This window comes from Sphingobium sp. OAS761 (assembly GCF_024168485.1).
In the GTDB taxonomy this organism is placed as follows: domain Bacteria; phylum Pseudomonadota; class Alphaproteobacteria; order Sphingomonadales; family Sphingomonadaceae; genus Sphingobium.
On the sequence record NZ_JALJVY010000003.1, the window covers coordinates 1 to 57,671 of the forward strand.

Here is a 57,671-nt window from a genome sequence, read left to right on the forward strand (position 1 = left end):
CTTGGTGCGTCCGATACGTCGGGGAACAGCCCCTTTTTGAGCAGGCTGGCCGCCGTGCGGTGTGCCTTGAGATGGGTCGCATCGATCATCAGTTGATCCGGCTTGCCACCCTTGGCGGCCAGGGCTGCGAAGATCCTGTTGAATACGCCCAGCCGGCTCCAGCGAATGAAGCGGTTGTAAATCGTCTTCGGGGGACCGTATGCCGCCGGCGCATCGCGCCACCGCAAGCCGTTCCTGATGACGAAGATGATCCCGCTGATAATCCGGCGATCATCCACACGCGGCACTCCGTGCGACAGCGGAAAATAGGGCTCGATCCGGCGCATCTGCGCCTCCGACAACCAGATCAGATCACTCATGGCAGCACTCCTTGAACCGCCATTGAATCAATCAACCTCACCTCACACAAGCAATTTAATGGGTCCTGAGCCTAATTCTCGCAGTCAGACCCTGGAGGGGAATGCCTTCCCCTGCCGCCGCGCCAAAGTCGCGGCGGACCCCTACTGCGGGCGGCTCCGCCCCCACAACGCCCCCAGAGAGTAAGAGGAAGGCTGGATTTCCGTGACGGGTAAGGGCTGAGAGAGAGGCTCTCGGCGCCCGTCGCGGAGAATTCTCATGGCGACGATCCTCACGCAATCCGACACTTCCCGGCCGGCCTCCGGCGCCTACAAAGTCGATATCTCGCGCGGCCAACGCATCGGCCGTGTTTCATCCGAATGGTTCTCGCGGCCGGACGACGAACGCTTCCTGTCGCTGACCAAGCTTCATGCTGCGGTGAAGGCCCGCGCTGAGCGCGCAACCACGCGCACCGTCGAAACCCGCGAGGTCCGGGTCGAGGCCAGTCGCGACGACACCGAGCGGCTCGCACTCATCGTGCCTGGTCGCGATCAGCCCGTCACGCCGACCCATTGGTCGTTCGGCCAGCTCTGCAGCCTGATCGGTGCCCCCTCGGGCTATCTCCGGCAGCTTAGATTCCGACGAAGTGTTGAATGGCATCATTGAAGGTATTCGCCACTTTGGCCGTTTCCCAAGCCGCCACGAATTGATGATGTATCGCCAAACCAATCCGGCTGTTCCATCCGATAATGCGATCAAGAGACACTTCGGACGCCGCGACGACCTGATTTCAGCATTGGCGAAGCGTGCGGCAGATGATCCCGCCTACGCCGATATTGCGCCCTTGCTACCGGCAGTCGTTCCGAAGCCAATGACGCCCCGCGCTACGGCCAAGCCTGTTGACGGCTATGTCTATCTCATCAAATCGGGCGAGTTCTATAAGGTGGGTCGAAGCGACGACGCCGAACGTCGGTTCAAGCAAATCAGCATCGCTTTGCCGGACAAGGCCGAACTGTTCCATACGATCACGACGGACGACCCGCCCGGCATTGAAGCCTATTGGCATCGTCGCTTCGCCGAGCGCCGTGCAAATGGGGAATGGTTTAAGCTGACAGTGGCGGACGTGGCAGCTTTCAGACGGCGGAAATTTCAATGAACGGCACGATAGTCGTCGCGATCATTACGGTTGTGGGCACCATCGTTGCCGCCGCAATCACGTCCTATCTAACCAAGGCGAAGGACCGCGAAGCCGAATGGCGGGCTGTGAAGCTGACGCACTATAAGCGGTTCATGACGGCGCTAAGCGCGATTGTCGGGCCGACACCTACGCCGGAAGAACGGATCACGTTCGCCGACGCTGCCAACGACATATTCCTTGTCGGCTCGCCAGCCGTGTTGGTCGCGCTTCGTGCATACCTTGATGAAACGTCCGATTCGAACAGCGGTAAAGTCGTTGATTGCCACGACCAACTGTTGACCGCCCTAATCTTCGCCATTCGCGAAGACCTTGGCCGGAAGCCCAATCGACCAAATGAGCCGTTCGAATTTCGTATGTGGTCGGGCAAACCACGCGCCTGAAACACTGCCAAATCGTTCGCGGTCCTATGCCGGTCCTTGCTTGAATTTACCGATGAAATTTACGAACGAATATCGCATTGAAAATGCGCTGATAAATCCAAATCACGCACGAAATGCCGTCACCTTTGGAGGGTTGGGGTATAGGGTTCAGCCAACAGTTCGGGGGATATTCAATGAAATATGCAGCGATAGCGTTGGCAGTTTGCGCTTTCCTAACGGGGCTTCGCGCCGCCCGACTGCGGTATCTCGCGAGCAAGGTTCAGGTCATGCCGTTTTGGAGCGACGGACAGGCGCGCCATGGCCCATTCCTGAAGGTCTTCCGGGGTATAGATGGGGACCGGCTTCGGCATCCCTGATCCTGAATATGTCTTCGACGGGCCGCTCGACGCCCGTAAGGCCACCCTCGCCCAGGCCCTGGCGGATACGAGGTGCAAGACCTTCCGGTATCCCTACGACTTTGGCGATGCCTGGGAGCTAGGCATGCGGCCGCCCGAAAGACTGTGGCGGTCCATGGGGCTATGCCGAAAAGCTTGAAACGCTCGGCGATCCCAGCATGAATATCATGAAGAAGCGCTTGAGACCCTCGGCGACTATCATGATCCCAATGCCAAGCCCGATATCCCCCTGATCGAAGCAAGGCTGGAAGCGCTCGCGAAAAAATGGGCGCGACGGACACGCCGGAAAGCCTGACGGGCCGGGTCAACTCCACCTTCCGTCAGCGCTTACGCAACACATACGATGAGACTGAGAAACAGGAGTGCCACACCATTGGACCGGAGCGTGAACAGCGCCGAGCGCACAAACAATGGCCTGCTGCCGGTTCTACTGTCGCCGTTTGCATCTTCTGCTGCGCCGGGAGGGGGTCGAGAGCCTGCCCTGATCGAGTTTCAGGGATGACGATTGCCGACCGGACACCCGCGGCGGTGGCTTCAATCACCAAACTTCAGCGTCATTGCCCGCCCGTCGTAGGTGACACTGCGATCGGCGCGCGCTGGCGCTATGGCGCTGGCGTTAGCCGGATTGACGACGACGATATTCAGCCGTCGCTGCTGGACCATGGCGGGAAAGCTTCCCTGCCGCGCACCGATTGAAAACGTCCGCTTCGCATCGTCCCAGCGCAGTTCGTAACGGGCGGATTGGCCGCGCTCATATGCATAGGTCTCGTTGTCGTCCTCATGCAGGGTGAAGCGTCCGTCCGCGCCGGGATAGACCCGAATCTCCAGCGGCGCGTCCGGTTTTTCGGTCGCATATTGCACGACCGGCCCCATCGGGATGATCGAGCCGGCGCGGACATAGAGCGGAATGATGTCCAGCGGCGCTTCGCGGGTCACACTTTGTCCACCCCGGTGGAGGCGGTTCGTCCAGAAATCATACCAGTCGCCCCCCTTGGGCAGATAGGTGGCCATCGACAGATCGTGCGAGGGTTTGGCGGCCGCCATGGCCCGGAACTCGCTTGGCGTGCGCCACGCCAGCCGCAGTGACCGGCCGCCGCCGCTTTGATAATAGTCGATGCGGACAGGAACGCGCTGTCCCTTGCGCAGCATGCGCTTCACGCCGGCATAGCGATTGCCGCCGTCTCTCCAATCCTCAAGGACTTTCTCGCCGTCCAGATACAGGCGGTAACCGTCATCGCCCGACAGACCGATCTCATACTCGCCGTCCTCCGGCGCGACCAGTTCGCCGTCCCAGCGCGCCGAGAAGTCTGTGAGAGCCGCAAGCCCGGCGGGCATTTCCGCCAGCGGCGGCCCCGGCCAGATATGATCGACCCGCTCGTCGATCGATGGGGGTCCTTTGGGCGTATCGAAGTTGCGACCCTCAAAATATTGAACACTCAGTCCCTGTTTGCCATCGCCTGTACGCAGGTACGTAGCGGGGATCGTCGCGGGGGGCGGCGGCTGGATATGGTACATCGGCCGGGTGACGGGGTGGACCAGCAGCGACGATCCGAACATGAAACTGTCATTGATGTCATAGGTCGCCTTGTCGGCCGCGAAGTCCATCGGCAGCGGCCGCATCAGCGTATAGCCGTCCGACGTCACCCTGGCGCTCAAGCTGTAGGTATAAGGCAGCAGGCGGTAGCGCAAATGGACGGTGTCCAGCAGCGACTTGTACATCGCCGGGTCCATATCCTTGAAGATATAAGGCTCGCGCTCGATGCTGGTGCCGTGCACGCGCATCAGCGGATTGAAAGCGCCGTACTGGAACCAGCGCGCGAACAGTTCGCGGTAGGCCGGGTTCCTCTCCCCGCCTGGAAAATCATCGACGAAGAAGCCGCCGATATCCTGTGTCCAATAGGGATTGCCGGTAACAGTGACGTTGACGCCACCCGCGACCTGCTTCTTCAGCGTATTCCAGCTCGCCATGGTGTCGCCCGACCAGGATGCCGCCGCCGTCCGCTGCGCCCCCGCCCAGGCGGACCGCGTCAGCGTCAGTACGCGCTTGTCGCTCGTCGCGCGTTGACCGTCATAGGTGCCCTGCGTCGTCAGCAGGGTGTAGGGGTTCAGGTATCGCGAAAAATCGCCCATGGCGTTACGCCCCAGCGCCTTGGTGTCGACGACGTTAGCATGCGGATCCCACATGGCGGAGCTGGCCTCCACCTCCGTTCCGTCCATCCACAGGGCATCGACGCCCTTGTCGAGCAGGCCAGACTTGACATACTTGAAGTAGATTTCACGCCCTTTTGCGCTGTACGCGTCGTAAACGCGTGCCTTCTTCGAAATCCAGTGCAGCGGCTCGAAGCGCAGGCCATGCTGGTCCAGCTCCTTGGCCAGTGGAGTATCGTTGCCCACTGATGGCCAGATCGAGATCATGATCTTCATGTTGAGGGCGTGGATGGTCCGCGTCATCCCCTCCGGATCCGGGTAGCGTTCGGGGTTCCAGACCATGCCCGACCAGGTGCCGTCCTTGTCGCTGCCCCAATATTGCCAATCCTGTACGATGTAATCGAGCGGGAAGCGTTCCTTGCGGAAGGTGCGGGCGACCTCGACCAACCGGTCCTGCGTCGGATAGCGCTCCTTGCTCATGAACAGGCCGAACGCCTGTTTGGGATACATGGGCGCCTGCCCCGTCAGCCGGCGATAGGCGCCGACCACATCGTCCATCGTATTGCCGGCCATCAGATAATAGTCGACACCGCCCGGCGCGTCTTCGGCCCACAGGCGCGCGCCTTCGGCGTCGTCGGCGAAACGCATCTGCGAATAGGTGTCCCACATGACGCCATAGCCTTCGGTCGAGAGCATGACGGGAATGATGATGCCGATATTGGTCTGGACGAGCAGCAGGTCCTTGCCGCGCCGGTTCACCTCCTCATCGTCGGTGAAGCCGAAGCCATAGATGCCCTCGCCCGGTTTCAGCGTGAAGCGGTTTTCGACTTCATAGGTTGGGGCACCGGCGACGGTGCGCCCACTGATCGACTGCGGCGCTCCCGCCTTTTCGCGCGTCAGCACCCGTCCTTTTGCGTCGTAAAAGCTGATGGCTCCGTCCCGCTTGTCGATTGTCACGCGAACTTTGTTGCCGGTCAGATCAAGCGTCCCGTTGGTTTCGGCGATGGCGAAACCAACGGATTGCGGTCCACCCGTCACAACCAGACTGCGGTGATCCCAATATGATCGTCCCAGACTGGCGTTCACGCGCACCACATCGGGGGCATAAAAGACGATCGTCTTGACCGTTCCGTTCAATTGAAACTGAACGCCATTGCGCAGTTTGACGAACCGGAAGTCGGGCGAAGGAGAAACAACGGCGTCTGCAATCTGGCCGTTTGCAGAAAGACCGGTATCCAGATGGCGAGCTTGCCCCGAGGCAGTAGATGGGAGCGCAACGCCAGCCGCGAGGATCAGAATGCAGCGGAGAGGTTTCATTTTTCTCGCCTATTTTGTCTGAGTATTTATGTCGATACATAAGGGGCAACTGGAGGCCTTATCAAGTCGATTTTCGGCGGCACAGATAGTGACGGTTGCAATGCAGCCGAGGCCTGGGTGAGGAGTATCGCGCAGAAACCGGTTATTTCCGGGTTGGCATAACCAGAAGGTAGCGCTATCATTTGTAACGGCGAGCGTACGTTGCGAGGTTGCCTCGTTGTCCATCGCAGGCAAATCATGCGACGATTTCACCATAATGTCAGACAAAGAACGGTTTGGGGGGATAGCGTTGAGCATCAGAAACGGGCTTTGCCGCAGTTTGCATCTCAGGAGTACTGCGGTGAGGTGGAGCTGCTTTCGCGCTATCGCCGCGACTGCGTCGGGTTTGGCGCTCTACCCCGCTGCGGCGGCCGAGCCTGCTGCCATCGCGTGGCATGATCCAACCTTGCCGCCCGCTCAGCGCGCCGCCGACCTCGTGTCCCTGATGACCCTCGAAGAGAAGGCGGCCCAGCTCCAGAGCAAAGCGCCAGCAATAGAAAGACTGGGCGTCCCGGCCTATCACTGGTGGAGCGAGGGACTGCACGGCGTCGCGCGGGCTGGCGAGGCGACGGTGTTCCCGCAGGTAATTGGTATGGCCGCTACCTGGAACCCCGATCTGTTGAAGACGGTCGGCGATATCGTGAGCACCGAATTCAGGGCAAAGTTCCGCCAGACGGTCGGCCCGGACGGGAGCAGCGACATCAATCGCGGGCTCACCGTCTGGTCGCCGAACGTCAACATCTTCCGCGATCCGCGATGGGGGCGCGGCCAGGAAACATATGGCGAGGATCCGTTTCTGACGTCACGGCTGGGCGTGGCCTATATACAGGGCCTTCAGGGGTCCAACCCCAAACAGCCGAAGGTCGTTGCGACCGTCAAGCACTTTGCTGTCCATAGCGGACCCGAGGCCGACCGTCACCGGGAGGATGTGCATGTCCGTCCGCGCGATCTGGTGGAAACCTATCTTCCCGCCTTTCACGCGGCCGTGACGGAAGGGCAGGTTCAGTCGTTGATGTGCGCTTATAATGCCGTTGATGGCGTGCCGGCCTGCGCGAGCCAGATGCTGATGCGGGATTATCTGCGCCGTGACTGGGGCTTCAAGGGATTCGTCGTGTCGGACTGCGGCGCGGTGGCGGACATCCACATGGCCGGCGCGCACGGCTATGTGGCTACCCCGGAGGAAGCGGTGGCCGCAGCGGTAAGGACCGGCACCGACCTGTTGTGCGAATTCGGCAGGGAGGGCACCGCCGATCCGGGAACGACCGTCCGTGCGGTGCAGCAGGGACTGCTGGCCGAACAGGATGTGGACCGGGCGCTCACGCGGATTTTGGAGGCGCGCTTCCGGCTCGGCCTGCTCAATCGCCCGCAGGACCGCCCGTTCTCCGAAATTGCGGCTAACGACTATGACACGCCTGCGCATCGCGCCGTCGCATTGGAGACGGCCCGGCAATCGCTGGTCCTGCTCAAGAATGATGGGCTGCTGCCCCTGAAGGCGCCGCCGCGCCGGATCGCCGTCATTGGACCCAACGCCAACAGCGTTGAGGCTCTGGTCGGCAACTATAATGGCACCCCGACCCGTCCGGTGACCATTGTGGACGGGTTGAGGGCGCGGTTCCCCGAAGCGACTATGGAATTTGTCGAGGGCACGGGCTGGGTTGCCCCGCCGCTTCACGACGTTCCCGAAACCAGCCTGTGCGCCGACTCCCAGTGCAAGGCGCCCGGGTTGAAGCTGGAGCAGTTCGGCAACACCGATCTTTCCGGCGATCCTTTGAAGGTGGAACAGGCTCCGCGTGCCCAATTCCTCTGGGGCTGGCCGGACGAATTCGACCGCCGCAGTTCGGCGCGCTGGACCGGCTATCTCCGTCCGAGCGAGACCGGCATCTACAATTTCCGGATGAAGGGCAATCCGGGTTACCGCATCTTCGTCGACGGACGATTGGTAACGGACATGTGGGACATTGCCTGGCCCACCACGAAGACTGAGATCGCGCTTCAGGCGAGAAAGACCTACAGGCTCGTCGTCGAGGCGCGGCAGAACGGCTATTCGGGCGAACAGAGCCTGCAATGGAGTCCGCCCAGCAGCAATGACGATGCGGCGCTATCCGCGGCGCGCAACGCCGATCTCGTCGTCTTTGCCGGGGGCCTTACCGCTGAACTGGAAGGCGAGGAAATGTCTGTCAGCGCTCCGGGGTTTTCGGGCGGCGACAGGACAAGCCTCGATTTGCCCGCGCCACAGCAAAGGTTGCTCGAACGGCTTTCGGAAACAGGCAAGCCGATCGTCTTCGTGCTGATGAGCGGTAGCGCGGTCAGCGTTAATTGGGCAGACAAGCATATTCCGGCGATTGTCCAGGCCTGGTATCCCGGTGGCGATGGCGGCACGGCTGTGGCGCAGCTTCTCGCCGGCGATTTCAGTCCGTCGGGGCGGCTTCCGATCACCTTCTACAAATCGGCGGATCAGCTTCCCCCGTTCAAGAATTACGACATGGCCGGGCGCACCTATCGCTTCTTCGGCGGCGACGCCCTGTATCGTTTCGGACACGGGCTCAGCTACACGCGCTTCGATTATGGCACCGCACAGGCCGACCGCCGCAAAGTCCGGGCGGGTCATGGCGTCCGCGTGTCGGTGGATGTGCGCAATTCCGGATCGAGGGACGGGGCCGAAGTGGTTCAGGTCTATGTATCGCGCCCCGGCCACGCCGCGCCGTTACGATCACTTGCGAGCTTCCGGAGGATTTTCCTGAAGGCGGGCGAGACCCGGCGCCTGACCTTTGATCTGGATGCCAGCGCATTGAGCAGCGTCGATGAAAAGGGTCATCGCATCGTCACGTCCGGCGCGGCGGACATTTGGATTGGCGGCAGTCAGCCGCCGGAAGGCGATGTCGATCTGCAAATGCAGGGTACCGCGCTACGGCTCGAACTGATTGGCAGCAAGACGCTCGCACCATTCGAACTCTGAAAAGCAAGACCGGTCTTCATATTGATGCTTGAAGTATCGGAATATACTCATACAAATGCCCGCGCCATCGCCTCATATGGCCGAAATCTGCGGTGCAAACGGGAGAAATCTGGGTATGTCGACCTTCAGCCGCCGTACGATATTGGGTGCGGGATTCGCGCTCGCCGCCGTTCCCGGCGTAGCGCTGTCAACGCCGAGCGACGAAACAATCGATCTTTGGCCCGCCGATCCGCCGGGCGCGACCGGCGCGCGCATCGTCCGCAAGATCGACGACCAGTCGCACGACCCCGCCAGGCCCGACCGCTGGATCAGGGGCATCGACCGGCCGGTGCTGGTGGTCCGGCGACCTAAACATCCCAACGGCGCCGCGGTCCTGGTGATTCCGGGCGGAAGCTATTGGTTCCTGTCATACGACAATGAGGGGGTGAGCCAGGCCGACTGGCTCAACGAACGCGGCATCACCGCATTCATCCTGCTCTATCGCCTGCCCGCCGAAGGCTGGCGGCAGCGTGAAGACGTCCCGTTGCAGGATGCGCAGCGGGCGATGCGGCTGATCCGGCTTCGGGCAGAACAGTTCGGAGTGATTCCAGATCGCGTGGGTGTGCTCGGTTTCTCCGCCGGTGGCCATCTGGCCGGGTCACTGGCGACGCGCCATGCCGAGTCCGTTTACACGCCGGTTGACGAGGCTGACCGCCTTTCGGCGCGGCCCGATATCGCCGGCCTGATTTATCCGGTGATCAGCCTTGATGCGCCGTTCACTCATGCGGGATCCCGCGCCGCCCTGCTTGGTCAGGAACTGACGGAAGCGTCCCGCAAGGCTCGCTCGGTCGAGCTTCGGGTCACCAAGGATACGCCCCCGACCTTCCTCATGCACGCCGCCGATGACGGGCTGGTGCCTGTCGCCAACAGCATCGCCATGTTTCAGGCAATGCAGGCGAAGGCGCGTCCCGCCGCGCTCCATGTCTTCGAGCGAGGCGGCCACGGCTTTGGCGTGCGCCTGCCGGCGAGCGAACCCGCGTCGGTTTGGCCGAAGCTGTTTGCAGCCTTCGCTGCGCGGCACGGCATTTCCCCCCAACAGCAGGACTGATCCACCGCTGCACAGTCAACGGGCTTGAGAAGAGCGTTAATGGGCAGCCAGTAATCCAATTTGGCAATGAGGCGCAGGGAATGCATGGCGGCCGCAGGATCGGCTGCGGCGCTGGCGTCGGCTGCTCAGAGCCGGAGCAGCAAGACCGGCGGCAACCAACTACGACGATTCGGACTGGGCCAACGTCGACCTGCGCGGCGGACGCGAGGTTGCCCGCGCCGTGGTGGAAACGACCGGCACTCCGGTGGCGCTGCGCCTGAAGCCGGACCGGATGCTGTTGGCCGGTGATGGCGAAGACGTCCAGCCGCTCACGGTTAATGCGGTCGATGCCGATGCCGATGCCTGTGCGTCAAACATTGACGGGCCGCATTCGTTCAATATACTCATACAAATAGGGTTCAGGAGAGGATGGAATCATATGCCCGCACTGCCCGGCACAACCCAAGTCACCGTCCAGCCGCACGAAAAATCCGGCGGCTACGGAAAATCATTGGCACTGCTCGCCAGCCTTTTCTTTATGTGGGGCTTCATCACCGTCATCAACAACACGCTGCTGCCGCACCTGCGCAGCGTGTTCGAGCTCGATTATACGCAGACGACGTTGATCGAATCGGTCTGGTTCATCGCCTATGCCGTCGCATCCATGCCCTCGGCCTTTCTGATCGAGCGTGTCGGATACAAAAAGGCGATCATCATCGGGCTTCTGGTCATGGCGACAGGCGCGCTGGGCATGGTCCCGGCCGCCCGCATCCCGTCCTATGAGATCACCTTGTTCGCGCTGTTCGTGATCGCATGCGGCATCGCGCTGCTCCAGGTGGCAGCCAACCCCTATGTGGCGGTGATCGGACCGCCGGAATCGTCGGAGTCGCGCCTCACCCTGGTGCAGGCCTTCAATTCGATGGGGACCTTTTTCGCGCCCTATTTCGGCGGCTACCTTATCCTCAGCCGGACGACCGGCGGCACCTCGCTCGAAGGCACCCAGATCTCCGCCGCCGAGCGGCTGGCCGACGCACAGGCAACCCAGTTGCCCTATATCATGGTCGCAGTGGTGCTGGTCATTATCGCCATGGTCTTCTGGCGCGCGAAGCTACCCGCCTTGGGTGCGGCAGCCCGCCGCGCCCACGCCTCCGAGCGCACAACCATCCCGCTGTGGAAAGTCTGGGCGCACCCGATCTACAAGCATCGCAATCTGGCGTTCGGCATCCCGGCGATCTTCATCTACCTGATCGCCGAAATCGGCGTCGCGAACCTCTTCATCAACTTTGCCATCCTGCCCGAGATCGCCGGCATAACCCCTGCGAAAGCGGCCAATTACCTGGTGTTGCTGTGGGGCGGAATGATGGTGGGCCGCTTTGCCGGTGCCTTCATCATGCGCGCCTCTCCCGCCAGCAGGGTGCTCGCCACCTATGCCTCGGCCGCTTTCCTGGTCATGATCGGCGCCGCCACGCTGCATGGGCCGCTGGCGATGTGGTGCCTGATCCTTGTCGGATTGTGCCATTCCATCATGTTCCCGGCCATCTTCGCCATGGGGATCAAGGGTCTGGGTCCGCTGACCGAAGAAGGATCGGGCCTCCTGATCATGGCGATTGCCGGCGGCGCTTTGGTGGTCGTGCAGGGCTGGCTGGCCGACACCGTCGGCTTGCAGAACAGCTTCTGGCTCACGGTCGCGTGCGAGGTTTACATCATCTTCTATGCCTTGTGGGGCAGCAAGCCTACCCACGCCCTGCCGCCGGAAGAACTGCGTGATCCGGAGCAGGCATAACCAGCCGGATTGCGGATCATGGCAGAAATCAGCATAGTTGGGGATTGGGGCAGTACGCACCTTCGGCTCTGGCGCCTGGAGGGAACCAAGGTCACGGACAGGCGGGAAGGTCCTGGCGTGATCGGCCTCCAACAAGCTCCGGCCGATGTGTTGTTGGAGGCGATCGCCCCCTGGCGTGCGGTGGGCGCCAGCCGCGTCACCTTGTGCGGCATGGCGGGCGCGCGTGGCGGCCTCTATGAGGTCGGCTACGCCCCCTGCCCTCTCGATGCCGCGCAATGGGCAGATCGGGCGGCCGCCTTCACACTTCACGGCCTTGTCGTTCGCATCGCCGCCGGTTGCGCTCATGAACGCAGCGGCGGCTTTCGCGACCTTATGCGCGGAGAAGAAACGCAGCTGTTCGGCGCGATGGCACTGGACGCCGAACTGGCAGCGGGCAGGCACCTGCTGATCCTGCCGGGAACGCACAGCAAATGGGCCGTTGTCGAAAATGGCCGCATCGCAGGCTTTCGCACCTTTCTGACCGGCGAACTGTTCGCCCGGCTCCAGGGGTCCAGTCTTCTGCCCGGCCCGGCGGCTGCACAAAGCGACGACAATGCGGCCTTTGCTGCTGGCGTAGAGACGGCGCGCGAAGGCGGGTTGCTTGGAAATCTGTTTCTGACCCGTTCCGCGCAGGTCGATGCGGGGCAGTCGCCCCAATGGGCATCAGCCTTTCTTTCGGGCCTTCTGATCGGAAGCGAATGCGTCGAAATGGTCGGCACCACCCCTCCCTCTTCGCCGGTCCGCATCATTGGCGCACCCGGCCTGGCGGAGCGTTATGCAGCGGCACTGATCCGGTTCGGAACCCGTACCGAACGGCCTGACGCGGATGCCTGCACTCTGGCCGGATTGAGGATGATCGATGCCGACAATTGACGAACTGCTGGCGGCGGGCGCTCCGCCCATTATCGCGATATTGAGGGGTATCCAACCGGACGAAGCGATTGCCGCGGCGATGGCGCTGATCGGCGCGGGCATTCGCATGATCGAGGTACCGCTGAACTCGCCCGAGCCGCTCAAGAGCATCGCGACCATGCAGGCAAGCTTTGGCGAGAGCGCCTTGATCGGCGCGGGTACGGTGCTGACCGTCGAGGCGGTCGATGCCGTAGCCGATACGGGCGCGCGCCTGGTCTTCACGCCCAATGTCGCCTCCCCCGTCATCGCGCATGCGGTGGAGCGCGGGCTGGAGATCATGCCCGGCTGTATGACGCCGACTGAGGCTTTCGCTGCCATCTCCGCAGGGGCGTCGCGGCTCAAGCTCTTCCCAGCCGCGACGCTTGGCATGGGCCATTTCAAGGCGATGCGCGAGGTGTTGCCGAAAAATGTCGGGGTCTGGGCGGTAGGGGGCGTCGACGAAACCAATGCCGCCGCGTGGATTGCCGCCGGGGCCGCAGGCGTGGCCGCAGGCGGCAGCCTCTATCGTCCGGGTCGCTCCGTCGAAGAAATCGGCCGGATTGCGCACGATCTGATCGCAGCGCTGCGGTGATCTGTCCGCGAGCGATATTCCGCTTGTCTATCGGCGCATAATTTGCGATTTGTCTGAGTATATTGAGCGACCCCGGAGAGGCTTCTATGACGGCAACACTCGGCACTATTGGGAAGGTAGCGATCGCAATGACCGTCGGCATCGCCTCTCCCACGCTCGCCGCCACCGCGAGCAAGCAGACCTTCGGGTCGCTCGCCGACGGTACGCGGGTCGAACGCATCACCCTGACCAACGCCAACGGCGTATCGGCCGGCGTGATTACGCTGGGTGCTACGCTCCAGTCGCTGATAGTGCCGGACCGCGACGGCAAGCCGGGCGATGTCGTCCTAGGCCACGACACGGCCCAGGAATATCTGGTCAAACCGCAATTCTTCGGCGTCAGCGTCGGACGTTATGCCAATCGTATCGCCAGGGGGCGCTTCAGCCTCGACGGAAAGGAATATGTGCTCGAAACCAATGACGGCCCCAACCATCTTCACGGCGGCTTCAATGGATTCGACAAGCGTATATGGACGGTCGAGTCGCTGACGAGCGGTTCCGAGGCGCGGGTGGTGCTGCGCTATGTCAGTCCCGACGGCGAAGGCGGTTATCCCGGCACGCTGACATCCACCGTGACCTATGCGCTCAATGAGAAGAACGAGCTTTCGATCGAATATCGCGCCACGACGAACAAGCCGACGATCGTCAACCTGACCAATCATGCCTATTTCGACCTGTCGGCCGGCACCGCACCGGGCGGCGTGATGGACCACAAGCTGACGCTGCAGGCCGAGCGCTATACGCCCGTGGATGCAACGCTTATTCCGACCGGAGAACGGCGGGCGGTCGCCGGGACGCCCTTTGACTTCCGCCAACCCACGGCCATCGGTGCGCGCGTGCGCGACGGCCGCGATGACCAGATCCGCACCGGAACGGGCTATGATCATAATTTCATCGTCAACGGCACGGCAGGAACATTGCGTCCCGCGGCCCGGCTCGAAGATCCACTGTCGGGGCGCGTGATGGACATGCTCGTCACCGCGCCGGGCTTGCAATTTTATTCAGGCAATTTTCTCGACGGCAGCGTCGCAGGGAGGAACGGCCGCATCTACCGCCAGGGCGACGGGCTGTGCCTGGAACCGCAGGTGTTTCCCGACGCCCCGAACAAGCCCGATTTCCCGTCGGCGCGGCTCGATCCCGGGCAAACCTACGTGAACAAGATGGTTTTCCGCTTTTCCTCATCCGGCAAATGACCGGCCCAGAAGGTTTCCGCAGAACATGACAGACGATATTTCCCACGAGCGACCCAAGCTTCGTTCGCGCGCCTGGTTCGACGACCCAACCAACACAGACATGACGGCGCTCTACCTGGAGCGCTACATGAATTTCGGCCTGTCACTCGAGGAACTTCAGTCGGGCAAGCCGATCATCGGCATTGCGCAGACCGGCAGCGACCTGTCGCCTTGCAACCGCCATCACATCGTGCTCGCCGAGCGTGTGCGCGAAGGCATTCGCGAGGCAGGCGGCATCGCGATCGAATTTCCCGTCCACCCGATTCAGGAAACGGGCAAGCGCCCGACGGCCGGGCTCGATCGCAATCTCGCCTACATGGCGCTGGTCGAGGTGCTGTTCGGCTATCCGCTCGACGGTGTGGTCCTGACCATCGGCTGCGACAAGACGACCCCGGCCTGCCTGATGGCGGCGGCGACGGTCAACATTCCCGCGATCGCCCTGTCGGTCGGCCCGATGCTGAACGGCTGGCACAAGGGCGAGCGCACCGGGTCGGGCACGATCGTGTGGAAGGCGCGTGAGATGCTGGCGGCGGGCGAGATCGACTATAAGGGTTTCATCAAGCTCGTAGCCTCCTCCGCGCCGTCGACCGGCTATTGCAACACCATGGGCACCGCGACGACGATGAACTCGCTGGCCGAGGCGCTGGGCATGTCGCTGCCGGGATCGGCGGCGATCCCCGCGCCCTATCGCGACCGTCAGGAGTGCGCCTATCGCACTGGCCTCCAGATCGTCGAGATGGTCGCCACCGACCGCAAGCCGAGCGACGTGATGACGCGCGACGCTTTCATCAACGCGATCCGAGTCAATTCGGCTATCGGCGGCTCGACCAACGCACCCATTCACCTGAACGCAATCGCGCGCCATCTGGGGTTGGAGCTTTCGGTCGACGACTGGCAGACGTTCGGCCGCGAGGTGCCGTTGCTCGTCAATCTCCAGCCAGCGGGCGAATATCTGGGCGAGGATTATTACCGCGCGGGCGGCGTGCCCGCCGTGGTCTCCGAACTGATGAAACAGGGGCTGATCGAGGAAGGCGCGCTCACGGTCAACGGACGGACCATCGGGGAGAATTGCCAGGACGCGATCATTGAGGACGAGCGGGTGATCCGCCCGTTCGGCCAGGCGCTGAAACCCGCGGCCGGTTTCTCGGTGCTGCGCGGCAATCTGTTCGACAGCGCCATCATGAAGCTCTCGGTGATCTCGCCGGAATTTCGCGAACGTTACCTGTCTAACCCCGAAGACCCCGACGCATTCGAGGGTCCGGTCGTGGTGTTCGACGGCCCCGAGGACTATCACGACCGCATCGACAATCCTGCGCTCGGAATCGATGCGAGCACATTGCTTATCCTGCGCGGCGCAGGACCGGTCGGCTTTCCCGGCGCGGCCGAGGTCGTGAACATGCGGCCGCCGGCCTATCTCCTCAAGGCGGGGATCCACGCCCTTCCCTGCATCGGCGACGGAAGACAGTCCGGCACCTCCGGCAGTCCGTCCATTCTCAACGCCTCTCCCGAAGCGGCGGTGAACGGCGGACTGGCGCTGTTGAAGACCGGCGACCGGGTCCGCATCGACCTGCGCAAGGGCGAGGCCAACGTGCTGATTTCAGACGAAGAGTTGGCCCGGCGGCGGTCGGAGCTTGAGGCGGCCGGTGGCTATAGCTACCCAGCGCACCAGACGCCCTGGCAGGAAATGCAGCGCGCCGCCGTCGGCCAGATCGAGACAGGCGCCGTGCTGGAACCGGCCGTAAAATATCAGAAGCTCGCGCAGACCATCGGTGTGCCCCGCCATAATCATTGATACGAGCTGCACAGGGCCGCGTGTAGATATATACGCGGTCCATTAATGGGGCCCGGCGTTTGTTCGTCGGGCCCCCTTTTTGTTCAGTCACCGACCAAAGGACGAATCCGGTCGAACGCAGCGATCCTAGTCCACCGCGACGACGGCAATCGACTTCGCGGGGAGGTCGAACACCAGCTTGCCGCCCACGATCTTGCCCGAATAGCTGACCGGCTTGATCGCATCCGGCTTTTGAAAGCTGTTGTGCGCGTCCATCGTGGCGCCCGTGAGCACCCGGCCCGTCGCCTTGCCGGATAGATTGGTTGTGACCCGCATCGCCTTGTGGGGATCGACATTCACCAGCGACAGCCAGAGCTTGCCGTCGGTCCCGCGCGCCGCCGAAACGTCGACCGAGGGAATGCTGACCTCGCCCAGCACATAAGGGGGGGCTGCCACGGTCGCCGGATAGGGCGTCGCCCCCTGGAAGGGCACATACATGTCGAACAGATGATAAGTGGGGGTGAGGACCATCTTTTCCTTGTCGGTGAGGATCATCGCCTGAAGCACATTCACCATCTGCGCGATATTCGCGATCTTCACCCGGTCGGTGTGCCGATGGAAAATATTGAGCGTCAGAGCCGCGACCTCCGCATCGCGCAGGCTGTTCTGCTGATAGAGGAAACCCGGCGTTGAACCCGGTTCCTGATCATACCAGGTGCCCCATTCATCGACCGCCAGGATCACCTTCTTTTCGGGATCATATTTGTCCATGATGGCGCTGTGCCGCGTAACCAGTTCGTCCATGGCCCGCGCGTTCCGGAGCGTGCTCGCCCATTCCGCTTCGGCAAAGCCCGTCGCCTGCCCCTTCGTCGCCCAGTCCTTGGGGATGGTGTAATAATGGAGGCTGATCGCTTCCACTTGCGTCCCGGCACGCTGCATCAAGACTTCTGTCCAATTATAATCGTCGGCATTCGCGCCACTCGCCACCCGCACCGTACCGGGCGCATGAAGCCCGGCATAGGAGCTGAAGCGGCGCACGAGATCGGCTGCATATTCGACGCGCATCTGGCCACCGCAGCCCCAGCTTTCATTGCCGATGCCGACATATTTGACCGACCAGGGCTTGTCCCGGCCATTGGCGCGGCGTTCCTGCGCCATGGCGGAGGCGCCGCCAGCCGTCATATATTCCATCCATCGCGCCAGTTCGCGCGGCGTGCCCGATCCCATATTGGCCGCAACATAGGCGTCGGCGCCGATCAGTTCGACGAAGTCCATGAATTCATGGGTGCCGAAGGCATTGTTTTCGGGCACGCCGCCCCAAAATTTGTTCAGGCGCATCGGGCGTTTTTCGCGCGAGCCGATCCCGTCGCGCCAATCATAATCATCGGCGAAACAGCCGCCCGGCCAGCGCACCATCGGCACCTTGATCTTGCGGAGCGCCTCGACGACGTCGGTACGATAGCCTCTGACGTTGGGAATATCGGAATCGGGACCGACCCAGACACCTTCATAGACGCCGCGCCCCAGATGTTCGGCAAATTGGCCATAGACGGCGCGCTCGATCTTCGGCCCCGGCTTGCCGATGTCGACCGTGACCTTCACATCGACTTGCGCTTGCGCGCCGGTTGCCATGATCATGGCGGAGGCCGCGAGCACGGCGCGATCCAGAAACTTCATTTTTCCCTCCCTGATTGCCGCTTCATATCCAGTCGAACGGCTCGACGACGGTACGCCGACCGAGCAGGAAGGCATCGGCCACCAGACGGAAAGGCGTCAGGTCGATGTCGCTCCTGCCCGCGGCTATGAGCTGCGCGAAATGGCGATAAAGCCGTGGATATTCGCCTTCGTTCCCTACATCGACGGCTGCTCCATCGACCGCCATCCGCGAAGCGCCGTCGGTCAGGGTGAGAAGGCCGTGATCGGTTTCGATATCGATCATCCAGGTCTGCGGACCACGCTGGTCGAAATCGAACGCGACGCGAACCGGAACGCCGGCGCTGTCGAGATGCAGGTCGGCAGCGATCGGCGCCTGCCGGTTGGCGGGGAAGCGCAAGTCCGCCTCCTCGAGAATCAATCCGTGCGGCAACAGCCGCGTAATGACCGACAGGGCGTTGATGCCGGGGTCGAACACACCGATGCCCGGCTCCCAGATCCACTCCTGGCCCGGATGCCAGAAACGCACGTCTTCCTTCCAGTTGACGGTGACATTCCGGATCGTCCTTCCGCGCAACCAGTCAAGAGCGGGCGCCACCCCTGCGGCGGCACGCGAGTGCCAGGACGCGAAAAAGGTTCGTCCCGCCTCGGCCGCCATTCTTGCGAATGCTTCGGCTTCGCTCAGCGTCGCCGCCGGCGGCTTTTCGATCATGACGTGAAGCCCGTGTCCCAGCGCCTGCTCGACCAGCGCGAGCCGACCGCGCGGAGGGGTGCAGATCGCGATGGCCTTCACCTGCGGCATGGCGGCCATCATGGCGTCGATGTCAGGAAAGGCTGGAATCCCCTGCGGCGCCTCGTGTCCCGTCACGGCGGCGACCAGTTCGAAATCGCCGCTCTCCGCCAGCGTCGGCACATGCTGATCGCGCGCGATCTTGCCGATCCCGGCAAGCGCTATGGGCAGAGCGCTCATAGCGGCAATATGCGCGTTTGCGCCGCCTCGGCTCGGCCGAGCGGGTTGCGCAGCGGCATGCCGAACGGCGCGGCCGAAATTTCGAAGACATCGCCGTCATGCAGCGGGAAATTGTCGGTAAAGGACAAGGTCGCCGTCCCGAAGAAATGGACATGGACGTCGCCGGGGCGACAGAACAGGCCATATTTGAAATGATGATATTCCAGATTGGCGATGGAGTGGGCCATATTGAACTCACCGGTGACGAAAGGCCTTTCCCACACTGTCTCACCATCGCGCATGATGCGGCTCATGCCCTGCACATCCTCCGGCAACGGGCCGGTCAACAGCTCGGGGCCGATCGCCGCCTGGCGAAGTTTGGAATGGGCGAGCCACAGATAATTGCCGCGCTCAATCACATGGTCCGAAAATTCATTGGCGAGCGTAAAGCCCAGGCGCCGCGGCACGCCTTCGTCGTCAATGATGTAGATGCCTGCTATTTCCGGCTCTTCGCTGCCGTCCTGCGCGAAAGCGGGGGAGATGAGCGGAGCACCGGGCGGCACCAGGCAGCTGCCGTCGCCCTTGTAGAACCATTCGGGCTGAACGCCGGGTGTGCCATCAGCCGGTTTGCCGCCTTCAAGGCCCATCAGGAACATGCGCAGCGAATCGGTCATCGCGCCGGCGGCCGCAGCCTTGTGCATCTTGTCGCGGCCCTCGGCCGAGCCCAGATGTGTGAGCCCTGTTCCGGTCAGATAGAGGTGCGCCGGATCGGGATGGTCGATCGGCGGCAGGATGCGCCCCTCGTCCAACGCGAGATCAAGGTCCACCGGCTCGCCCTTGCGCGCGAGTGCGGCCTCAGCGAGCGATACGCCGTCCGCGAGCGCCCGCCGCGCCAGATCATAGCTGGTGGGCACGCCCTCCACCTCGAACGGCGCGTGCTCGCCGCACGCCGCAAGCACCCGCCCGCCGTCGACTCTACGCAACTGTACCAACCGCAATGCCATTGTCATCGTCCCGCTATCCTGCGCCACATCATTCGGCCAGAAACCGGCCGTCCAGCCGGTGCGGAAGCCCTCGCTGCGCGCCCGGCCTGAGCAGATCGGGGAGCAGGCTGGCCGGGAAGTCCTGATAGCAGACCGGGCGCAGGAAACGCTCGATTGCGCGTGTTCCGACAGAGGTGCTGCGGCCATCGGACGTGGCGGGAAACGGTCCGCCATGCACCATCGCGTGGCACACCTCGACTCCAGTGGGCCAGCCATTGGCGATCAGGCGCCCGGCCTTCTCTGCAAGCTGCGGCAGCAGGCGCGCCACCAGCGGCTCATCGGCGACAGTGAAATGGACCGTCGCGGTAAGCTGCCCTTCCAACCTTGCGATGACGCGCGCCAACGCCGCCTCGCCGGCGCAACGGACAAGGACGGACGATGCGCCGAACACTTCTTGCGACACATGGTCGTCAGCCAGGAAGTCGTCGGCCGAGGCCAAAAAAAGCGCCGCTTGCCCTTGATGCGGGCCCTGCCCTTCCCTGCCGCGCGCGAGCGGGACGACGCAGGCATTGTCGAGCAGTTGGCCGACGCCCTTTTCAAAGGCGGCATGGATGGTCGGCGTCAGCATCGTCGCAGCCGGCGCTTCAGACACGGCCTGCGCGGCCGCGGCCAGAAAGCGGTCGAGCGCCGGACTCTCCAGCGCAAGCACGAGACCGGGATTGGTGCAGAACTGACCCGCGCCCATCGTCAGCGACGCCACATAGGCCGCACCGAGCGCTTCGGCTTTCTCCTCCAGCGCCGCCGGCATCAGCAGTACGGGGTTGATCGCGCTCATTTCGGCGTAAACGGGAATCGGAACAGGGCGTGCGGCGGCGATCTTCATCAGCGCGAGGCCGCCACCCCGCGAGCCTGTGAAGCCAACCGCCCGGATGCGCGAATCGGCGACAAGCGCGGCCCCGACATCGTTCGACACCGCGTTCAGCAGGGAAAACACGCCTTCGGGCAGACCCGATGCAGCAACCGCGCGGGCGATCGCGCCCGCCACCAGTTCGGATGTCCCGGGATGCGCCGGATGTCCCTTGACGACTACCGGACAGCCCGCCGCCAGAGCGGAAGCCGTATCTCCGCCCGCCACCGAGAAGGCGAGCGGAAAGTTGGAGGCTCCGAACACCGCCACCGGACCGAGCGGCTCGTTACGCGAGCGCAGGTCGGAACGCGGCAACGGCTGCCTGTCCGGGATTGCGGGATCGACGCGCAGCCCCAGCCAGCCGCCGTCGCGCACCTCGGTCGCGAACAGGCGGAGTTGCCCCACCGTCCTGCCGCGTTCGCCGGTCAGCCGGGCGGGAGGGAGTCCGGTTTCCAGATGGGCTCGTTCCAACAGCTCATCCCCAAGCTCCTCGATATTGGCAGCGATCATCTCGAGGAAAGCCGCGCGTTCGGAAAGGGGCCGCATCGAATAGTCTCTAGCCGCCGCCTCGGCGAGCTCGCAGGCTCGACTCACATGCTCGGCGCCCGCGAGGCTGAACGGCGGCTCCAGCGGACGGCCGGTTTCGGCCTCGATTCCGCGGAATTGCTCGCGGGAAGCCAGGCGCTCCTGCCCAATGAAGAATTCGCCGGTAAGTGTCACAAGTGTCTCCCAGAGCTTCCTACCAGTCTCCGGATAATAACTCAGACATTAATATGCAAGGCGCGACATGCCCGCACACCACGGCCATCAGCCACGGCGACCACCGACATGGCGAATTGGCTGTCAATCTCTGGAAAAGGTCACCTTCCGACGTTGCGCGTCAGGCTCGGCGAGCGGCGTGATATCCTGCAATGCCAAGTTGACAAGATCGGTCATAGCGGCGCGCGCTGCACCATCATCGCCCGCCGCCACCGCATCGAACACCCGGCGATGATCGGGAATGGCATCGCGCCGCAGCGGGGCATGGCGCAGCTTGAACACCGTCGTCCAGGCTACCGCCGCACCAACTCCGCTTGTGAGGGTAATCAGGAAGGGATTGCCGGACGCATCCAGCAGCGCGGCGTGAAAATCCTGGTCTGCCTGGCGCCCCGCGTCGGTAGCCAGCGTATGCTCTTTCATAGCTTTGAGCGCGCGCTCCATCCGGAAGACCTGCTCGTCGGTTCGTCGCATCGCAGCAAGCGCCGCCGCCTCCGGTTCCACCACGCGGCGCAGTTCGAACAGGCTTTCCAACAACCTCGCGCTGGGTTCAAGTTCGAATATCCATTGCAGCACATCGGGATCGAGCATGTGCCATTTTGCGCGTGGGCTAACCTTCGTTCCCGTCTTCGGCCGTGATTCCACCAATCCTTTGGCAGACAATATCCGCAGCGCCTCGCGATAGGCCGTGCGCGAGATCTTCAACCGCTCGCTCGCCTCGATTTCGCCCAGCAGCAGTTCACCGGGCGAATAGCGCCCGGATACGATCGCGACGCCCAAATCGTGGGCCACCGACCCATGAATGCGCAATCGCTTGTCTCCCGGAGCCGAGTGTGCGCCTTTTGATGCGGTCAGATCTTCCATACTCATAGTGTAACGCTGTTCCGCGCCGAGGCAATGTCGTGCGTGGCGACAGAAGCTTGATGACCAAGCAATCCGTTTTGTACGAGAAATGGGACGATTCGCACCGAATGGTCGGTCGCCGCCATCGGTGGCCGGTGATCGGCTTTCGTTTTGGGGAGGGGGCGCAACAGATGCATGAGACCATGTCGACAACGGAAATGTTCCTTCTGGCGCTACTGATCATCTTCAGTCTGCCCTATCTTGTCTGGCGCCTGACCAGCATCGATCGGTTCGCCCCCCTGGTCGTGATGCAGATCATCGGCGGCGTAGCGCTCGGCCCCGGTGTGCTCGGCGCCGCTTTCCCGGCCTACTATGCTTTCATATTCCGCCCCGCTGTGGTGGAGACTCTCAACGGCATCGCCTGGTGGGGGGTGATGATCTTTGTCTGGATCGCAGGCCTCGAACTCGACCTGAAACAGGCATGGCAACGCCGATTGGAAACAGGCGTGTGCGCCGGATTGGCGCTGGTGGTGCCACTCGCGTTCGGATGTGCCGCCGCCATCCTCCTGCTCGCGCTGAAGGACGGATGGGGCGGACCGCTGGGCGCGCGCTGGCAAGTCGTGCTGGGCATCGGCATGGCCTGCGCCGTCACCGCTCTTCCCATTCTGGTCCTGTTTATGGAAAAACTCGAAATATTGAGGGAAGCGATGGGGCAACGCGTCCTGCGTTATGCGAGCTTGGACGACATCGCCATCTGGAGCATCCTGGCCCTAATCCTGCTTGATTGGAATCGTATCGGGCGGCAGGCCATCTTTATCATCGGCTTTGCCGCGACAGCGTGGCTCATCCGCAAAGTGACGCGGCGCTTGCCCGAATGTGATCGCTGGTACGGCGCGCTTGTTTGGCTGGCGGCTTGCGGCTTTGCTGCGGATTGGTGCGGACTGCACTTCATGGTAGGCGCATTTCTCGCGGGCGCCGTACTCGACGCGGAATGGTTCGACCAGGAACGGATGGCCCTTTTTCGCGACCATGTCCTTCTGGCCGTCATGCCGGTCTTCTTTCTGAGCACGGGATTGAAAACGAATTGGGACGCGGGCGGCTTGGCGGTTTTCGGTGCCGCAGCGCTGCTGCTACTGGCTTCGGTGAGCGGCAAAATTCTCGGCCTGAGCTTGGCGGGCAAGGTCCTGAAATGGCCGAAGGGCGAAGCGGCCCTGATCGGTTGGCTGTTACAGACAAAAGCGCTCATCATGATCATCTTTGCCAATATCTTGCTGGATCGGCAGATCATTTCGCCCGAAACCTTTACCGCCCTCTTGTTGATGGCGATAGCCAGCACAATGCTCACCATGCCGGTGGTGACGCCCAAGCTCAGACAATTGAAACACGGCGCGTCTCAGGTATTTTAGCCATGGCATGTAGCGCCAAGACTCACAGCCTGATCCACTGCCGTTATCCGTCCCATTGGCCGAAATGATCGAAATTCGCTTGACAGCGCAGCCTCTGCACGAAATGTTAGCGTTATCATAAACGTCCGGCGAGAGAGGATATACAGGTGAGCGAAGCTCCCTCAGCGACCGATTTGCTTTGCACGGACTGGCGCTCGGCCGCTTTTGTCGGACGAATCTCCACTCTTGCCGGTCCTTCACCGATCCTGATCCGCGACGGGTTGGTATACGATGTGGTAGCGACGGCGCCGACCGTAGCCGCGCTTCTGACCATGGAGCACCCTGCTGCTGCAGATGGCGAATGCCTGGGTGTACTCGACGAGCTTCTGCCCGACCTGCCCCTCCTGTCGCCAGTCGATTTGCAATGTATCAAAGCCGCCGGCGTAACCTTTGCCTTGTCAGCGGTGGAGCGCGTGATCGAGGAGAGAGCGCGCGGCGATGCTGACGCCGCTGCCGCAGTGCGCGCGAAACTGGAAGGCCGGATCGGAGGCAGCATTCGATCCGTCGCACCAGGCTCACCAGAGGCTGCCGCGCTCAAAGCGGCACTCACCGACGAGGGGCTCTGGTCACAGTATCTGGAAGTCGCGATCGGCCCCGATGCCGAGATTTTTACGAAAGCCCCGACCCTTTCCACCGTCGGCTGGGGAGCGGAAATCGGCATCCGTTCAGATTCGTCATGGAACAACCCCGAACCCGAAGTCGTCCTGGTCGTCAACCCGCATGGGCGGATCATGGGCGCCACACTGGGCAACGACGTGAACTTGCGGGATTTCGAAGGGCGTAGCGCCCTCCTGCTGGGCAAGGCAAAGGACAATAACGCGTCCTGCGCCCTCGGACCGTTCATCCGCCTGTTCGACCGAACTTTCACGATGGATGATGTGCGCGATGCGCAAGTCGAGCTTACGATTACCGGAATCGATGGGTTTCACCTGACCGGTCTCTCCTCGATGCGGGAGATCAGCCGAGATCCCGAGGAACTCGTTAGTCAGGTTCTGAGCGAGCATCAATATCCCGACGGCTTTGCGCTGATGCTCGGCACGCTGTTCGCGCCGACGCAGGACCGGGACCAGCCCGGCCGCGGCTTCACGCACAAGGTTGGAGATGTCGTGCGGATCTCCACACCGAGCCTGGGTACGTTGGTCAATCGCGTCACGACATCGAAGGCCGCCGCCCCGTGGAAGGAGGGGATCACTGCACTGATGGCGAACCTTGCCAGCCGTGGCCTGTTGCAGACGAACGGAGGGCGCGCGCATGGTTGACCCAAACCCGATCCGTCCGTTCCACCTTCCCGTTCTTGCCGGAGATCATTGTTGTTGAATATCAAATCCCCAACTGCGGAACATGCCGCCTATCCCAGCCTGGCGGACAAGCGTGTGCTTGTGACCGGCGGTGGCGCGGGCATAGGAGAAGCGCTTGTCGAGGCCTTTGCGCGTCAAGGCGCGCACGTCCTGTTTATCGACATTTTGGACGTTCCGTCGCAGACACTCGTCCAACGCCTCGCTGCCAAGGCTGCCCACGCCCCCATATATCGCCATTGCGACCTGCGTGACATTGACGCCATCAGACGCACGATCGCCCAGCTTGAAAAGGAAGTCGGTGGGGTTGACGTTCTGATCAACAATGCTGCCAACGACGACCGCCACCGCGTCAATGATGTCACGCCCGAATATTGGGACGAGCGCATTGCGATAAACCTGCGGCACCTGTTCTTCGCCGCACAGGCGGTCGTTCCGGGTATGCGGCGAGCAGGCGGCGGCGCCATCATCAACCTCGGATCGATCAGTTGGCATCTCGGGCTTGCCGACCTCGTCCTCTATCAAACTGCGAAGGCCGGGATAGAGGGTCTAACCCGGGGGTTGGCGCGTGATCTTGGACCGGACAATATTCGCGTCAACACGATCGTTCCCGGCAACGTCCAGACTCCACGTCAGCAGCAATGGTATACGGCGGAGGAGGAAAAGGAGATCGTGTCAGCCCAGTGCCTCAAGGCTCGGATCCAGCCCGAAGATGTCGCCGCACTTGCCCTGTTTCTCGCTTCCGACGATGCGCGCATGTGCACCGCCCAGCAATATTTCGTCGATGCAGGTTGGCGGTGATTACAGGTTCGGCCAAATCCGTTTGCAAGGTCGGCGCCAAACTGGGCGAAGGGCCGTGCTGGTCCGACACCGAACAAAAGCTCTGGTTTGTCGATATAAAGGATTTGAAGATCCACCGTTTTGACCCTGAGGCCAATCGCCTCGACAGCTGGGCAGCACCCGCGCAGCCCGGCTGGATTTTCCCTAGCGGAAACGGCCGGATGATGACCGGGCTGCAAAGCGGCATTCATATGTTCGATCCCTCAAGCGGTGGCTTCGAACTGCTCGTTGAACCCGAGGTGCCTGAGCTTGGCAACCGGCTCAATGACGCCGTTACCGACTCTTCGGGCGCTGTTTGGTTCGGCACCATGGACGATGGCGAGGCGCGCGCGACAGGCCGCGTCTATCGCTTCGCCGGTGGTGAAGTCGTCGCGACCGCCATTCCACCGTGCGCGATAACCAACGGTCCGGCGCTGTCGCCCGACGGAAGCATTCTCTATCATGTCGATACGCTGGGCGGAACGATCCATGCCTATTCACTTGAAAACGGGCTGCCGGTTTCGGGCCGCTGCCTCGTCGCCATCGACCCAAGTCACGGCTATCCCGACGGACCTTCCGTCGATGCCGAAGGCTGCATCTGGATCGGCCTTTTCGGCGGCTGGAAGGCACATCGCTACGCGCCGACGGGCGAGTTGCTCGCCACAATAAGCTTTCCCGTGGCCAATATCACCAAGATCGCGCTCGGGGGCGCGGATCTTTGCACCGCCTATGCGACAACCGCCCGAAAGGGGCTTTCGGCAGCCGAGCGCTTGCAGCAGCCCGATGCCGGCGACCTTTTCACATTCCAGGTCGATGTGCCGGGCCTTCCGGCGCCGAAAGCGGCACTTATCAACAGTTAGAACAAGATTGAAGCGCGGCGCCCGGACAGAATGGCGCGCGCCGAGGGGGAGGAATGAAATGCGCGAAAATGTGTCAGGACAAGTCAATATGGCCTTTATCGCCGCCATCGTTTCGGTAGCGACGATTGGCGGCTTCATGTTCGGTTACGACAGTGGCGTCATCAACGGAACGCAGGACGGCCTTGAACATGCGTTCGACCTGAGCAAGCTCGGCACGGGCTTCAATGTCGGGGCGATCCTTGTCGGATGCGCGTTCGGCGCTTTCGGCGCGGGGCGTCTCGCGGACATCATCGGCCGCCGGAGCGTGATGATGATCGCGGCCATTCTGTTCCTGTTCAGCGCGCTCGGCGCCGGTGCGGCGCCCACTTCGTCTTTCTTCATCCTCGCCCGCCTCATCGGGGGCCTGGGTGTCGGAGCAGCGAGCGTCCTGTCTCCAGTCTATATCAGCGAAGTGACGCCGGCCTCGATCCGTGGCCGCCTGTCGAGCATCCAGCAGATCATGATCATCACCGGCCTGACAGGCGCATTTGTCGCCAATTATGCGCTTGCCGCCTCAGCGGGCGGCTCACAGGCCGAATTCTGGCTTGGTTATCCCGCTTGGCGCTGGATGTTCTGGATGCAGGGCATTCCGGCGGTCATCTATTTCATCGCACTGCTTTTCATCCCCGAAAGCCCGCGCTACCTGGTCGCACGGGGGCAGCATGACCGGGCCCGCGCCGTACTGACGCGCCTGTTCGGTCCCGCCGAAGCAGGCCGCAAGATCGCGGAAATCGACGCATCGCTGGCAACCGATCACCATCGGCCCAAGCTGTCCGATCTGGTTGACCGGTCGACCGGAAAAGTCCGCAAGATTGTATGGGCGGGCATCGGCCTGGCCGTATTCCAGCAGTTCGTCGGCATCAATGTCGTCTTCTACTATGGGGCCGTGCTGTGGCAGTCTGTCGGCTTCAGCGAAAATGATGCCCTGCTTATCAACATTCTGTCAGGCAGCCTGTCCATCCTGGCCTGCCTGACCACTGTCGTCCTTATCGACCGGATTGGCCGCAAACCGCTGTTGCTCATCGGCTCGGCAGGTATGGCGGCCAGCCTCTCGACGGTGGCGATCGCCTTCTCCACGGGCACGCTGGAGGGCGGTTCGCTTCAGCTATCCGACGCGGCCGGTACGGCGGCGCTGATCGCTGCCAATCTCTATGTCATCTTCTTCAACCTGAGCTGGGGTCCGGTGATGTGGGTGATGCTGGGCGAAATGTTCCCCAACCAGATCCGGGGTTCCGGCCTTGCGGTCGCGGGCTTTGCCCAATGGATCGCGAATTTCGGGATCAGCGTCAGCTTTCCGGCGCTGGCCGCCTCGATCGGCCTTGTCATAACCTATGGCTTCTACGCGGCTTCGGCGTTCATCTCCTTCTTCTTCGTGCGGGCCATGGTCCACGAAACGCGGGGACTGGAGCTGGAGGAAATGAAGGGCTGACGAGCGGTCCGACCGTCAAAGCCCTTCGCCGCCAAAAGCGCATGGCGGCAATTATACGCGAATAAGGAAAGGAAACTGGCAGTGATCTCTATCTTGCTGGCAGCGGCGGCTGCGCCCGTCGCGGTTGCGTCACCCGATCAAAGCATTGTCATCAGTGTTGCGCCTGACGGCAAAAGCTATTCAGTGACCCGCAAGGGTGAAATCATCCTGAGGGATGCGCCGCTCGGTTTGGACATGGCGAACGAGCCGGATTTTTCGGACCTGAAGCTGGTCGGTGTGCAGGAACAGGCGGTCAATCGCACCATCCCGCTTACCGCCACGAAGGCGAGCGAAGCCCAGGATCACTATAACGGCGCCGTCATCCGCTTTCGCGAAGCCGGGGCGAGCGGGCGGACCCTGTCGATCGAGGCGCGCGCCTATAATGAGGGCGTGGCCTTCCGTTACGTCCTGCCGGACGGCAAGCCGGTTGCCGTCGCGGGAGAAAAAACCGGCTTTCGCATGACCGGCGACACGCGCTGCGAGGTGACCGAATTCGCCAGCTCGCACGAACTGGCATGGAATTGGGTGAAGATCGCGGCACTCGATCGGACCAAGCTCTATGATCTGCCCATGCTCTGCGCGACAATTTCCGGGCGGACCCATTTCGCCTTGGCGCAGTCGGGGATCGAGGGCTATGCAAGCTCCGCGCTGAAGCCGATCGAGGGCGGCGTGAACGTCCACCTGTTTTCGCCCAAGGATCGCCCGGATGTTGCGGTCCAGTCCCCCGATGGACTGCACAGCGCATGGCGCATCATCATGGCAGGCGACCGCGCGGGCGACCTGATTGCCTCGCCCCTCATCGGCAATCTGTCGCGGCAGGCCACTGGCGATTTCTCCTGGGTGAAGCCGGGCAAGGCGGCGTGGGACTGGTGGTCAGGCCCGTCCACCTCCGAAAAACCGAGCATGGAGCGTTATCGTCGCTTCATCGACTTCGCAGCGCAATCCGGCTTCCGTTATTTCATGGTCGACGCCGGCTGGGCGTATAATTCTGGCGAGTGCTGCGGGGTTGAACCGAACCCGGATACGGATATCACCCGCGCCGAACCCGGCATCGATATCCCTGGCCTGGTGCAATATGCCAAAGGCAAGGGCGTGGACCTGTTGCTCTGGACGCATTGGGCCCATCTCGATCCGCGCATGGACGAGGCGCTCGACATCTACCAGCGCTGGGGCATCAAGGGCGTGAAGGTCGATTTCATGGAACGCGACGACCAGCAGATGGTCGATTTCTATGTGCGCGCGGCGGAAGCGACGGCAAAACGGCACTTGCTGCTCAACATGCACGGCGCCTTCCCGCCTTCCGGGCTTCAACGCACCTACCCCAATTACATCACGCAGGAAGGCGTGATGGGCGCCGAATGGAACAAGTTCGGCTGGGGCCGCGTAACCCCCACGCACAATGTGAAGCTTGCCTACACGCGGATGCTGCTGGGGCCGATGGATTATACGCCCGGCGGTTTCCGCAACGGCGCGAAGGCCGCCGGCCCCGCAGACGGCTCCATGCCGACGACCCTGCATACGCGCGGCCAGGCGCTAGCCCAGTATGTGATTTATGACAGTCCGCTGCAGATGGTGTCTGATGCGCCCGAAGCCTATGTGAATGCCAACGGCTTTGACTTCATCAAGCAGGTGCCGACCGCCTGGGACGAAACCCGCTTCATTGAGGGAACGCCGGAGAGCCATATCGTTCTCGCCCGCCGCAAGGGGAAGGACTGGTATATCGGGGCAATGACGAACGAAATGGCTCGGAACGTGGATATCCCGCTATCCCTGCTTGGACCCGGACGCTTTGAAGCGACGATCTGGCAGGATGGCGCCTCCCCCAATGATGTGGATCGCACGACGCAGCAGGTCACCGGCCGCGATACGCTGTCCGTCCAGATGAGCGCGGGTGGCGGCACTGTCATCCATATCAAGCCCATCGACTAAACCAGGCCGATTGCGGCCGCCCCGCCCTTCCAGCCCGGCGGCAGCACTTCCGAACTGCGTATCTGCCGGGGTTAACGCGGGCCGCGCAGTAACGCACCGCCTCTCGTTAGCGGTCATTCCGCCGGAGGACTGACCGTCCCAGGCGGCAGGCTGAGGAGCGGGGCGTTCGGATCGTAGGTCCAGACAGACTCGTCGCGCAGGTCCCCCGAAGACAGCTCGATCCGGTTGCTTCCAGGCGCCAGGGTCACGTCGGTCCAGGCCGCTACATGATCTATCACTGGCATTTCGGGGAGCGCGCGGCCATTCACCGTCAGGCGAACCGCAGGTTGATTGCTGTAGGCCCGAATGGTCACCCGAGCTTGCGTCCGATAATCATGGCGGCGCTCGGTCAGGTGCAGCATCGGCCGCTTGGACCAGTTGGCCTGATACCAATAATAGGCGTCCTTGCGGACGGAGCGGTCATAGGTCACAAGCCCCTTGTCGTTGATGCCATCGCGATCCCCTTCACGACGCCCATCCGAGGCTAGGTCGAAGGCGACCCATATGAACGAACCCCACAGAAATGGCAGATCCCTGATCTCTCGCCAATTCTGTTCATGATAAAGCGTCTGATATTGTTCGGGATGCCAGGCGCTCGTCGTCACCGGCGGGGCGGGATCGCTTTCCTGTGCGCGGATGCCGCCGCCCGCGCCATATTCGCCGACGGCGAAGGCACGCTCCGGGAAGCGCTCATGGAATTTCCGCGCCCATTCGCCCAGCGAGCCCTTCTGGTCGGGATACCAGCCGAAATAGCGGTTGAAGGCGCTGATATCGGCGACCAGCGCCTTTGGGTTGTCATCATTCTGACAGCAATGCGCGTAGCTCGTCGGACGGGTCGAATCGGCGGCGCGGACCGTTTCCTCAGCGCGGCGCAGGACCCGCAGCACGTCATCGCTTACCTCATAGACCTCATTGCCAAGTCCCCAGACCGCAACGGAGGGATGATGGGCATTCTGCGCAATCAATTCTCGCATCTGCTGAGCGATATTTTGCTCGAACGCCTCGCCTTTGTCGATCACGCCGTTCAGGGGAATTTCCGTCCATACCAGAAGGCCCATACGGTCCGCCTCTTCATAAGCACGCTGCGGATGTTGGTAATGCACAAACCGAACTGCTGTCGTGCCCATGTCGGCAATGATCCGCATATCCTCCGATATTTCCTCGTCGGTAACGGCAGTTCCGCGTCCGGGTCTTTGGGCGTGGAAATAGTTCACGCCGCGCAGGCGATAGGGCTTGCCGTTCAGCAAAAGCCCCTTGTCAGCCGTCACGTCGATCGAACGGATGCCGAGCGGCAGCTCGACGCGGTCGCGCAACCTAGCCTTCGCATCAGACAGCGTAACTACGACCTTGTAAAGATAAGGATCGGCAATGCTATTCCACAGGTGCGGGTTCGCCAGGGCCAATTTAGCGGTCACTTCGCTTGTGTGGCCTGGAAGCAGCCTAGCGCGATCTGAGGACCGAGCGACCGCCCGCCCCTCTGCGTCATGGAGGCTGATCTGATAACGCACACGGGCGTCAGCCTTAGTGTCGTTCGAAAGACGCAGACGCGCGCGAATCAAGGCGGCGTCCGCCGTAACCTTCGGCGTGGAGACATAGATGCCAGGGCCACCGTCATCCATCATGTCGAAATGCAGCGCGTCTGCCGTTACCAGCCAGACGCGGCGATATAGTCCCCCGAAAATTGTGAAGTCCCCGCCCAGCGGAGCAATGTGCGACAGATGGCTGTTATCGACGCGGACGGCAATGCTGTTACGGCCGACTTGCAGCGCATTTGTAACATCGAAGCGGAAACGGGCATAACCCCCTTCGTGTCGGCCGATCCGGCGCCCGTTGACCCATAGATCGGTCGCCAACGCCGCCCCGTCAAATTCGAGGAAGTAACGGCGATCCGGCGTCTTCGCCGGCATCGTCACATGCGTCCGATACCAGGCGGGGCCTCGATAATAGTCTCCGCCGTCATCGCCATCTCCGCCATTGAAGCTGTTGGGCAATGTGACGCGAGACCAGCTTGGGTCGTCATAATCGGATGACCCGGCGCCCGCAGCGTCTGCGCGTTGGAAAGTCCAGACGCTGTCGATTGGCGTCCTGCCGCGCTCCGCTGCCAAAGTCGGCCCCTCGGCCCAGAGGCCGGAAACGATCACCAAGAGGACCAGCCGCGCTTTTGACCGCCGAGCCATGAAATTGGCGATGCAGCCGGACATGGCGACTAACTATCTCCCAAAACCCGTCTCACCGACATTCTTGTCGCATTCAATCGGGCGACCGCGAATAGAGCGATAGCCGATCGCTACGCCGCCGTTAATCGAGACGCATGTTATCGCTATCATGAAGCGATAGCGATGTCCACTGGGGCAAAGCGACCATGCCGTCGCAAGATCAAGCGGACCTTCAGAAGAGGGTCAGAGACTATGCCCGACGCGGGTCGCACCCAATGTGCCAGAGGGCTTGCCGGTCGGTGTTCCGACAACGGCTGATCTCGATATATCGGGGTGCCGTGATTTTTCTGAATCCCGGAATATGGGAAGCGGTGAAAGACCCTGCAGCGGTCAACAGGATGAGGACGGTTACGAAATAAGTGCGGAGGCGACCGGGCCGGCAAGGTCAACGGGCGCCAGCTTGCCGCATTCGCCGCACACACCTGCTATTGCAGAGGTGCGGTCGTCTCGCGAGGAATCAGCGTGAAATCGACAATTTCACGCTGTTCGAGCGGTTCGCCACCATTGCGCGATTCAATGTCCGCCATCAGCATTCGGAGCGCCGCGCATGACATGTCCGCAATCGGCTGGCGGATCGTAGTCAGTTCCGGCCAGATGGTCGTGGCGAGAGCAGTATCATCGAATCCGCAAACGGTGAGTTGGCGGGGCACGTCGATTGCCCTGCGATGCGCTGCCGCAACGGTTGCGGCCGCCATATCGTCATTGCTGGCAAAAATCGCTGTCGGAGGCTCGGCAAGGTCGAGCAGGCGTTCGGCGGCGACAAGACCCGATCGATAGGTAAACAGGCCTGGCGCGATCAACATGGGATCTTCGTCGATCCCCGCCCCCGCGAGAGCCGCGATATAGCCTTCGCGTCGACGACCGCTTGCGGCCTGATCCGGGCTTCCCTCGATAAAGCCGATGCGCCTGTGTCCAAGCGACAGAATATAGTCGGTCATCGCGCGCGCAGCGTCGAAGTCGTCAATATTCACCGATGAAATGCCCTCTATGGGCCGACCCGAAGCAACGGCGACAGCAGGGATCCGTTCCTTGCGCACAAGGTCGACCAATTCCCGAGAGTTGCACAGGGGGGGGGGCAGGATCAGTCCGTCGATGCGGCTTTCAAGTAAATGTCGAGCGGCGGCGACTTCGCTCCCGACATCGCATTTTTCGACGATTAATTGGACATCGCTCCGGCGTGCCTCGTCCAGGCTGCCGACGAGAAATTCGCTTAAATAAGCGGCGCTGGGGTTGCTATAGAGCAGCCCGACCCGCCGATTCTCACCGGCCGCCAGCCGCCGGGCTGCCAGATTGGGCGAAAAGCCAAGGTCAGTGATCGCCGTCTCCACTACTTCGCGCGTTGCCGACCGGACATTCTTCCCGCCATTGATGACGCGCGACACGGTCATCGGCGAGACACCTGCCCGCGCAGCGACTTCGCTGACCGTTACCGCCCCACGACCGCGCCTCGACGCGCGTCCCGATCCATTATCATTCGCCATGCTCGGTATTCTATCGTTCACGATACAATTTGGCCAGCGCGCTGCCGGGAGTCGCACCAAACGCAAACCAACGCCGATTTGGGGGTTGATAGCGCTCCCATTTAATATGTATGAGTAATTGGAATTGAAGAAGAGGTTTTTGAGGGAGAGTGGGTGAGATGTCGGCAAAACGCGTGCAAACCGCCCTGTGCGGCGCTTCCATAGCTGTCATCTCTTTGGTCGTTCTGGCGATGCCCGCCGCCGCGCAGCCGACCCAGCGGGGAATTGCTCATCCTGCTTTGTGGCCAAGAGCAAAGAGTCAGGGCCTGATCGATCCGAAAACCGAGGCCCGGGTCAACGCCCTGCTAAACCGCATGTCGCTTGAGGAAAAGATAGGGCAGATGATCCAGGCTGACACGGCTTCGATCAAACCGGAGGAACTCCGCACCTATCCGTTGGGCTCGATCCTGGCGGGAGGCAGTTCGCCGCCCGTGAATGCGCCTGACCGGTCACCCGCCGGGCCGTGGATCGAGACGGTCCGCGCCTTCAACGCCGTGGCGATGGAAAAGCGGCCAGGCCATATATCGATCCCGATCATGTTCGGGATCGACGCGGTGCACGGCAACAATAATGTCGTCGGCGCGACCCTGTTCCCTCACAACAGCGCGCTCGGAGCCGCGCACGACCCCGACCTGATACAGAAGATCGGCCAGGCTACAGCGCGGGAAACTGCCGCGGCCGGCATCGACTGGGCGTTCGCTCCGACTCTGGCGGTCCCCAGGAACGACCGGTGGGGCCGGACCTATGAGGGCTATTCCGAAGACCCCGAACTTGTCCGCTCCTATTCGGCCAGAATGATCCAAGGCCTGCAGGGTGCACCCGGAAAGGGCAAGCTTCAGAACGGCTATGTGTCGGCCAGCGCCAAGCATTTCCTGGGTGACGGCGGCACCACCAACGGCACCGACCAGGGCAATACAGACGTTCCGGAAGGCGAACTGATCGCCGTTCATGCCGCAGGCTACCCACCCGCCATCAATGCCGGCACCCGCACGATCATGGCGAGCTTCAACAGCTGGCAGGGCGTCAAGATGCATGGCAACAAGAGCTTGCTGACCGGCGTGCTCAAGGAACGCATGGGCTTTGACGGGTTCATCATCGGCGACTGGAACGGTCATGCGCAAATACCCGGCTGCACGGCCACGGACTGCCCGGCAACCTTCAATGCCGGTCTCGACATGGCAATGGCGCCCGACAGCTGGAAGGGCCTTTTCGAAAACACGGTGAAACAGGTTCGCGACGGCGTGATCCCGATGGCGCGGGTGGACGATGCGGTGCGCCGTATTCTGCGCGTCAAGTTCAAGGCCGGCCTGTTCAACCCCGCCCGTCCGTTTGAAAGCCGCACCGATGTCATCGGTTCGCCAGCGCACCGGGCGATCGCCCGCGAGGCGGTGCGCAAGTCGCTGGTCCTGCTGAAGAATGAAGGCGTGTTGCCGGTAAAGGCTTCGGCCCGCATCATGGTCGCTGGCAGCGCGGCGGACAATATCTCGCAGCAGTCGGGCGGCTGGTCTCTTTCCTGGCAGGGAGATGGCAATACGAATGCCGACTTCCCCAACGCCCAATCCATCTATGCGGGCATCGCCGAAGCGATGAAGGCTGGTGGCGGCGGTGCGACCCTGAGCGTTGACGGGAGCTTCACGCAGAAGCCGGACCTTGCCATCGTCGTGTTCGGTGAGAAGCCCTATGCCGAGGGCCTTGGCGATCTTCGCAGCCTTGAGTTCGAGGCAGGCGACAAACAATCGCTCGCATTGCTCAGGAAGCTGAAAGCGGCCGGAATTCCCGTGGTGTCGGTGTTCCTGTCGGGCCGTCCGATGTGGGTCAATCCCGAACTCAACCAGTCTGACGCCTTCGTCGCGGCCTGGCTCCCCGGCAGCGAGGGCGGCGGCATCGCCGACGTCCTGATCGGCGACGCTCAGGGAAAGCCCAGGAACGACTTTACGGGCCGCCTGTCCTTCAGCTGGCCCAAGACCGCCGCCCAGTTCACTCTCAACAAGGGACAGCCCGGTTACGATCCGCTGTTCGCACTCGATTACGGGCTGAGCTATGCCAAACCCGGCGCGGTGGGCCAACTGAGCGAAGTTGCGGGCATCGATGCAACGCCCGCCAACAAGAGCCGCTATTTTGCCGATGGACGGGTGCACACCCCGTTTTCGCTGGCCGTCAACACCGGCATTACCAAGCGTCCGGTTGATTCGCCGAGCAGGCAGGAAGGCGCAATGCAGCTTGACTGGAAAGCGGGCGAAACCGCTCGGGCGAGCATTGATGGCGAGGCCGTCGACCTGCGCTTCGAATCCAGCGCCGAAATGATGCTGCAGATGACCTATCGCGTCGATGCGTCAACCACCAGCCGGGTAAGCCTTGCGATGGGTGGGGCCGCCGTCGATGCAACCGATATCTTCAAGAGCGGCGAAGGCTGGCGGACGGTGCGCATTCCGTTGAAATGCTTCGCCGAAATCGGTGCGGACATGGCGCATCTTCGACCGGTATGGGCGCTGTCCGCGACGGGACCCCTGACGGTCTCCTTCGCGGAAATTGGCCTCGCAACGCAAGCGCCCGGCAGCATCTGCCCGGCCAAGCCGTAAAAGCAGCGACGGAGAATTGCCGTGCATCGATTGACCCGCTGGCTGCTGCCATTCGCCGCCTTGTCGATGATGGCCGCTCCGGCGGCAGCCGAAGACAATTCGCTTCCGCGCCTTGAGAACCGGGGCGGTCAGCATGCTCTGATCGTCGATGGCAAACCCTTCCTGATGCTGGGCGCGCAGGTCAACAACAGCGCCAACTACCCGGCGATGCTCCCCGAGGTCTGGCCCGCGATCGAGAAGATGCACGCCAACACGGTCGAAGTACCCGTCGGCTGGGAACAGATCGAGCCCGAAGAGGGCAAGTTCGATTTCTCCTTTCTTGACGCCCTGTTGCCGCAGGCGCGGGAACGCAAACTGCATCTGGTGCTGTTGTGGTTCGGTACCTGGAAAAACACGGCGCCAAGCTATGCGCCGGCATGGGTGAAGCTGGACCAGAAACGCTTTCCGCGCATGATCAACGCCAAGGGCGAAGTCCACTACGCGCTCTCGCCGCACTATCGCACAACGTTGGAAGCGGACAAGCACGCCTTCGTCAAGCTGATGGAATATCTAAAGAATAACGACCCGCAGAACACCGTTATCATGGTGCAACCGGAAAATGAGGTAGGGACCTACGGCAGCGTGAGGGACTTCTCTCCTGTGGCGCAGAAGCTTTTCGACGGCCCCGTTCCCGCGCCCCTGCTCAAGCAGATGAAGAAAAAGCCCGGCACGTGGCGGGATGTGTTCGGGCCAGATGCCGACGAATATTTCCACGCCTGGTCGATAGCCAGCTATACCAATGAGATCGCCGCTGCCGGCAAGGCGGTTAAACCCCTGCCCATGTATATGAACGCTGCGCTGGCCTCGGCGTTCGGCCGCCAGCCGGCCACGACCTATGCCAGCGGCGGTCCGGTGCATCATGTCATTGACATATACAAGGCCGCGGCCCCGGCGATCGATATCGTCGCGCCGGACATCTACGCGCACGATCACTCGGACTACATGGCCTATCTCGGCTATTATGACCGGCCCGACAATGCGCTGTTCGTGCCGGAAACCGGCAACAGCAAGGACTTCGCCCGCTTCTTTTTCCCGACCGTCGGCAAGGGGGCGATCGGCTTTGCCCCCTTCGGGATGGATTATACGGGCTATTACAACTACCCGCTCGGCGCCAAGACGCTCGACGACGGGACGATGGAAGTGTTCGCGCGCAATTATCGCCTGTTCGCTCCCATGCAGTGCGAATGGGCGGCATGGGCGGCCCAGGGCAAGACTTGGGGCGTCGCCGAACCGACCGACCCCAAGGCCGAGCACACGCAGTATATCGCCATGGGCAAGTACAGCATGACCGTCACCTTCGGTCAGTGGCAATTCGGTAGCGACAAGCCCACCGGTAATCCGGAGCCTTCGGGCGGCGTGGCGGTGGCTCAGCTGGGCGAAAACGAGTTCCTGGTCACCGGTTTCCACTCCCGCGTCTATTTCGGACTGGGCAAGCCCGCGCCGCTGGAATCGATGATGCTGCTGCGGGTGGAGGAAGGCTATTTCGACAAAGGCAAATGGGTCTTCCGCCGCGTGTGGAACGGCGATTCCATCGACTATGGCCTGAATTTCACTGACCGCGAGCAAGTGCTTCGGGTCACCCTCGCCACCTACAAGGGCACGCCGCCCATCCCCGTCGGCAACCCCAATTGAAAAACCGGAGCAGGATCATGAAAACGCTTTCCCGTCTCGCCTTGTGCGCGCTGCTTGCAACGTCAAGCACCGCCGCACTCGCGGGCAGTTTCCAGAAGGTCGACCACGGGATCATCGTCTCGCCCGACGACGGCCCGGCCAAACGGGTTCGCATTCTTGCCTTCGGGGATGAAGCCTTCCGCGTCACCGCCATTCCAGACGAGAATTTCGAGACCGCGCCCGATGGCTTGATGGTCACGGCAAAACCGGACGGCAACCCGGTCATCAGCGTGAACAAGGGCACGGTCACGCTAAAGCTCCCCTCTGCGACGGCACGTGTCAACCTGACCAGCGGCAAGGTCAGCTTCCTGGACGGCAGTGGCAAGGCCATTCTCAGTGAATCGTCACGCGCAGCGTTCGAACCAAAGACGGTTGAGGGTCAGAAATTTTTCGGCGTTCGCCAGCAGTTCAACCGCGGCACGGATGAAGCCTTCTACGGCCTTGGCCAGCACCAGAACGGGCAGATGAACTATCGCGGCGAGGATGTCGAACTTGCCCAGCACAATATGGACATCGCGGTTCCGTTCGTCGTTTCGACCCGCAATTACGGCCTGCTCTGGAACAACACTTCGATCACCCGCTTCGGCAATCCCAAACCCTATGCCCTGGCTGGCAGCAAAGGAAATGGCCTGAAGGTCACCGGAACCGACGGCAAGCCCGGCTGGACCGCGCAATATTATCTGGGCGACAAGCTTGCCGTCACGCAGAGTGAGCAGGTCATCAATTACCAGTATATCCGCGACAGCATGCGCTGGCCGGATGCCGCCAGGGCACAGACCGTCGCCTCGACCGCCGGACAGAATACTGCCGGCAACGCGGTCCAGACGCAGCGGGTGATCTGGACCGGCAAGGTCACTCCCGACAAGAGCGGCCTCCACCGTTTCCGCCTTTATTCGTCGAGCTATGTGAAGGTGTTTGTCGACGGGAAGGAGGTGCTGGAGCGTTGGCGGCAGAACTGGAACCCCTGGTATAATAACTTCGATATACCGATGACAGCGGGCAAGTCCGTCGATATCCGTGTCGAGTGGAACCCCAATGCGGGCTATATAGCGCTCGACCACAACGATCCGATCCCCGACGCGGATCGTTACTCGCTCTCCTTTGCATCCGACCTGGGACGCGCGGTCGATTATTATGTGACCGCTGGCAAGAACATGGACGGCGCGATCTCTGGCTATCGCAGGCTCACCGGCAAGTCGGTGATGCTGCCGGAATGGGCCTATGGCTTCTGGCAGAGCCGCCAGCGCTACGAAACGCAGGAAGAACTGCTCGGCGTCGTGCGTGAGTTTCGCCGCCGCAACCTACCGCTCGACAATATCGTCCTCGACTGGCGCTATTGGGAGGATCCAAACTGGGGGTGCCATTGCTTCGACAAGGCGCGCTTTCCCGATGCCAAGGGCATGGTCGACGAGGTCCACGCCCTCAACGCGCAGATCATGATTTCGGTCTGGCCGAAATTCTATCCTACCACGGACAATTACAAGGAACTCGACAAGGTCGGCGGCATCTACCGGCGCATGGTCGAGCAGCGCCCCGGCGAACCCAAGGACCCGTACTATATTTCAAAGATGTACCGCGACTGGGTGGGACCGGGCTATGCCAGCGCCTACTACGACCCCTATAATCCCAAAGCGCAGGACATTTACTGGCGGCAGATCCGCGAGAATTTGGGCGACATGGGCTTCGATGCCTGGTGGCTCGACGCCGATGAGCCGGATTCCCACTCGAACATCTCGATCGAGGAGCGCGCCTACCGCATGGGTCCGACAGCGAAAGGCCCGGGTGAAGCCTTCTTCAACAGCTACCCGCTGGCGCATAGCGAAGGCGTGTATCAGCACCAGTTGGCGTCGAAGCCCGACGTGCGCCCGTTCATCCTTTCGCGCTCCGGCTTCGGCGGCACCCAGCGCGCGGGAACGGCGGTCTGGTCCGGCGACGTCGTGTCCCGCTGGGACGATCTCAAGGATCAGATCTCGGCGGGGGTCAATCTTTCGATGTCGGGCATCCCCAACTGGACGCACGACATAGGCGGCTTCGCGCTTGAGGATCGCTACACGAACCAGGACCCCGCGCATATTGACGAATGGCGCGAACTCAACCTGCGGTGGTTCCAGTTCGGCGCCTTCTCCCCGCTCTTCCGCAGCCATGGTGAGACCCCCAAGCGCGAGATCTATGAGATCGCGCCCGAAGGTTCGCCCATGTATTCTTCCATGGAATGGTACCTGAAGCTGCGGTACCGGCTGATGCCCTATATCTACACGCTCGCGGGCGACACATGGCAGAAGGACGGCACGATCATGCGCGGCATGGTCATGGATTTCCCCGCCGACCTCAAGGTCCGCAACATCAACGATCAGTATATGTTCGGCGGAGCCTTCCTGGTCGCGCCAGTCACCGAGTTCAAGGCTCGCAGCCGCAAGGTATATCTGCCCGCCGGCGCCAACTGGTATGATTTCAACAGCGGCGCCTATCACAAGGGCGGGCAGGAAATCATCGCTGATGCGCCCTATGAACGCATGCCGCTGTTCGTGCGCGCCGGTTCGATCGTGCCGACCGGGCCGCAGATCGAGTACACCCGCGAGGAACCCGATGGCCCCATCGTGCTGCACGTGTTCACCGGCGCTGACGGCAGTTTCTCGCTCTATGAGGACGATGGCACCAGCGAGAGATACAAGCGCGGCGAATTTACCCGCATTCCCATCCAGTGGAATGAAGCCAAGGGCGAGCTGACCATCGGCAAGCGCGAAGGCGGCCATGACGGCATGACTTTCAAGCAGGCCCTTTCCGTCCGTTTTTATGACAAGGCTACGGCGCGGCCGATCGACTTCGCGGAGAACGGGGCAACCTCGCTCGTCTATGATGGAACCGCCATCACAGTCCGCAAGCCCTGAGGAACGGCACTGACGGGGTGTCGCTTCGGCGACATCCCGCGCGCTTCACATAGAGGCGTACAATAAAGAAGCCGAGCGCAACAGCATCGCACCCGGCTCTGTTCATTTTCATATCATCCTGAAAACCTGAACCCAGGCCCTGCTGACCAGCCCCTCCCCGCGCAAGCGGATGACTGGCACCATCTGGCCCGGCTTGGCTGCAGGCAGGTTCAGCACCAGCGCGTCATCCTCTTGTTTCCACGAGAATTTACCGCCGCCGACGATCTCGGCCTTTGCGATCGTCGAACCGGAGAGCACGAAACCCGAGCGACGCGATGTGCAGCCTGCTCTTGGGCCAGAACATGAGCATTGCATGGAGAGCGCCCTTGTTGACGGTGTCGCGCGCATCCTGCTCGGTAAAGTCGCATTCGGACATCTCCTTCCAATTTCCGCTTGCGTGCGGATAAGCGTTGTTGGTAACGCTACCATAGAAGACCGTAGAGGAAGAGGATATGGGACGCCGATGGGCCGTTTCACACGGCCGGAGGTGCGCCCGCCTGCAGAAGCTTTCTGAATGAAAGGCACACCATGAAAATCGTTCCGGCACTCCTTCTGGCGGCGCTGCCTGCTGCTGCAAATTCAGCGCCGCTCATTCTTGACCCGGCCTATACCTCCCACGCCGTCTTCCAGCGCGGCCGGGAAATCCCGGTCAGCGGTACCGCAGAGCCGGGAAGCAACATCGGCGTCACTTTCGACGGTGAAGCGCATACCGCCAAAGCGGACAGCAAGGGCCGATGGCAGGTGACCCTGCCCCGCCGAGAAGCGGGTGGTCCCTATGTCATGAAGGTTAGCAGCGGCGGCGAGGAGCAGCGGCTCGATGACATCATGGTCGGCGATGTCTGGCTCTGCTCGGGCCAGTCCAACATGGAGTTCGCACTGCGCTATGCAACCAATGCCATGTTTGAGGTGCCTTACTCCACCCGTCCGATGCTGCGGCTTCTGAATGTGCCGCGCCAATCAAGCACGACGCCCCAGCAGCGTTTCTCGGCTCCGGCCGCTTGGCAGCGTTCGGCACCGGAGAGCGCAGCCGACTTCTCTGCCGCCTGCTATATCATGGGTCGTGAACTCCAGGACAGGCAGAAGATTCCGATCGGTCTGATCGCGGCAAGCTGGGGAGGGTCGCCGATCGAAGAATGGATCAGCCGCGACGCGCTGCAGACGCTGCCGCGTTATCGGGCTGACCTTGCGCTGATGGACCAATATGCCCGCGATCCGGGTAACGCCGCCAGCACCTGGGCAAAGCTGTTGCAGCAGTGGTTGGGCGGCGACGCCACCGCGCCCGCCAAGGCGGTCTGGCGCACGGTGCCGAACAAGCAGATGTGGGAACAATGGGGTGACCCCGCGCTCGCGACCTTCGACGGAATCGGTTATTACCGCGCCCGTGTGAAACTGACCGCGGCGCAGGCCGGAAAGCCCGCGCGTATCGTGATCGGAGCGGTCGACGACATCGACGTCACGCGGATCAACGGCAAGATCGTGGGCGCTGACCAGGGCTGGCAGAAGAAGCGGGATTATGAGGTGCCCGCCGGCGCGTTGAAGGCCGGTGAGAACATCATCGACGTGATGGTCGTCGACACGGGTGGCGGTGGCGGCCTGGTCAGTGAGGCGGCGCGTACGCTCACCCTAGGTGACGGCACGGTCCTGCCGCTTTCCGACTGGACCTTCGCCAAGGGACGGACGCTCAAGAATGGCGAGGTGCCGCCCAGCGTGCCGTGGACCGGCGGCGCCGGCCGTACAACGCTTTTCAACGGCATGATCGCGCCGCTGCGCGGCTATCCCCTGACGGGCTTTGCCTGGTATCAGGGTGAGGCCAATGTGAGCGACGCCAACGGGTATGCCGAACTCATGCCCCTGCTGATTGCTGACTGGCGCAAGCGATTCGACACAAAGCCCTTCCTGATGGTCCAGCTCGCCAATTTCGGGCCGCTTGCCTCTGTCCCGTCGAACGACAACTGGGGGCAATTGCGTGATGTCCAGCGCCGCGTCGCGGATGCCGATCCGCAGGTCGGCATGGCGAGTGCCGTCGACATCGGCCAGGTCGGTGACATTCATCCCACCAACAAGCAGGACGTCGGCAAGCGGCTTGCCTTGGCGGCCCGGCACATCGCCCTTGGCGAGGACGTCGAAGATCGCGGACCAGCGCCGATTTCGGTTGCGCGGACAGCAAAGGGCATCGCGGTTCGCTTCGCCCATGGCCCGCTCAAGCTGGTAGGTGGCGGGTCGGCAATCGGATTTGAACTGTGCAATGCCGCGGCCAGCTGCCGATTTGTAAACGGCGAACTGGACGGCGAAACCATCCTGTTGCCGGTGGATCCCGATGCGCGGGAGGTTCGCTATCTCTGGCAGGCCAGTCCCATTGTGAATCTCTACAATGCAGCGGACTTGCCAGCGACCGGATTCTCGATGCCCATAAAGTAAAGGCACGGCCTTTCGTCGAAACACCCAGGGTTCAGTCCAGTATCCGGCGAACCAGGCGGCCGTCCGTGGCCGCGCCCACCGACGCCAGGATTCTTGCCGAGCCGCGCGAAGACCGAATCCTGGAGCAGCAATTCGGCTGATGAATCCAACGACCCGGCACCAACTGAGCGACGAACGAGAATGGGAGAGATGCTATGAAAATCCGGCGTTGCAGCCGCAGGTCAGCAATGGCGCTGCTGGGGTGTTGCCTGCTGTTTCCCAACCAGCCGCTTTCCGCCCGTCCTTCGATGGCGCCACAGGCCGCGCCCTATACATGGCATACGCTACCCTTCGGCGGCGGCGGCTTTGTCGACGGCTTCGTCTATCATCCGCGCGAACAAGGCATTCTCTATGCGCGAACCGACATCGGAGGCCTTTACCGGTATGACTATGCGGCCAAGCGTTGGCTTCCACTGCTGGACCATCTAAGCCGTCGAGACGGCGATCTTATGGGTGTGCTCGGCATCGCGATCGATCCCGCAAATCCTGACAAGGTCTATGCCGCCTGCGGGCTTTATCTCAATCAATGGTCGCGCAAGGGTGCGATTCTGCGCTCAAATGATCGTGGAGGAACTTGGCAAATTACCGAACTGCCAATCCATGTAGGCGGCAATGCCGACGGGCGCGGCAGCGGCGAGCGCCTGGCCGTCGACCCGCACAATCCAGACGTCCTCTATTACGGTTCGAACGAAGATGGGTTGTGGATGAGCACCGACGGAGGACGTAGCTTCAGTCGATCTCGTGCGTCTCAACGTTCGTTTAGCCTGATCGCGGCCGACCCTTCCGATCCCTCGTCCTTGTGGGCGGGCACAGCCGATGGCGCGGGCGCTCTTGTGCACAGCCGGGACGGCGGTCAATCCTTTGCGGCTGTCGCCGGCCTTCCTGAGATGGTGCCGCAGCGCCTTGCCTTTGCGCCCGATGGATCAATGTACGTCGCTTTTGCGAAGAGCGACGGGCAAGCCGCGGTCAATCCCGGCCATGCCGTGAACGGGGCCGTTTGGAAACGCGATGCCAAAGGCGGCCAATGGCGGGACGTCACACCAAAAGGCCCCTCGCCCGATGCGTCCGGAGGCTTCTCCGGGATCGATGTGTCCCGCGATGGCATCGTCGCGGTATCGACGTTGGACCGTTGGCATCCGGGCGACGACATCTATGTGTCTCACGATGGCGGTCAATCTTGGACCGGGTTGCAGGATAAAGCGCGCCATCTATCGGAAGGCTATCCCTGGCTGGTCAATTACCTCAATGGCAAAGACGACATGGGACACTGGATTTCAGACCTGAAATTCAATCCATTCGATGCCGAAGAGATGATCTATGGCACAGGCTTCGGCATCTGGATGAGCCGCAATTTTACCTCAGCCAAGAGCGACCAGACAGTCGATTTCGACTTTGCGGTCCACAATCTCGAAGAGACAGTAAGCTTGCAGCTGGTGTCACCCACCCGCGGCGCCAGGGTGATGTCCGCGATGGGCGATGTCGCGGGCGCGGCTTGGGATGACCTCGCCCATTCGCCATCGGCACGCCTCTTCACACCCAATAAGGAGAATAACTTCAGTATCGACTATGCAGGATTGAGGCCCGAGATCTTGGTTCGGACCACCGCCAATTCACCGAACAACGGTTTCCGTTCACGCGATGGTGGCGCGAGTTGGGAATCATTCGCTTCGACCCCCTACAAGAGGCCGACAGGAGGTGAAGGGTGGCGTGGTCCCGGCAGGATCGCAATCTCGGCCCGCGGAACAGCACTCGTCTGGGCGCCGGAAAAGGACGGAGCCCATTATTCGACGGATGGCGGAATGAGTTGGCAACGGTCTTCCGGGTGGCCGGTTGACGACGGGCAAAACCTGCAACCTATTGCCGACAAGGTGTATGACGGCATCTTTTACGTATTTGACCGGTCCACCTCGCGCATACTGGCAAGCGGCGACGGCGGTGCGCAATTTAACGTGCTCGTCGATGGGCTGCCAAAGCTCGAGCCCTGGCAGGGCGCCCAACTGGCCGTGGTGCCGAGTCGCGGCCGAGACCTGTGGCTGGCAACCTCGTTGGGCCTCTTCCATTCACCCGACAGTAAGTCGAAGATGGACCAGATAGGCAATGTGGATGAATCTTGGTTGATATCGTTCGGCGCCGCGACGACCAAAAATGGCTATCCCGCCATTTTCCTGTGGGGCAAGGTCAAGGGCGTAGAAGGTTTGTGGCGATCGGATGACGAGGCTGCGAGCTGGGTGCGGATCAATGACGATGCCCATCAATATGGCGAATTGCGTGCAATTGCAGGCGATATGGTCGAACCGGGCCTCCTTTATATTGCGCCGCACGGCCGAGGAGTGATCGTGGGGCGGCCGTCGGCTCAACCATTCTGATCCTTATGGTCCCGACCGATCTGGACGGGAGGCCTGGTGCGTCACCAGCCGCGATAGGCCAGCGGATTTTTCATCGGCCAATAGTTATGTTATCGCTACCACATTCTGCTTGACTAATCAGACAAATGGACAGATTAAAGTTCCATCCGCGAAAAGACGGACGGGGAAATATCATTCTGGGAGAGGTGGCCGGAAATGTTTGCAATAAAATTTTCGGCGGGGGTCAGTTGCGTTGCGCTCGCAATATGTGGCGCTGGGTTGACGTCGCCCGCCTATGCACAAGATGCTGAGCCCGAAGCGGCATCCGCCGCCAAGAAGGACGATGAGGCCATCATCGTAACGGCTCGCCGCAAAGCGCTCGAAACCGCGATCAACATCAAAAGAGACGCCGATACGATCGTCGACTCGGTGACGGCGGACGAGGCCGGCAGGCTTCCCGACAATTCGATTACCGAGGTTCTTCAGCGCGTATCGGGTGTCTCGATCTCACGTTTCACCGGAACAAACGGCGGTAACACCGCATTCCAGATCGAAGGCACCGGCATTACCGTGCGCGGTCTTCCCTTCAATTCGAGCACGCTCAACGGGCGGCAATTGTTTAGCGCCAACGGCGCAAGCGCCATCAGCTGGAACGAAGTCACGCCCGAGTTGATGGCAGGGGTGGACGTCTACAAGGCGTCGCGCGCCGACATGATCGAAGGTGGCGCGTCGCTGGTCGATCTTCGCACGCATGTGCCGTTCGATTTCAAGGAAAGGCAGTTCAACGTCACCCTGGGCGGCAGTTACGGCAGCCAGGTCGCGAAGGGCTCTCCCAACATTTCCGCCATGTTCTCCAAGCGGTTCGACACGGGAATCGGCGAAATCGGCGTGCTGTGGGATCTTGCCTACAGCCGTCTGCACCAGCAGAGCAGCAAGCTGCAGGTAGGCGCCATGTTTGCCCAATATGTGCCGACCTCTGTACGCGATGACGGGCTCGCCTTCGTTCCCGGTTCGATTCAGTGGGATTATAATCGGAGCAGGCGCGATCGCCTTGGCGCCTACCAGGCCATTCAGTGGAGGCCGTCTTCGAACCTGACGCTGACCAACACCCTATTCTTCTCGCAATACACCGCGGACAGCTACGGAACCAACGGTTCGGTGGGCCGGGACCCACGTCCGACGGTTGCACTTATGCCTGCGGCGGGCAGTCCGGTTGAATATGATGCCAATGGCGCCTTTCGGAAGGGGACGCTGACGGTCGCGTCTACCGGTAAGTCGCTGCCGTTCGAGAACACGACTTTCGGTATCGGCGACTGGTTCCCCTCCCAATATCTGATGGATTGCGGCGCCACCTACGGCGCGCCTGCATCGACACTTCAGTGGGACTGGTCGGTGGATGGCAGCGCTCCGATCGTGCCGGGCGGTCCCCGTCTGGTGCAGTGTACGGCTCCCGCAGCACTGGACCCCAGCAGCAGTTCGTCGATATCGCACAGCAAGAATTCCACGCTGGATATTTCGCAGAGCTTCGTCTGGACCCCCAGTGACCGGGTGGCGGTGCGCGGCGCCGTGCAATATGTCGACTCCCGCATGACCGGAAAGCAGTTCAATGTCGGCCTCAATCAGATCAACCCGGCGATCGACTCCATGGACGTCGACCTGACCGGATCGCTTCCTGTGGTTTCCGGCCTTTCTCCTGCCGACTTGCTCAATGCGTCGACAGCCTATCTTTCCCGGTTCGCCTATCATGAGCCCGATAACAAGGGGACCATGCTGGCCGGCAACGTCGATCTGGAATACAGGGTCAGTGACGATGGCTTCCTGCGCGCGATCACCGTCGGCGCTCGCGCCTCCAGACGAACCGAACATGACAATTTCGTGGGAACCTATTTTGCTCCATTGGGTCAGAACTGGCTGTCGAAACCGTCAGGGCCGGAGTGGGCTGCGGCGGGGCCGGGAAATATTCAGTTTCTCACCAATCCCCATGTCCGGCAGTCGGATTATGAGGTTTCGAGCTTCCCCAACTTCTTTGACGGCAAGGTTGCCGTTCCCGCGCAATTGTTTGTACCAAGCCGATCTCTCATGGAGAGCTACGACTGGTACCATTTGCTTCAGACCTACAATGGTCAAATTCCGGGCGGAACCGCAGATGAGTATTGGACGGAATATATCGATCAGGGTCTGAACGAGACCCGGAGCCGTATCAACACGATTGCTGCCTATGCTCAGGTCAAGTTCGCGCACGACCGTATCGGAATTATTCCGCCATTCTCGGGTAATATCGGCGTTCGTATATTCCACGACAAGCTGCGGGCGAGCGGTCTTCTGAGTACGCCGACCGCAGAAAACCTCGCTCTGAGCGAGGCAGACAGTAATGCATATTTCGCCGCACAGCAGGGTTTGCCCGGCGCGACATTCCCGACGCTCTATTCGCTCACAGCGGCTTATTCCACGCAGACCCGCAACTATGAATACACGCGGGTGCTACCATCGTTCAACATCAAGTTCGATGTAACCAACAGGTTCATCGTTCGTGGCGCGGCGTCACTGTCTTCGGCTCCGCCGAATCTCAACGACATCCGTGCGGGCGGTTTCATCGGCGCCAGGACGATCGCCAATCCCACCAACCCGCTGGCGCCCTCTATTCTCACAGGTGTTCAGGTCAGGGACGGCGGCGCAAATCTGAAGCCGACCATGATTACCAGCCAGGATTTGTCGTTCGAATTTTATCCGTCGTCGTCCAGCTTGGTCTACCTTGGTCTGTTCGCCAAGCAGATCAAGGATCAACCGCAGTTCTACTCGTTCATCCAGAACAATCTGCCCATTCCGGCGGTGGCTGTTGACGGTGATCCGGATGATCCGGTCGAGACGGATGTAACGCTGGATCTTCCCTGGCTTTATCTGCAGAACAGAACGGCGCCGAAAAAAGCTACTATCAAGGGTTTTGAGATCGGCGGCCGCACGTTTTTCGACAAGCTGCCGGGATGGCTCAGCGGCTTCGGGATCGAGGGCAATCTGACCTTCATCGACAGCAAAAACCCTGCGCAGCAAGCCAACAGCGTCTTCGGTAACGGCCCGGGTGGCGGCCTCAATCCGGATGGCACGATTCCGCAAACCTACCCGAACCTGCCCTATGCCGGCCTGTCGAAATGGGCTTACAATATCCAGCTGCTGTACAGTCGTGACAGGGTCAATGTCCGTCTAGCATACAACTGGCGTGACAAGGCGTTGCTGTCGACCAACGTCAATCCGCTGTCCTTTGCGACGAACGGCGGCAATCCCTACACGCTCAACACCAGCGGGACCAACTTTGACGCGGATCATTCCTATCCGGTATATAACATGGTTCCGGCGTGGATTGCGGCAGCCGGCTATCTGGATCTGGGTTTGGACTACAAGGTGAGCGAGAAGGTTTCCGTCTCGTTCAACGCGAACAACATTCTCAACACGATTTCGAAAACCTATCAGGAGCCTGTACCGGGTGTCTTGCAGCCTTATGACTATAACGTCAGCGATCAGCGCTACGACCTGTCTGTAAGGGTGAAATTCTGACGGTCTGAGTATTGAAGGGTGCTTCCCGACGAGGCACCCTTCTCATTTTCGAACGCCCAATAGCCCCAGACCTGTTCAGCAACACATGATGTCGGGCATGTTCATGATGAGGCGTATCAATGAATAATGGTCATCTGCGGGACATTGTCATTCTGGGTGGCGGTGCCGCAGGGTGGATAGCGGCCGCGCTGCTGGCCAAGAAAATTGATCGCCATCAAACCCGCATCACTCTCGTCGAGTCAGAGGAAATCGGGATCATTGGCGTTGGGGAAGCCACGGTTCCGCTGTTGACGCAGTGCAATGCCATGCTGGGGATTGATGAATTCGATTTTGTCCGAAAAACCCAAGGCACGTTCAAGCTCGGCATTGAGTTCTGCGACTGGGGCGTTGCCCGAAACCGGCATTTTCATGCATTCAGCGATTATGGCCATGCGGTCGAGGGGATATCGACCCACCATTATTGGCTGAGAATGCGGCAATCAGGCGAAGATTGTCCCATTGACGATTATTCCTTTGCCTACGCGGTCGCGAAAAACAACAATTTCGCTCCCCATAACGAGCGCTATCATTACGCCTATCATTTTGATGCTTCACTCTATGCCCGCTATCTGCGCGATGTCGCAACCGAACTCGGGGTGCGGCGTATCGAAGGCAAGATGACGCACTTCGATCTGGATGGCGGGTCCGGCAATATTACCGCTATCCATCTTGCTGATGGCCAGACGGTTCCCGGCGATCTTTTCCTGGACTGCACGGGTTTCGCATCCGCACTGCTGGGAAATGCGTTGGGCACGCCTTTTGTCGACTGGTCGCACTGGTTGCTTTGCAACAGCGCCATCGCGGTGCCATCAAGACGCACCGGCGAGCCCATGCCGTTTACCCGATCTACCGCGCACGCGGGAGGCTGGCGCTGGACTATCCCGCTGCAACATCGCAGCGGCAATGGCATGGTCTATAATTCGGATTTATGGAGCGACGAAGCGGCGCGCGAAACCTTGCTGGGCAGTATCGACGGCGAACCGCTGGCTGATCCACGGCTGTTTCGCTTTACGTCGGGGCACCGCAAGCAATTCTGGAACCGCAATTGCATAGGGATCGGTTTTGCATCCAGCTTTCTTGAGCCCCTGGAGTCGACCGGTATACAGTTGATCGTCATGGGGGTTTTGAAGTTGCTTAAATACTTCCCCCAACGGACTATCGATCCCGTTCTACGCGACGAATATAACCGGATCTCCACACGCGAGATCGAACGCATCCGCGATTTCATCATCGCGCACTATTATCTGTCGCGCCGTCCCGAACCGTTGTGGTCGGCGTGCCGGAACATAGAGATACCCGACAGCCTTCGGCACAAGCTTGATGTCTGGAACGCCAGCGGCCAGGTCGCCCTGGAAGATTCCGAATCCTATATGGAACCGAGCTGGGTCGCCATCCTGTTGGGCAACGGCGCCGTTCCAGAGCGCTACGCCGTGGCGGCTGATTTCCATCCGCTGGAGCAGATCCGCACGGGTCTGAAATTGCGGCGCGAGGAGATCATGCGTTCAGCGCAGGCAGTCACTTCACATCAGGATTTCATCGATCGCCACTGCAAGGCCCCCCAAAAGGCGCTTGTATAATATGGACTCTGGGCGATCCCTTCCTTGCGGCACACGGTTGGCGATGCTGTCACGCCGCAGCCCTTCGAGCATGACTGGAAATTATCGTGAACAGCTTTCTGAAAATTCACTGGAAGTTTCTGACATGCGTCGCGCTCCTGAGCTTGCCGGCCGTCAGTGCCGATGCAAAGGTGGCAGCGCCGCAGACTATCTGGGCCAAGGCCGATGTCGACTATACCCAGTATCGCGCCGACGCACTGGAATGCGGGATGCAGGGGCTGGCGGTGAACATCGACAATAGCGAGGAAGTGAAGACGCTGGCGCGGGCGTCACAGCAGCTGGAGGCAATAGACGCTTCCGCTCAGGCGGCCTTGAGCTTGGATGCCGGGCAAATGGGGCGGTCGGACGACAGTCCTGTTTATGTGCACAATGGTCTGGATATTGCCGCGCGCAAAGGCGCTGAGCAGCAGGCGGTCATCGCCACCGCCAAGCCGGAGGAGCAATATGCGCGGATCAAGGAAATGATGTTCAAGGTCGTGCGCCGGTGCATGGTTAACAGGGGCTACGCCAAGATTGTTCTGACCGAAGATCAGCGCAACGAATATAGCGACATGAAGGGCGGCGCCGATGCGCGCCGCGCCTACATCCACAAATTGGCCAGCGATCCCCAGCTGCTCGAAACCCAGCGAGAAGCGCCCGCTCAGTAATGCCGTCCAAACTCTGGATAACCGCGCCCGCTTACGCCGGCGTTCCTGCTTCCCGCACCAGAGAGCTCGATGAAACAACGGATGAAGTGGCTGATGGTGCTGGCGGCAGCTCTGCTGGGCATTGCCGCGATCGCGCCAAGCCAAGCCGCCGCGCGCGCGGATGAGGAGCGTTCGGCGTCGGTCGCGCGCGAACGAAGCAATTTCAACGCCGATTGGCGGTTCCACCTCGGCGATGCGCCGGGCGCAAGAGAACCGGGATATGACGATGCCGATTGGCAGTCAGTCGGCCTGCCGCACAGCTTTGGCATACCCTATTTTCAGGCGTCTCAATTCTACACCGGCTATGGCTGGTACCGGAAACAGCTGACCGTTCCGGGCGCATGGCGCGGCCGGCGGATCTTCCTTGAATTCGAAGGGGCATTCCAGGACGCCGAAATCTTCGTCAACGGCAATCCGGTCGGCCGCCATCGCGGCGGCTATACCGGCTTTTCCGTCGACGTCACCGCAGCCGTGAGGACGGGCGAAAACAGCATCGCGGTGCGCGTCAACAATCTCTGGGGGCCCACCCTTGCGCCGCGGGCGGGTGAGCATGTGTTTCAAGGCGGCATTTATCGCGATGTCTGGCTGGTGACGACCGATCCGGTACATGTCGCCTGGTACGGGACCAAGGTGACAACGCCCGAACTGTCCGAACGGAGCGGCAGGGTCGCGATCGATACCGAAGTGCGCAACGATGGCACGAGACCTGTGACCTTGTCCGTGCGCACTGACATCCACGATCCCGCCGACAAGATCGTCGCGACGATGAACGGCGGCGCGGAGCGGCTTGCGGCGGGTGGCATCGCGACGGTGAGCCAGCGCTCCGGGCCGATCATCGCCCCGGCGCTCTGGAGCCCGGAAACGCCCGTCCTCTACAAGGCGGTGACGACGGTGATCGCCAACGGCCGGCCTGTTGATCGCTACGAGACCGATTTCGGCTTCCGCTGGTTCGAATGGACCGCCGACCGGGGCTTTTTCCTCAATGGCAAGCACCGCTATTTCAAGGGCGCCAATGTCCATCAGGACCAGGCCGGCTGGGGGGATGCCGTGTCCAACCGCGCCATGGAGCGCGACGTGCAGATGATGAAGGATGCGGGCTTCGATTTCATCCGGGGCTCGCACTACCCGCACGATCCGCACTTCGCCGGGGCGACCGACCGGATCGGCATGTTGTTCTGGTCCGAAACACCATTTTGGGGCATCGGGGGCTTCGGAGCCGACGGCACGTGGATGGCAAGCGCCTATCCGGTCGATCCCAAGCACAGGCCGGGCTTCGAGGATAGCGTCAAACAGCAGCTGACCGAGATGATCCGCATCACGCGCAATCATCCGTCGGTCATCGTCTGGAGCATGAGCAACGAACCGTTCTTCTCGGCGGGCGAAGTCATGCCGGAGGTGCGTCGCTTCCTGAAGGAGCTGGTCGCGCTGAGCCACCAGCTCGATCCCACGCGGCCTGCCGCGATCGGCGGCGCGCAGCGGGGCGAGATCGACAAGCTCGGCGACATCGCCGGCTACAATGGCGACGGCTCCGCGCTGTTTCCCGATCCCGGCATCCCCAATGTGGTGTCCGAGCATGGATCGCCCATGTTCGACCGCCCCGGCCCCTATGAGGCGCCCTGGGGCGATCTGGTGAACACGCCCGGCGCCGCGAAAGGCGTCGAATATTCCTGGCGGCTCCCGTGGCGCTCGGGCGAAGCTGTCTGGGCGGGGTTCGACCATGGTTCGATCGTCGGGCGCCGGTTCGGGTCGATGGGCGTGGTCGATTATTCGCGCCTGCCCAAGCGCAGCTACTATTGGTTCCGCAACGCCTATCGCGGCATAGCGCCGCCGCAATGGCCCGAGGCAGGCAAGCCGGCCGGGCTGCGCCTGACCTCGAGCAGCCCGGTGATCGAGCGGGCCGACGGCACCGACGATGTGCATCTGGTGGTGACCGTGGTCGATGCCCACGGCCGCGCGCTCAGCAACAGCCCGCCCGTGACGCTCTCCATTGAATCTGGCCCAGGCGAGCTCCCGACCGGCCGCACGATCCGCTTCGCACCCGACAGCGACATCCCGATCCGCGACGGGCAGGCGGCGATCACGATGCGCAGTTGGCAATCGGGCAAGAGCATCCTGCGCGTGAGCTCGCCCGGCCTCAAGGATGCTACGCTGACCATCGAAACGACCGGCGGCCCCGCGTTCGTGCCCGGCGTGACTCCGCTGGCGCCCGACCGGCCTTATGCCGAGGCCAGGCGAACCGACGCCGAATTCATGTACTTCCCCGACGCCATATTCGGGCAGGACAACCCTACCGGCGCGAGTTCCAGCGCCAGCGGCCACTCATCCCGGCTGGTCAATGACGGCGATCCGGGCACCTGGTGGATGGCAGGGGAAGGCGATGATGCGCCATGGGTCTCGATCAGCCCGGAAAAGATCCTGCAGTTCCGCAGGCTGGAAATCACCTTCCCGCAGCCCGGCAATTATCGCTTTGTCGCGGAAGTAGAGGACCAGAATGGATTGTGGGTCGCCGTGGCCGATCAATCGGCTACCGCCGATACCGCGCAGACGCGCACCATTGACGTGAAACACGTGATCGGTTCGCGCCTGCGGGTCAGGATCGAGGCACCGGCGGGCGCGCCCGCCGGTGTCGCCGACATCCGGATCGTCGGCGCGATGTAATACGAAGCTGCTGAGATGCTGGCGCATCTCAGCGGCCAGGGATCAGCCGAACAGTATCTCGAACGCACTGGCGTGTCGGGCAGCCATTTGCGATGGCAGGTCGATGACCAGCGCCTGTCCCGTCTGCCGGAACGTCAGGTCACGCCGGAGCCCCAGCAGACGCACGCGGCGCACCGCACGCGGTTCATTCGGATTATTCCTGGCCAGCGACATGATCTCCAGCTGGCCAGCGGGTTCGCCCAGCGTGATCGCGTAAAGTGCTTCGCCCTTCGTGGTAAACCGGATGTCCCGCGGGGTGTAGTCGCCACTCTCCTGGAACATGCCTGCTGCCGTCTCGGTCGGGCCTTCGCCGAAGATCTTCCAGGGCCGCGTGCCGTGGATCGCGGGGGAATTGACCTTCATCCAGGCGGCGAGGTCGGCAAGCAGGCTTTCCGATTCAGGCGGCAGGCTGCCGTCGGGATATTGCACGATGTTGAGCAGCATGTTGCCGTTCTTGCTCACGATATCGGCCAGCATCGTCACGACCTGCGCCGACGTCTTGAAAGGATGCGTTTCGCTGAAGAACCAGTCGCCGTTGGACGTATCGGTCTGCCACGGCAAGGGATTGATGCCCTTGAGCACGCCCCGCTCCACATCCTGCACGGAGGCTTCGGCATGGAACTCGCCCGAACCCGTATCCTTGCAGGCGTAGACTGCGTCCAGTTTCCCTGACCGCGCGATGCTGCGATTGTAATAATGCGCGACCAGCGACCGGCCGATCTCGCCGAACGGCAGGCCGCCGTCGGAATAGAGAAGATCGGGCTGGTAGCTATCGATCAGGTCGCGAATGCGTTGGAACCACGTCTGTTGGAAGGCACGATTTGTCGTGTACCAGCTTTGTGTCGTGTTGCGGAACGGCTCGTCACGATTGTCGTGATACAGGTCCGTGAATTTGGGATCGGCGCCGTCATAGGCCATGCCCAGCTTCGGCCAGAACTGATCATAAAGATGATTGGGATACCACCAGGTGTAGCTGGCGCCCAGATGCTCGGATACGCCAAAGCGCAGGCCGTGCGCACGCGCGGCCTTCTGCCAGTCGCCCACGATGTCACGCTTTGGCCCGATTGCCGTCGCATTCCAGCGATGATGGGTTGACCGCCACAGGTCGAAATTGTCGTGATGCACGCCCATTGAAACGAAATATTTCGCTCCGGCGGCAGCATATTTTTTCATGAGCGCATCCGGGTCGAACTTTTCGGCCTTCCAGAGCGGCAGGATATCCTTGTAGCCGAACCCGGACGGATGGCCGTAAGTTTTGACATGATGGTCATAATGGGGGTGGCCCGGCACATACATGAAGCGGGCATACCAGTCGCCCTGGCGCGGCACCGCCTGCGGTCCCCAGTGCGACCAGATGCCGAATTTGGCGTCACGGAACCATGCGGGCGTTTCATAGCCTTTCAGCGACATCACGCTGGAATTGAAACGTCCCGGCAGAATCGAAGGCGCGGCTTCAGCGCCCGCCCCGCCCGTCCTTGCCCGTGCGGCCGCACTTAGCCCGCACGCTGCGATCGCCGCACCGCCCAGGATTTCCCGCTTGCTGAAATCGGCCATTTTCTCTCCGTCCTCTCATCTCCGCCCGGCGGGCAACCGGGACTTTTCCGTTTTGTCATTGCCCACAGGTGCCGTTACCGTCCTTCGCGCGCGAGGCGGTCCACCAATTGTCGCGCCCCGCACTTCAAACCGGATTCGGCCTTGCAAGACCGGGGTTCCATTTCGACCATGCAGGTCCTTGTATTCGCTAATAGGTAGCGCTACCATAAACTTCGTCGATGCCAAGAGAATTCTGGCAGAGGCAAATGCCGGCATGGCTGGCCAACAACGGTTGAAGAGGACAGGGTGCGAGGGTTTCCATCAGCAGGTGGTCGGTCGAGCCCCGAATTCCGAGCGGGTGTGGTGCGGGCTTTTGCCGCCCCTTATCCCGCATCGGTCCCGGCGATCATCGCCTGTTCTCGGCCTGGACGGATGGAGGACGGTGCCTGATGAAATTTCTCTCCGGAACAATGCTGGCGGTCGCAATGACGGCGAGCCTGTCGCTGCCCCTGGCACAGGCGCAGGCAAAGGATGCGCGTACAATCGCCGCCGACATGAACGCGATCGCGGGACCGATGAGCACGGCCTGGCAGGATTGTGTGGGCTCGGGTCATGCCGGCCTGTTGCTTCGCAAGGAAAACCAGGACCAAATGCGCCTGGTGCATGATGAGACCGGTTTCAAATATATCCGCTTCCACGGCATTTTTACGACCTACACCGATGCCTATCGCGAGATTGACGGACGGCCCTTTTATAATTTCGACCGGGTGAACCAGGTCTATCGCGCGGTGCTCAAGGCCGGTTTCAAGCCCATGATCGAAGTCAGCTTCATGCCCAATGATCTGGCCTCGACTGACCAGACTATCTTTTACTGGAAGGGCAATGTGTCGCCGCCCAAGGATTGGGGCAAATGGTCCGATTTCATCACGGCCTTCGTCCAGAATCTGGAAGCCAATTTCGGCAGGGAAGAGGTGGAAAGCTGGCGCTTCGAGGTGTGGAACGAGCCCAATCTCGACGGCTTCTGGGTCAATGCAGATAAGCAAGCCTATTTCCGGCTCTATGATACCACGGTTAAGGCCATTCGCGGCGTGAACCCGGCGCTGAAGGTCGGCGGCCCGGCCACCGCGGGCGTGGCATGGGTTCCTGAATTCATCGCGCATGCGCAAGCGAACAATGTGCCCGTCGATTTCGTCGCCACCCATACCTATGGCGTGGCCGGAGGCTTCCTCGACGAAAAGGGCGAGGGCGATAACAAGCTGGTTCCCGATCGCGACGCGGTGATCGGCGATATCCGCAGGGTGCGCGCCGAGATCGAGGCCTCATCCAAGCCCGGCCTGCCGCTCTACATCACCGAATGGAGCACGAGCTACAATCCGCGCGATCCCATTCACGACGCCTATCTGAGCGCCCCGTTCATCCTCAACAAGCTGAAAGGAACCGAAAAGGACGCGCAGTCCATGAGCTACTGGGTCTATTCCGATCTGTTCGAGGAACCCGGCCCGCCGCCCACGCCATTCCATGGCGGCTTTGGGTTGGTCAACCGCGAAGGCATCCGCAAATCCGCCTTCTTCGCCTATAAATATCTCAATGCGCTTGGTTCGCAGGAATTGCGCAACAGCGACCAGGAATC

At 61.6% G+C, this 57,671-nt stretch carries 36 protein-coding genes and 2 pseudogenes (1 of these 38 running past the window's edge); 26 read left to right on the forward strand and 12 right to left on the reverse strand.

Annotated features, from left to right (window positions below; all coding sequences use genetic code 11):
- A pseudogene (locus tag J3E64_RS04525) lies at positions 1-359 on the reverse strand (transposase); the annotation flags it as partial.
- A gap of 256 nt (positions 360-615) precedes the next feature.
- Here J3E64_RS04525 and J3E64_RS04530 point away from each other — a divergent pair.
- From J3E64_RS04530 to J3E64_RS04540, 3 genes and pseudogenes are all read left to right on the forward strand, one after another.
- Positions 616-969 (forward strand): annotated as a pseudogene (locus J3E64_RS04530) (DUF932 domain-containing protein); the annotation flags it as partial.
- 16 nt (positions 970-985) lie between these two features.
- On the forward strand, positions 986-1,492 hold the full coding sequence (locus tag J3E64_RS04535; protein ID WP_253340302.1) for a GIY-YIG nuclease family protein: 507 nt from the start codon (positions 986-988) through the stop codon (positions 1,490-1,492).
- Positions 1,489-1,914, forward strand: coding sequence for a hypothetical protein (locus tag J3E64_RS04540; RefSeq protein ID WP_253340304.1), 426 nt, complete (start codon positions 1,489-1,491; stop codon positions 1,912-1,914). The genes J3E64_RS04535 and J3E64_RS04540 overlap by 4 nt, the downstream gene beginning before the upstream one ends.
- Before the next feature lie 212 nt (positions 1,915-2,126).
- Here the strand turns inward: J3E64_RS04540 and J3E64_RS04545 are convergent, their stop codons facing one another.
- Together J3E64_RS04545 and J3E64_RS04550 are read right to left on the reverse strand one after the other, a co-directional pair.
- Positions 2,127-2,264, reverse strand: coding sequence for a hypothetical protein (locus J3E64_RS04545; protein WP_253340306.1), 138 nt, complete (start codon positions 2,262-2,264; stop codon positions 2,127-2,129).
- A 579-nt stretch (positions 2,265-2,843) separates the two neighbouring features.
- The gene (locus J3E64_RS04550) at positions 2,844-5,774 is read right to left on the reverse strand and encodes a TIM-barrel domain-containing protein (RefSeq protein WP_253340308.1); all 2,931 of its coding nucleotides are present in this window, start codon (positions 5,772-5,774) and stop codon (positions 2,844-2,846) included.
- Between the two features lie 340 nt (positions 5,775-6,114).
- On the opposite strand from J3E64_RS04550, the gene J3E64_RS04555 reads away from it, so the two are divergent.
- The 7 genes from J3E64_RS04555 to J3E64_RS04585 all read left to right on the forward strand — a co-directional run bounded on the left by J3E64_RS04555 (position 6,115) and on the right by J3E64_RS04585 (position 16,203).
- Positions 6,115-8,769, forward strand: coding sequence for a glycoside hydrolase family 3 C-terminal domain-containing protein (locus J3E64_RS04555; protein ID WP_253340310.1), 2,655 nt, complete (start codon positions 6,115-6,117; stop codon positions 8,767-8,769).
- A 115-nt stretch (positions 8,770-8,884) separates the two neighbouring features.
- Positions 8,885-9,856: an alpha/beta hydrolase gene (locus J3E64_RS04560; RefSeq protein ID WP_253340311.1), complete on the forward strand. Its 972-nt coding sequence runs from the start codon at positions 8,885-8,887 to the stop codon at positions 9,854-9,856.
- Between the two features lie 418 nt (positions 9,857-10,274).
- The gene (locus J3E64_RS04565) at positions 10,275-11,618 is read left to right on the forward strand and encodes a sugar MFS transporter (RefSeq protein ID WP_253340313.1); all 1,344 of its coding nucleotides are present in this window, start codon (positions 10,275-10,277) and stop codon (positions 11,616-11,618) included.
- Between the two features lie 18 nt (positions 11,619-11,636).
- Entirely contained in the window at positions 11,637-12,530 is an 894-nt protein-coding gene (locus J3E64_RS04570) for a 2-dehydro-3-deoxygalactonokinase (protein ID WP_253340315.1), read from the forward strand.
- On the forward strand, positions 12,517-13,140 hold the full coding sequence (locus tag J3E64_RS04575; RefSeq protein ID WP_253340317.1) for a 2-dehydro-3-deoxy-6-phosphogalactonate aldolase: 624 nt from the start codon (positions 12,517-12,519) through the stop codon (positions 13,138-13,140). The genes J3E64_RS04570 and J3E64_RS04575 overlap by 14 nt, the downstream gene beginning before the upstream one ends.
- Positions 13,141-13,226: 86 nt before the next feature.
- Positions 13,227-14,372, forward strand: coding sequence for an aldose epimerase family protein (locus tag J3E64_RS04580; protein WP_253340319.1), 1,146 nt, complete (start codon positions 13,227-13,229; stop codon positions 14,370-14,372).
- A 25-nt stretch (positions 14,373-14,397) separates the two neighbouring features.
- Positions 14,398-16,203 (forward strand): IlvD/Edd family dehydratase, encoded by a 1,806-nt coding sequence (locus J3E64_RS04585; protein ID WP_253340321.1) that lies wholly within the window; start codon positions 14,398-14,400, stop codon positions 16,201-16,203.
- 126 nt (positions 16,204-16,329) lie between these two features.
- On the opposite strand, the gene J3E64_RS04590 is transcribed toward J3E64_RS04585, so the two are convergent.
- The 5 genes from J3E64_RS04590 to J3E64_RS04610 all read right to left on the reverse strand — a co-directional run bounded on the left by J3E64_RS04590 (position 16,330) and on the right by J3E64_RS04610 (position 22,294).
- On the reverse strand, positions 16,330-17,859 hold the full coding sequence (locus J3E64_RS04590; RefSeq protein WP_253340323.1) for an alpha-N-arabinofuranosidase: 1,530 nt from the start codon (positions 17,857-17,859) through the stop codon (positions 16,330-16,332).
- A gap of 22 nt (positions 17,860-17,881) precedes the next feature.
- Positions 17,882-18,805: a Gfo/Idh/MocA family protein gene (locus J3E64_RS04595; protein WP_253340325.1), complete on the reverse strand. Its 924-nt coding sequence runs from the start codon at positions 18,803-18,805 to the stop codon at positions 17,882-17,884.
- Positions 18,802-19,788, reverse strand: a complete 987-nt coding sequence (gene araD1, locus J3E64_RS04600; protein WP_253340972.1) for an AraD1 family protein — start codon at positions 19,786-19,788, stop codon at positions 18,802-18,804. The genes J3E64_RS04595 and araD1 overlap by 4 nt, the downstream gene beginning before the upstream one ends.
- A 28-nt stretch (positions 19,789-19,816) precedes the next feature.
- Positions 19,817-21,394: an aldehyde dehydrogenase (NADP(+)) gene (locus J3E64_RS04605; protein ID WP_253340328.1), complete on the reverse strand. Its 1,578-nt coding sequence runs from the start codon at positions 21,392-21,394 to the stop codon at positions 19,817-19,819.
- 123 nt (positions 21,395-21,517) lie between these two features.
- A complete protein-coding gene (locus J3E64_RS04610) occupies positions 21,518-22,294 on the reverse strand; it encodes a FadR/GntR family transcriptional regulator (RefSeq protein ID WP_253340330.1) in 777 nt (258 codons plus the stop codon).
- A gap of 182 nt (positions 22,295-22,476) precedes the next feature.
- On the opposite strand from J3E64_RS04610, the gene J3E64_RS04615 reads away from it, so the two are divergent.
- The 6 genes from J3E64_RS04615 (at position 22,477) to J3E64_RS04640 (ending at position 30,128) form a co-directional block, all read left to right on the forward strand.
- Positions 22,477-23,679 carry a cation:proton antiporter gene (locus tag J3E64_RS04615; protein ID WP_253340974.1) on the forward strand — a complete coding sequence of 401 codons (1,203 nt, stop codon included), beginning with the start codon at positions 22,477-22,479 and terminating at the stop codon, positions 23,677-23,679.
- 146 nt (positions 23,680-23,825) lie between these two features.
- Complete coding sequence (locus J3E64_RS04620) at positions 23,826-24,977, forward strand: fumarylacetoacetate hydrolase family protein (RefSeq protein ID WP_253340332.1); 1,152 nt, start codon at positions 23,826-23,828, stop codon at positions 24,975-24,977.
- Positions 24,978-25,031: 54 nt separating this feature from the next.
- A complete protein-coding gene (locus tag J3E64_RS04625; protein ID WP_253340334.1) occupies positions 25,032-25,814 on the forward strand; it encodes an SDR family NAD(P)-dependent oxidoreductase in 783 nt (260 codons plus the stop codon).
- Positions 25,811-26,692 (forward strand): SMP-30/gluconolactonase/LRE family protein, encoded by an 882-nt coding sequence (locus tag J3E64_RS04630; protein WP_253340336.1) that lies wholly within the window; start codon positions 25,811-25,813, stop codon positions 26,690-26,692. Before J3E64_RS04625 ends, J3E64_RS04630 begins: the two co-directional genes overlap by 4 nt.
- Before the next feature lie 58 nt (positions 26,693-26,750).
- Positions 26,751-28,160, forward strand: a complete 1,410-nt coding sequence (locus tag J3E64_RS04635; RefSeq protein ID WP_253340338.1) for a sugar porter family MFS transporter — start codon at positions 26,751-26,753, stop codon at positions 28,158-28,160.
- Between the two features lie 81 nt (positions 28,161-28,241).
- Positions 28,242-30,128 carry a glycoside hydrolase family 97 protein gene (locus J3E64_RS04640; RefSeq protein ID WP_253340340.1) on the forward strand — a complete coding sequence of 629 codons (1,887 nt, stop codon included), beginning with the start codon at positions 28,242-28,244 and terminating at the stop codon, positions 30,126-30,128.
- Between the two features lie 113 nt (positions 30,129-30,241).
- On the opposite strand, the gene J3E64_RS04645 is transcribed toward J3E64_RS04640, so the two are convergent.
- Positions 30,242-32,368: a glycoside hydrolase family 2 protein gene (locus tag J3E64_RS04645; protein WP_253340342.1), complete on the reverse strand. Its 2,127-nt coding sequence runs from the start codon at positions 32,366-32,368 to the stop codon at positions 30,242-30,244.
- 440 nt (positions 32,369-32,808) lie between these two features.
- A complete protein-coding gene (locus J3E64_RS04650) occupies positions 32,809-33,864 on the reverse strand; it encodes a LacI family DNA-binding transcriptional regulator (protein ID WP_253340976.1) in 1,056 nt (351 codons plus the stop codon).
- Between the two features lie 230 nt (positions 33,865-34,094).
- Between J3E64_RS04650 and J3E64_RS04655 the strand changes: the two genes are divergently transcribed.
- From J3E64_RS04655 to J3E64_RS04665, 3 genes are read left to right on the forward strand one after another with little or no spacing between them, the layout of a single operon-like run.
- Positions 34,095-36,482: a glycoside hydrolase family 3 protein gene (locus J3E64_RS04655; RefSeq protein ID WP_301287145.1), complete on the forward strand. Its 2,388-nt coding sequence runs from the start codon at positions 34,095-34,097 to the stop codon at positions 36,480-36,482.
- Positions 36,483-36,503: 21 nt separating this feature from the next.
- Positions 36,504-38,153, forward strand: coding sequence for a DUF5597 domain-containing protein (locus tag J3E64_RS04660; protein ID WP_253340346.1), 1,650 nt, complete (start codon positions 36,504-36,506; stop codon positions 38,151-38,153).
- 17 nt (positions 38,154-38,170) lie between these two features.
- Complete coding sequence (locus J3E64_RS04665; RefSeq protein ID WP_253340348.1) at positions 38,171-41,080, forward strand: TIM-barrel domain-containing protein; 2,910 nt, start codon at positions 38,171-38,173, stop codon at positions 41,078-41,080.
- A 108-nt stretch (positions 41,081-41,188) separates the two neighbouring features.
- On the opposite strand, the gene J3E64_RS04670 is transcribed toward J3E64_RS04665, so the two are convergent.
- Positions 41,189-41,377, reverse strand: a complete 189-nt coding sequence (locus tag J3E64_RS04670; RefSeq protein ID WP_253340350.1) for a hypothetical protein — start codon at positions 41,375-41,377, stop codon at positions 41,189-41,191.
- Positions 41,378-41,647: 270 nt separating this feature from the next.
- Between J3E64_RS04670 and J3E64_RS04675 the strand changes: the two genes are divergently transcribed.
- From J3E64_RS04675 to J3E64_RS04700, 6 genes are all read left to right on the forward strand, one after another.
- Positions 41,648-43,537, forward strand: coding sequence for a sialate O-acetylesterase (locus J3E64_RS04675; RefSeq protein ID WP_253340352.1), 1,890 nt, complete (start codon positions 41,648-41,650; stop codon positions 43,535-43,537).
- Between the two features lie 194 nt (positions 43,538-43,731).
- On the forward strand, positions 43,732-45,942 hold the full coding sequence (locus tag J3E64_RS04680; RefSeq protein WP_253340354.1) for a hypothetical protein: 2,211 nt from the start codon (positions 43,732-43,734) through the stop codon (positions 45,940-45,942).
- Positions 45,943-46,200: 258 nt separating this feature from the next.
- Positions 46,201-49,470, forward strand: a complete 3,270-nt coding sequence (locus J3E64_RS04685; RefSeq protein WP_253340356.1) for a TonB-dependent receptor — start codon at positions 46,201-46,203, stop codon at positions 49,468-49,470.
- 119 nt (positions 49,471-49,589) lie between these two features.
- Positions 49,590-51,086 carry a tryptophan halogenase family protein gene (locus J3E64_RS04690; protein ID WP_253340358.1) on the forward strand — a complete coding sequence of 499 codons (1,497 nt, stop codon included), beginning with the start codon at positions 49,590-49,592 and terminating at the stop codon, positions 51,084-51,086.
- A gap of 86 nt (positions 51,087-51,172) precedes the next feature.
- Complete coding sequence (locus J3E64_RS04695) at positions 51,173-51,772, forward strand: hypothetical protein (RefSeq protein WP_253340360.1); 600 nt, start codon at positions 51,173-51,175, stop codon at positions 51,770-51,772.
- An 81-nt stretch (positions 51,773-51,853) separates the two neighbouring features.
- Positions 51,854-54,469: a glycoside hydrolase family 2 TIM barrel-domain containing protein gene (locus J3E64_RS04700; protein WP_253340362.1), complete on the forward strand. Its 2,616-nt coding sequence runs from the start codon at positions 51,854-51,856 to the stop codon at positions 54,467-54,469.
- A gap of 42 nt (positions 54,470-54,511) precedes the next feature.
- Here J3E64_RS04700 and J3E64_RS04705 read toward each other — a convergent pair whose 3' ends face one another.
- Positions 54,512-56,062 (reverse strand): alpha-L-fucosidase, encoded by a 1,551-nt coding sequence (locus J3E64_RS04705; RefSeq protein ID WP_253340364.1) that lies wholly within the window; start codon positions 56,060-56,062, stop codon positions 54,512-54,514.
- A 428-nt stretch (positions 56,063-56,490) separates the two neighbouring features.
- Here J3E64_RS04705 and J3E64_RS04710 point away from each other — a divergent pair, with 428 nt between their 5' ends.
- Positions 56,491-57,671 carry the 5' portion of a cellulase family glycosylhydrolase gene (locus J3E64_RS04710; protein WP_253340366.1) on the forward strand. 397 nt of this gene lie beyond the right edge of the window, so only the first 1,181 of its 1,578 coding nucleotides appear in the window; the start codon lies at positions 56,491-56,493; its stop codon lies off the right edge, out of view.

What these genes read in the sequence shown, in the direction of transcription:
- J3E64_RS04560 (WP_253340311.1), top strand. Translation starts at nt 8,885, where the DNA reads ATGTCGACCTTCAGCCGCCGTACGATATTGGGTGCGGGATTCGCGCTC.
- J3E64_RS04550 (WP_253340308.1), bottom strand. Translation starts at nt 5,774, where the DNA reads ATGAAACCTCTCCGCTGCATTCTGATCCTCGCGGCTGGCGTTGCGCTC.
- J3E64_RS04645 (WP_253340342.1), bottom strand. Translation starts at nt 32,368, where the DNA reads ATGTCCGGCTGCATCGCCAATTTCATGGCTCGGCGGTCAAAAGCGCGG.
- J3E64_RS04700 (WP_253340362.1), top strand. Translation starts at nt 51,854, where the DNA reads ATGAAGTGGCTGATGGTGCTGGCGGCAGCTCTGCTGGGCATTGCCGCG.
- J3E64_RS04615 (WP_253340974.1), top strand. Translation starts at nt 22,477, where the DNA reads ATGTCGACAACGGAAATGTTCCTTCTGGCGCTACTGATCATCTTCAGT.
- J3E64_RS04650 (WP_253340976.1), bottom strand. Translation starts at nt 33,864, where the DNA reads ATGGCGAATGATAATGGATCGGGACGCGCGTCGAGGCGCGGTCGTGGG.
- J3E64_RS04575 (WP_253340317.1), top strand. Translation starts at nt 12,517, where the DNA reads ATGCCGACAATTGACGAACTGCTGGCGGCGGGCGCTCCGCCCATTATC.
- J3E64_RS04665 (WP_253340348.1), top strand. Translation starts at nt 38,171, where the DNA reads ATGAAAACGCTTTCCCGTCTCGCCTTGTGCGCGCTGCTTGCAACGTCA.
- J3E64_RS04565 (WP_253340313.1), top strand. Translation starts at nt 10,275, where the DNA reads ATGCCCGCACTGCCCGGCACAACCCAAGTCACCGTCCAGCCGCACGAA.
- J3E64_RS04680 (WP_253340354.1), top strand. Translation starts at nt 43,732, where the DNA reads ATGAAAATCCGGCGTTGCAGCCGCAGGTCAGCAATGGCGCTGCTGGGG.
- J3E64_RS04580 (WP_253340319.1), top strand. Translation starts at nt 13,227, where the DNA reads ATGACGGCAACACTCGGCACTATTGGGAAGGTAGCGATCGCAATGACC.
- J3E64_RS04585 (WP_253340321.1), top strand. Translation starts at nt 14,398, where the DNA reads ATGACAGACGATATTTCCCACGAGCGACCCAAGCTTCGTTCGCGCGCC.
- J3E64_RS04675 (WP_253340352.1), top strand. Translation starts at nt 41,648, where the DNA reads ATGAAAATCGTTCCGGCACTCCTTCTGGCGGCGCTGCCTGCTGCTGCA.
- J3E64_RS04690 (WP_253340358.1), top strand. Translation starts at nt 49,590, where the DNA reads ATGAATAATGGTCATCTGCGGGACATTGTCATTCTGGGTGGCGGTGCC.
- J3E64_RS04545 (WP_253340306.1), bottom strand. Translation starts at nt 2,264, where the DNA reads ATGCCGAAGCCGGTCCCCATCTATACCCCGGAAGACCTTCAGGAATGG.
- J3E64_RS04705 (WP_253340364.1), bottom strand. Translation starts at nt 56,062, where the DNA reads ATGGCCGATTTCAGCAAGCGGGAAATCCTGGGCGGTGCGGCGATCGCA.
- J3E64_RS04655 (WP_301287145.1), top strand. Translation starts at nt 34,095, where the DNA reads ATGCCCGCCGCCGCGCAGCCGACCCAGCGGGGAATTGCTCATCCTGCT.
- J3E64_RS04635 (WP_253340338.1), top strand. Translation starts at nt 26,751, where the DNA reads ATGCGCGAAAATGTGTCAGGACAAGTCAATATGGCCTTTATCGCCGCC.
- araD1 (WP_253340972.1), bottom strand. Translation starts at nt 19,788, where the DNA reads ATGGCATTGCGGTTGGTACAGTTGCGTAGAGTCGACGGCGGGCGGGTG.
- J3E64_RS04595 (WP_253340325.1), bottom strand. Translation starts at nt 18,805, where the DNA reads ATGAGCGCTCTGCCCATAGCGCTTGCCGGGATCGGCAAGATCGCGCGC.
- J3E64_RS04540 (WP_253340304.1), top strand. Translation starts at nt 1,489, where the DNA reads ATGAACGGCACGATAGTCGTCGCGATCATTACGGTTGTGGGCACCATC.
- J3E64_RS04590 (WP_253340323.1), bottom strand. Translation starts at nt 17,859, where the DNA reads ATGAAGTTTCTGGATCGCGCCGTGCTCGCGGCCTCCGCCATGATCATG.
- J3E64_RS04570 (WP_253340315.1), top strand. Translation starts at nt 11,637, where the DNA reads ATGGCAGAAATCAGCATAGTTGGGGATTGGGGCAGTACGCACCTTCGG.
- J3E64_RS04610 (WP_253340330.1), bottom strand. Translation starts at nt 22,294, where the DNA reads ATGGAAGATCTGACCGCATCAAAAGGCGCACACTCGGCTCCGGGAGAC.